This is a genomic window from Streptacidiphilus cavernicola (assembly GCF_042510955.1).
Classification (GTDB): domain Bacteria; phylum Actinomycetota; class Actinomycetes; order Streptomycetales; family Streptomycetaceae; genus Streptacidiphilus; species Streptacidiphilus cavernicola.
Window position 1 is genome coordinate 56,542 of record NZ_JBHFAB010000001.1, and the last position, 55,676, is coordinate 112,217.

Sequence of the window (55,676 nt, forward strand, 5' to 3'; positions counted from 1 at the left end):
TGCCCGCGTCCCACCTCAGGCAGGGCGGCGAGGCCGGGATCACCCTGGTGATCGGCACCGACTGGCCCGGCGGAGGCAGCTATCCGGGCGGGGGCTCCGGCTCCTCGTCGGACGCGAGGACCGCACTGACCGGCGCCCACGTCCAGACCGCCGACCAGGCGGCGGTCTGCGCCCCGGTCAGCCAGTACAAGACCGTGGAGATCAACGGCACCGCGATGACCCCGGGCCAGGCCTACGCCTACGCGACCGCCCACGGCCAGCCGGACTCGGCCCCTTGAGGGCCCGGCCCTCTGAGCGCCCGGCTCCTGAGCGTCCGGCCTCCGAGCGCCCGGCCTCCGAGCACCCGGCCCGCTGGGCGCCCGGCCGCGACGGCTGCCGTCGCGGCCGGGGCCGCCGCTCCCGCTCCCGCTGCTCCCGCTCAGCCGACGTTGACGCCGAAGTCCTGCGCGATGCCGCGCAGGCCCGAGGCGTAGCCCTGGCCGATCGCGCGGAACTTCCACTCCGCGCCGTTGCGGTAGACCTCACCGAAGACCATGGCGGTCTCGGTGGAGGCGTCCTCGGTCAGGTCGTAGCGGGCGATCTCCCGGCCGTCGGACTGGTTGACCACCCGGATGAAGGCGTTGCGGACCTGGCCGAAGTTCTGCTGGCGGTTCTCGGCGTCGTAGATGGACACCGGGAAGACGATCTTCGCGCACTGCGGCGGGACCACCCCGAGGGTGATCACGATCTGCTCGTCGTCACCGTCCCCGCCGCCGGTCAGGTTGTCGCCGCTGTGCTTGACCGATCCCTCGGGGCTGCTCAGGTTGTTGAAGAAGACGAAGTGGCCGTCCGACAGGACCCGCCCGGTCGCGTCGCACAGGATCGCCGAGGCGTCCAGGTCGTAGTCGGAACCGGTGCTGGTGCGCACGTCCCAGCCGAGCCCGACGATCACCGAGGTCAGGCCTGGGGCCTCCTTGCTCAGCGAGACGTTGCCGCCCTTGGACAGACTGACTCCCATGCCGTGCCTCCTGCTGTCGATTCTGTGTCACTTGCGCAAACGAAGTGACTGTCCGGGTGGTTCCGCGACCACGGCCCGGGTGAGCAGCAGGGCCAGCACGTAACCGGCCAGGATCACGGCCAGCAGCGGGAAGTAGGCCGTCGGCGGCACCGCGAAGCCCAGCAGCGCGCCCAGCGGGGTGAACGGCAGCAGCAGGCCGGCGGCGGCCAGGCCCAGGTTGGAGGCCCGCAGCGGCCACGGCGCGGGGATCCGCGGGCCGCGGCCGGGGCTGCGCAGGATGTGGACCGTCAGCGCCTGGGTGACCAGGTTCTCGGTGAACCAGCCGGCATGGAACACCTGCTGTGCGCGCAGCGGGCTCTGACCGTGCGTCAGCCGCATCAGCACCACGAAGGTGGCCACGTCGGCGACCGCGTTGACCAGCCCGAACACCACGGCGAAGCGGGCCAGCGCGCGGTAGTCCAACCGGCTCGGACGGCCCGCGTCCGGCCGTAGCGGACGATCGAACGCCAGCGCGAGCTGGGAGGCGTCGAAGCAGAGGTTCTGGACCAGCACCTGGGCCGGCAGCATCGGCAGGAAGGGCAGGAACGCCCCGGCGGCCAGCATCGCCAGCACATTGCCGAGGTTGGAGGCCAGGGTGATCCGCAGGTAGTTGCCGATGTTGGCGAGCGACTGCCGGGCCGCGCGCAGATTGCGGCTGATCGCGGCCAGGTCGGTGGTGCTGAGCAGGATGTCGGCGCTGTCCCGGGGCCCGTCGGCCGCGGACCGGGGGCAGACCCCGGCGTCGGCCGCCTCCAGCGCGGGCAGGTCGTTGACGCCGTCGCCCAGGAAGCCGACGGTGTGCCCGGCGCCGCGCAGCGCGAGGACGATCCGGGCCTTGTGCGCGGGGGTGGCGCGGGCGAAGACCGTGCCGCGCTCCACCAGCGGCGCCAGCTCCGCGTCGTCGAGCGCGTCGGTGTCCGGGGCCAGGACGACCGCGCCGGGCTCGATGCCCGCTTCCCGGCAGGCCAGCGCGGCGGTGTCCGGGTGGTCGCCGGTGACCACCTTCACCGCGATCCCCTGCGCGGTCAGCTCGGCCAGTGCGGGCAGCGCGCTGGGCTCGGGCTCGTCCCGCAGACCGACGAAGCCGACCAGGGTCAGCCCGTGCTCGTCGGCGACCCGGTAGCCGCCGTGGCGGCGCGGGCGGTCGGTGGTGGCGACCGCGATGACCCGCAGGCCCCGGGCGGCGAGGTCGGCGGCGAGGTCGTGGGCCCGCGCCCGGCACGCGTCGTCCATGACAGCGGTGGTGGGGCCGGTGGCGTCCGTGGCGCCTGGAGCGGTGGTGGCGCCTGTAGCGGTGGTGGCGCCTGTAGCGGTGGTGCGGCCCGTGACGCCGGTGGCGGGCCGGCCGGCCGGGTCGCCGTCCGTGGCGCTCAGCCGGGTGCAGCGATCCAGGACGGCTTCCACCGCGCCCTTGACCACCAGGGTGTCCACTCCGCCGAGCACGCCGGGCCGACGCACCACCACCGTGGCGAGCCGCCGGACCGGGTCGAACGGCAGCACCTCCACCCCGACCGGATCCCCGACCGGGTCGGCGTACGGATCACCGTCCGGGTCCGGGTCTGCGTCCAGGTCCACGTGCGGGTCCACGTGCGGGTCCAGGTCTGCGTCCAGCAGGGCCTCGTCCAGGCTGTCCAGCAGCGGCGGATCGCCGAGTTCGGCGATGATCCGGCTGTTGAGGGCGGCCCAGCGCAGCGCAGCGTCCCCGGCGGGCCCGGTGCGTCCGGCCGGGTCGACCGCGACCGCGACGCCCAGCCGCTCACGGGTGAGGGTGCCGGTCTTGTCCACGCACAGGACGTCGACCCCGCCCAGGTCGTGCACCGCGGGCAGCCGTCTGATCACGACGCCGTGACGGCGCAGCGTCCCGGCCCCGAACGCCAGGGCGCCGCTGACCACCAGCGGCAGCATCTCCGGGGTCAGTCCCACCGCGACGGCGACCGCGAACGGCAGCAGCGCCCAGTGGTGGCTGCCGAAGACCGTGCCCACCGCGAGCACCAGCAGCAGCGAGGCCACCATGATCCAGCCCAGCAGCCAGGACACCGAGCGGGCGGCGCGCTCGAACGAGGAGTCGCGCCGCGCCCCGGTCCCCGGTTCCCGGGTGGTCTCGAAGCAGGTGCGGGGCCCGGTCGCCACCACGACCGCGGTGGCGGAGCCGGTAGCCACGCTGCTGCCGAGCAGGCCCACGTCCGGCCGGTCCAGCAGTGACCGGAGCGAAGCGGTCCCTGGCCGGGGCCGGGGGCGGGGTCGGTCCGGTTCGGCGTGCCGGTCCACCGGCTCCGACTCGCCGCTGAGCAGGGCCTGTCGGATCGTCAGCCCCTCCGCTCTGAGCAGCCGCAGGTCGGCGGGCACCAGGTCGCCCACGCTCAGCCGCACAAGGTCCCCGGGCACCAACTCGCCCAGCGGGACCTCCCGGGCCAGCGGCTTGCTCCGGGAGCCGGAGCGGCGCAGCACGGTGGCGGTCGCGTCCCTGATCTCGCGCAGGACCGCGGCCTCCCGGTCGGCCTTCCGCTCGCCACTGAAGCGCACCAGGCTGCTGGCGCAGCTCAGCACAAGCAGCACGACGGCGGTGCTGTGGGCGCCGCTGAGCGCGCACACCCCGGCCAGGAAGTAGAGGATCACGCTGAACGGGTCGCACAGCGCCCGCCGCAGCCGCGGCCAGGGCGGGCACGCCTTGGCCTGGACGGTGTTCTCGCCGTACGCCTCCAGCCGACGCCCGGCCTCGTGCTCGTCCAGTCCGCGCAGCCCGGTGCCGAGCCTGCGCAGCAGTTGGAGGTCCGTCAGCCCGACCGAGGCGGCGAGCGACAGCGGCTCGGGGCACGCGGGAGGGGCGGCGTCCCCGGTTTTCCCGGCATCGCCGAAGGGGTCGGCGAAGGCGTCGGCCCGCTCCGCCATGCTGCCCCGCTCCGCCGTGCTGCCGGTGCGGCCTGAGCGGACCTCAGACAGCCCGGCCACGTACGATTCCCCGTTCCCCCGCCTCCGTGGGGTGACCCACCATCAGCCGCACCACGGTCACCAGCACCGGATCGTCGATCAGATAGACCTGACGGCGCCCCTCACGGCGCGACCGCACCAGCCCGGCCAGCTTGAGCTTCGCCAGGTGCTGGCTCACCGCGGGCATGGACGCGCCCACCCGCTCGGCGAGGCCGCCCACGTCACACTCGCCCGAGGCCAGGATCCACACCATGTGCAGCCGCACCGGGGAGGCCAGCAGCCCGAAAGTGGCCGCTGCCTGTACGAGCACGTCGGGCCCTGGTTCCTCCGTGTCCCCGGAGCTCTGGGCCACCTGTGCCTCCCTGCGCGCTGGTCTGCGACGTATGTGACGTCCGCGACTGCGACGTCTGCGACGCGATGTCGCCGCGCACCAGACTACGACCCCGGGCGAACCCGTCCGGCCGCGGTGGGTGATTACTCACTACCTCCGGCCTTCCTCGGGGCCGCGGTGGGTGATTACTTACTCACCCCGGACGTGTGCGGTCGGCGTGCGGCCCAGACCGTGCGCTCGGTGCGGACCACCAGGTCGTCCCGGCGCAGGATGCTGTCCGGGCTGTCGGTGTCGAGCAGCCGGTCGAGCGCGGCGAGGTCCTCGGGCGGGAGCGTCTCGGCGGCGGTGCCGCGCATCCGCTGCAGGCTGTTGAGCGCGTAGCGGCCGATCGCCTCGGAGCGCGAGCCCTCGGAGCCGCCCTCGGAGCTGGAGCCCTTGATGTCCACGGTGATGGTGCGCTCGCTCTCGACCGTGAACCCGGCCGCGGTCAGCTTGGGTCCCCAGTCGGCGCCGCGGTGCGGGACGTGCTCGGCGTGGTAGCGGTTGCTCGCGGCGTGGCAGCGCTCCTCCAGGCCGGGCCGCTCCGCCGGGGCGTCGTCGGGCAGGAACCGCGGGAAGCCGGCCAGCTCGACCACGGCGAACAGCCCGCCGGGCGCGAGCAGGTCGTGGACCCGGCGCAGGGTGCGGTCCGGGTCGGCCATGTGGTGCATCGAGGCCGAGGCCCACACCAGGTCGGGGGCGCCGAGGTCGGGCCAGCCCGCGTCGAGGTCGGCCTCGACTGTGCGCACCCGCCCGGCCAGACCGTCCGCCGCGGCCTTGTCCCTCAGGCGGCGCAGATGGGCGGTCGAGGAGTCCACCGCGGTCACCTCGGCCTCGGGGAAGCGGGCGAGCAGAGCGAAGGTGCCGGCTCCGGTGCCGCAGCCCAGGTCCACGATGTGGCGGGGGGCGGACTCGACGGGCAGCTGGGCGGTGATGGAGGCGATGTGCTCGGCGAGCACCTCGGCGTCCAGGTCGAGGATCTCCGCCTGGCCAGCGGCGTCGGCCTCGTGGTCGTGGCTGTGGTCATGTCCGGGGCTGTGATCATGTCCGTGGCCGTCGCCGGGCTGGTGGTCGGGCCCGTGTCCGGGCTGGTGGGCGTGGTTCGCGCAGTGGTCGTGAGCTGTGTGCGTCATGCTGCCCACGCTAAGAGCATCTTGCGCCGTGGTCACGGTGGCTTGCCGATACAGCAAACCGTTGACCGCCCCGACTGCCACCGACGCAACCGAGCGCAACCCGCGGCCCGCCACCGAGACCAGCGGCCAACCACCCGCCACCCGCGACCCCGCCCAGCCACCCGAGACCAGCGGCCAGAGGTCAGCGCCCAGCGCACCCCCCGGTCAGCCCCCCTCCTCCGCCTGGTGCCCGCGGCGGGCGTCGCGGTCGAAGATGCCCAGGATCTCGCACGGCCCGCCGTCCATCCCGATGGCGTGCGGCAGCATCGTGGGGAACTCGGCGGCCTGGTTGACCTCCAGCGTGAAGCGGCGGTTGCCGAGCAGCAGCACGGCCCGGCCGGAGAGGACCACCAGCCACTCCCGTCCCGGGTGCGCGCGCAGCCGGGACGGGCTGTCCGGCGGCGGGTTCACCATGCGCTGGCGGACCACCGACATCCCGGGGTCCGCCCGGATCGGCCAGCGCATCAGCCCGTGCGCGGCGTCGTGCGCCGGATTGGAGACGACGTCGTCCGCGGCCGTCTCGACCAGTTGGTCGAGGGAGGTGTCCAGGGCGCGGGCGAGCGTCACCAGTTGGTCCAGTGCGAGTCGGCGGTGACCGTTCTCGATCCGGCTCAGCGTGGACTGGCTGAGCTGGGCCCGAGCGGCCAGATCGTCGAGCGACCAGCCCTGCGCCACCCGCAGGGCACGGATCCGCTTGCGCACCAGGCTGTCGAGTTCGCCATCTTCTTGCTTCATAGGCAACATACTATGCGTTCAGCGCAGGCCATGCGTAGCGTCGGCGGTGTCGCCCAGCCCCGAAAGACAGGACCGACCCCATGAGCACGACCCGCCTCCCGGAACCGCCGGACGCGCCAGAACCACCGGACGCGCCGGTATCGCCGGACGCGCCCGACCTCCCCGACGCGCGGCAGCGGCGCCTGATCCTGATCGCGGTCTGCGTCGCCCTGATGGCCGTCGTCGCCTCGGTGTCCGGACTGAACGTCGCCCAACCGGACCTCGCCGTCTCGCTCGGCGCCTCGCAGAGCACCGTCCTGTGGATCATCAACAGCTACACCGTCACCCTGGCCGCCCTGCTGCTGCCGCTCGGCGCGCTCGGCGACCGCTGGGGCCGCAAGCCGATGCTGCTGGCAGGGCTGGGCGTGTTCGGCGCCGCGAACGTGGCCGCGGGGCTCGCCACCTCGGCCGAGGTCATGCTGGCGGCACGGTTCTTCAGCGGCGTGGGCGCGGCGATGATCATGCCGGTCACCCTCGCCGTGATCACCTCGACCTTCCCGGAGGAGGAACGCGGCCGAGCCGTCGGCGTGTGGACCGGCGTCGCCGGAGGCGGCGGCGTCCTGGGCATGTTCCTGTCCGCCACGCTGGTGGACGCTGCCAGCTGGCGCTGGCTGTTCGCGCTCCCCGTGGTCCTGGTCCTGGCCGCGCTCGCGCTGGCGCTGCGCTCGGTCCCGAACTCGCGCCGGACGGAGCGTCACTCCTTCGACACCGTAGGCTCGTTGACCTCCGTGGTGGCAGTGGTCGGGTTGATCTACTTCCTCCAGGAAGGGCCCGCGCGAGGCTGGACCGCGCCGGTCGGCCTGCTGAGCCTGCTGGTCGGCGCGGCGGCCGCGGTCGGCTTCGTACTGTGGGAGCTGCGGCACCGGGCACCGCTGCTGGAGGTCCGGCTGTTCCGGGAGCGCGGTCTGGCGAGCGGGTCCCTGGCGCTGCTGACGGTCTTCGGGGTGCAGGCGGGCATCTTCGTCGTCCTCTTCCCGTTCTTCCAGGCCGTGCTCGGCTGGTCCGGGCTGCTGTCCACGGCAGCGCTGATGCCGATGGCCGTGCTGATGATGCTGGCCTCCGGTCTCGCCCCGCGGCTGGCCGAACGGATCGGCGCCCGCGCGACCATGGCGACCGGGGTGCTGCTCGGCGGCGCGGGCCTGGCCCTGATGGCGGTCCGCGTCTCGGTGGACGGCGGCTACCTGGCGATCCTGCCCGGGATGCTCGCCATGGGCGTCGGCATGGGCCTGACCATGACCCCGTCCACCGAGGCCGTCACCGGCGCGCTCCCCCGCGAGCGGCAGGGCGTCGCGTCCGCTCTCAACGACGTCACCAGGGAGTTCGGCACCGCGCTCGGGGTCGCCCTGCTCGGGGCGCTGCTGTCCGCGGGCTACCGCGGCGCGATCGCCTCCCGGTTGGACGGCGTCCCCCCGGGCACCGCCGCGACCGCCCGCGAGGGCGTCGCCAACGCCATCGCCTCGGCGGGCGGGGCCGGCGCCCACGCCCAGGAGCTGATCCGAGCCGCCCGGGCCTCCTTCGTCGACGGCTGGCAGCAGGCGATGTGGGCGGGGGTCGCGGTGATGGCCGTCCTGTTCCTCTATCTCCTCGCCCGAGGCCCCCGACGCTCCGTCAGCGGGACGGCGGTCCAAGCCGAACCGGCCACCGCCGTCGGCTCCACCGTCGGAAGCTGACCCGCCCGCCGGGACCGACCTCCCCGGAGCCGACCGCCCCGCGGCCAAACCGCCCACCGGGCCAACCGCCCCGCGGCCTCAGGCGACCGCCCCGCCCCGGGGCGGTCGCAGACCGACCTGCCGCAACCCGACCCGGGCCAGGTCGTCGATCACCGCCTGGTCGCCCCGGCGCCAGGCGCCGACCAGGTCGGCGTCTCCGTCGCGCAGCCCGGCCAGGTCCCGCAGCGGGCCGGTCAGCGCGCGCAGGGCGAACAGGTCGGCGCCGCCGGGCGCGGCCAGCAGCCGCTGGGCCTGGGAGCTGGAGCGCAGCCAGCGGATCCGGGGCGGCAGCCAGACCAGCAGCACCGCCGCCACCGGCACCGCAACCAGCACAAACGCGATCATGAAGGCCAGTCGGCTGACCGAGTGCTGTTCGGCCTGTCCGGCCTGGGCCAGGCTGGTGCCGGCCTGGGCGGCGTCGAGCAGCGGCTTCTTCAGGGTGCCGCCCACCAGCGGCACTTTGGACGCCGCGTTGCCCGCGTCGTTGAGCCCGTTGGCCAGCTGGTTCCCCGCGCTCTGCGCGGCCTGGCCGGGGCCGACCAGCAGCATGATGGTGCGGTGCACCAGCCGGGCGAACCAGGCCGCACCGACGATGACGGCCAACGCGAGCAGGTCGGCCACGAGTTGGCGGGTCCGGCGGGCCGGGGTCTGCGCATAGATTCTCATGTCCGATTCTCTGCCCGCCCGCCCCCGGATGACGACGCCACGCGAACAGCGGTCCCGGTCGGTTCGCCGCGGCGGACCGAGCCCGGGGCCCTGCGGGTGGGGTGGTCGGCCCGGGAGGAGGAGCTGAGCTGCCAGGGCACACTGATCACCATCACCCCGGGGGTGAACAGCAGCCGGCTCTTCAGCCACAGCGCGGACTGGTTGTGCAGGAACTGCTCCCACCAGTGGCCGACCACGTACTCGGGGATGAACACCGCCACCGCGTCCCGCGGGCTGCCGCGCCGGATCGAGCGCACGTACTCCACCACCGGCTTGGTGATCTCCCGGTAGGGGGAGTCCAGCACCTTCAGCGGCACCTGGAGTCCGAACGCGTCCCAGCGCGCCTCCAGCTCCTCGGTGGCCGCCTTCTCGACCGCGACGGTGACCGCCTCCAGGGTGTCGGGGCGGAACGCCTGCGCATAGCCGAGCGCCCGCAGCGTCGGCTTGTGGAGCGTGGAGACCAGCACCATCCCGTGCACCCGCGAGGGCCGCACCGGCTCCTCCGGCGGCTCCTCGACCGCGAGTTCGTCGGCGACCGCGTCGTAGTGGCGGCGGATGCCGCGCATCATCCCGTACAGCAGCAGCGCGGCCACCACCGCCAGCCAGGCGCCCTCGGTGAACTTGGTGATCATCACGATCACCAGGACCAGCGCGGTGACCAGCGCGCCGAAGCCGTTGATCACCCGTGAGCGCCTGGCCGCGCCGCGCACCCCCGGGTCGGTCTCGGTGGTCAGCAGCCGGTTCCAGTGCCGGACCATGCCGATCTGGGACAGCGTGAACGAGGTGAACACGCCCAGGATGTAGAGGTGGATCAGGTTGGTGACATTGGCCCGGTAGGCCACCAGCAGCGCGATGTTGACCAGGGCCAGCGCGATGATGCCGTTGGAGAAGGCCAGCCGGTCGCCGCGGGTGTGCAACTGGCGGGGCAGGTAGCGGTGCTGGGCCAGGATCGAGGACAGCAGCGGGAACCCGTTGAAGGCGGTGTTGGCGGCCAGGATCAGCACCAGCGCGGTGACCGCCTGGATGAAGTAGAACAGCACGCTGTCGCCGCCGAAGACCGAGGACGCCAGCTGGGCGATCACCGTGGGCTGGGAGACGCTGTGGCAGTCGCCCGGGTAGTTCAGCAACTGGCAGGTGTCCTCAGTCTTGTGCACCTTGGTGATCAGCGCCAGCGTGGTGATGCCGACGAACATCACCACCGCGGTCAGGCCCATCACCGCCATGGTGTCGGCGGCGTTCTTCGACTTGGGCCTGCGGAAGGCCGGCACCCCGTTGGAGATCGACTCGACCCCGGTGAGCGCGGTGCAGCCGGAGGCGAAGGCGCGCAGACACAGCATCAGCAGGCCCAGCCCGGCCAGGGTGTCCTTGTGGTCGATCGGGACGATCGGGTACTGGGCGCTCGCGGCCACCGGGGTGTGACCGAGCATCACCTTGACCAGCCCGGTCACCACCATCAGCAGGATCCCGGCGATGAAGAGGTAGGTCGGCGCCGCGAAGGCGCGCCCCGCCTCGCGGACGCCGCGCAGGTTCATCGCGCTGAGCAGGGCCACGAAGAGCACCGCCATCGGCACCCGGTAGTCGGCGATGCCGGGGAACGCCGAGATGATGTTGTCCACGCCCGAGGCCACCGAGACCGCGACCGTCATCACGTAGTCCACCAGCAGCGAGGCGGCCACCACCAGGCCCGCGCTCGCCCCCAGGTTGCTGGTCACCACCTCGTAGGAGCCGCCGCCGCTGGGGTAGGCGTGCACCACCTGGCGGTACGACATCACCACCACCGCCATCAGCGCCACCACCCCGGCCGCGATCCACGGCGTCAGGTACAGGAACGCGGTCCCCCCGACCGTCAGGACCAGCAGGATCTCCTCGGTGGCGTAGGCCACCGAGGACAGCGGGTCCGAGGCGAAGATCGGCAGGGCCAGCCGCTTGGGCAGCAGGGTCTCCCCCAGTTCCTCGCTGCGCATGGCCTGGCCGATCACGAGGCGCTTCAGCGCCTGGGGGAGGTTGGGCACACGGCGAGCGTAGGACGGCGCGGCCCTTTCACCCGGGTACCACGGCGGGAGTAGCGGAAGTGTCTTCGCAGGCGCGACGCCCCGGGGGCGCCCTGCGCGGTCTCCTGGCAGGGACCGCAGATTCCCATGCCGAGGAGCTTCCGCCATGAGTACCGCCGCAGCACGCCGGGGTCCCGGCGCACCCGAGAGGACGGGCGCGCGATGATCGAGCTGTGCGAACTGACCAAGAGCTACGGGGACAAGAAGGCCGTGGACACGTTGAGCTTCGCGGTCCGGCCAGGGCAGGTCACCGGCTTCCTCGGTCCCAACGGCGCCGGCAAGTCCACCACCATGCGGATGGTGCTCGGCCTTGACCGCCCCACCAGCGGCCGGGTGCTGCTGGACGGCCGTCCCTACGCCGACCTGCCCGCGCCGCTGACCCGGATCGGGGCCCTGCTGGAGGCCACCGCCGCGCAGGGCGGGCGCAGCGCCCGCGACCACCTGCTGTGGCTGGCCCGCAGCAACCGGATCCCGGACCGGCGGGTGGGCGAGGTGCTGGACGTCGTCGGCCTCACGGAGGTGGCCGGGAAGCGCTCCGGCGGCTTCTCGCTGGGCATGGGCCAGCGGCTCGGCATCGCCGCGGCGCTGCTGGGCGATCCGCCGGTGCTGATGTTCGACGAGCCGGTCAACGGGCTCGACCCGGAGGGCATCCTGTGGATCCGCACGCTGATGCGGGGGCTGGCGGCGGACGGCCGCACCGTCCTGGTCTCCAGCCACCTGATGAGCGAGATGGCGCTCACCGCGGACCACCTGGTGGTGATCGGGCGCGGACGGCTGCTCGCCGACGTCTCCACCGAGGAGTTCATCGACCGCAACGCCCGCAGCTACGTGCGGATCCGCACCCCCCAGCCGCAGGCCCTGCTGGACGCGCTGGACGCGCCGGACGCCGTGGCCGCCCCGGGCGCCGGGCGGATCACCGCGCAGCCTGCCGAGGACGGGAGTTGGGAGGTCGAGGGCGCGGATCCGGCCCGGATCGCGGCGCTGGCCGCGGCCCGGGGCGTGGTCCTGGACGAGCTCAGCCCGCAACGGGCCTCGCTGGAGGAGGCGTTCATGCGGATGACCGCGGACGCGGTGGAGTACCACGGCACGACGGGAGACGGATCATGATGCTGTCCGCGGCGGCGAACGCCGAATGGGTCAAGATCCGGACCGTGCGCGGTCCGCGCTGGAGCCTGCTGGCGGGGTTCCTGGCCACGGTCGTGCTCGGGGCGGTGGTCTGCTTCTTCATCAACCGGAACTTCCAGAACGTGGACGTCAAGGGCCCGTTCGAGCCGGTGCGGACCGCCTTCGGCGGCCTGGTGCTGGGCCAGCTGGCCATGGTCGTGCTCGGGGTGACCGTGATCGGCGGCGAGTACGGCAGCGGGATGATCCGGCTCTCGCTGACCGCGGTCCCGCGCCGGGGCGTCTTCTACGCTGCCAAGGCCGCGGTCCTGGCCGCGGTCACCCTGGTGCTCGGCCTGGTCACGGCCGTTACCGCGTTCTTCGTCGGACAGGCGATGCTCGGCAGCCACGGGGTGTCGCTCGGCGACCCCGGGGTGCTGCGGGCGGTGCTCGGGGGCGCGTTCTACTTCGTCATGATCGCCCTGATCTCGCTGGGCGTGGCGACCGCGCTGCGGCGGCAGACCCTCGCGCTGGGCATCCTGATCCCGCTGTTCTTCCTGGTGTCGGGCATCCTGCAGGCCATCCCGGGAGTCGACACGGTCACCCAGTACCTGCCCGACCAGGCCGGGCAGCGGTTCCTGCAGATCCACCACCAGACCAAGGACGCCTTCGGCCCCTGGGTGGGCCTGCTGATCACCGTCCTGTGGACGGCGGCGGCGCTGCTGGGCGGCTGGCTGGTGCTGCGCCGCCACGACGCCTGAGCGGTTGCTTAGGATGGCTGCGGGCAGGGGCGTGTGCCCCGCCCGTAGCCGTCCGACCGGAAGGGCATCCCCGTGACCCCTCGATCCGCCGACCCCGGCACCGGCCCGGCGGCCGACCCGGCCGCCGCCCTGGACCGCGGCCAGGCGCTGGAGCTGGAGCTGGCCTGGCAGGAGATCCAGCCGGACGCGGCCCGGCGGCTGCTGATCGCCGCGGTCGAGGCCTTCGCGTCCCGCGGCTTCCACGCGACCACCACCAGGGACATCGCCAGTGGCGCCGGGATGAGCCCGGCCGGGCTCTATGTGCACTACCGCTCCAAGGAGGAGCTGCTGCACCGGATCACCCTGGTCGGCCACCAGCACACACTGCGGCTGATCAACGCCGCGCTGGCCGGGGCCGGGACCCCGGTCGACCGGCTCAGGGCCGTGGTCGGCGACCTGACCGCCTGGCACGCCCGGCACCACACCACCACCCGGGTGATCGAGTACGAGCTGCACTCGCTGTCCGCCGAGCACCGCGCGGAGATCCTGCTGCTGCGCCGGGAGATCGACGGCCTGGTCCGGGCGGTCCTGGCGGACGGGGCCGCCAGGGGCGACTTCGACGTGCCGGACGTCCCGGCCACCACGGTGGCCCTGCTGTCGCTGTCGGTGGACGTGGCCCGCTGGTACCACCAGCCGGCCCGGCTCACCCCGGAGCGGCTCGGCCGCCTCTACGCCGACCTGGCGCTGCGGATGGCGGGCGCCGAGGCCTGACGGCCCGTCTGTCCCGGCACCCGCCCGAACGGGCCTTGCTGACGCCCCCTCAGCCGCGGGCGGCGACCCGGAGTTCGCGCTTGAGCAGCTTCCCGGTGGCGTTCTTCGGCAGCTCCGGCAGGAACCGCACCTCCCGCGGGTACTTGTAGCCGGCCAGCCGCTCCCGGCAGTAGCCGACCAGTTCCTCGGCCGTCGCCCCGGCCCCGGGCCGCAGCGCCACCACGGCCACCACCTCCTCGCCGAGCCGCTCGTCCGGGCGGCCGACCACCGCGGCCTCGGCCACCGCGGGGTGGGTGTAGAGGACCTCCTCCACCTCGCGCGGGTAGACGTTGTAGCCGCCCCGGATCACCAGGTCCTTCACCCGGTCCACGAGGAACAGGAAGCCGTCGGCGTCCCGGTAGGCCAGGTCCCCGGTGTGCAGCCAGCCGCCGCGGAGCGCCTCGGCGGTGGCCTCCGGGTTGCGGTGGTAGCCCTTCATCACATTGTGGCCGCGCAGCAGGATCTCGCCGATGTGCTCGGCGCCGGGCGGCAGTTCCAGCCCGTCGCCGTCCACGATCCGGGCCTCGACGCCCCAGATCGGCTTGCCGATGGACAGCGGGCGGCGGTCCTCGGCGCTGGGGTTCATGGTGGCGGTGGAGGCGGTCTCGGACAGGCCGTAGCCCTCCAGCACGGCCACCCCGAACCGCTGCTCGAACGCGGTCATCAGCGCCGCGGGCATCGCCGCGCCGCCGGAGCAGGCGACCCGGAACCGGGACAGGTCCCGTCCGGCGGTGTCGGCCTGCTGGAGCGCGTGGAACATGGTCGGCACCCCGACGAACACGCTGACGCCGTGGTCCGCCATCGCGTCCACCACCGGGCCGATCTCGAAGCGCGGCACCAGCGACAGCGCCCCGCCGTATCTGACCGTGACGTTGACCAGGCTGGACAGCCCGTAGACGTGGAAGAACGGCAGCACCGCGAGGCTGACGTCGTCCTCGCGGACGCCGAACGCCGCGCCCGCGGTGGTGCAGTTCATGAACAGCTGGAAGTGGGTCAGCTCGGCGCCCTTCGGCCGCCCGGTGGTGCCGCTGGTGTAGATGATCACGGCGGTGTCGTCGGCGTCGGTGGCGGCGATGTCCCGGACGTCGTCGGGGTCGGCCACCGGGGCGCAGAGGTCAGTGAACGCCCACTCACCCCCCTCCCGGTCAGGTCCGCCGAGCAGGCACAGCTCCAGGTCGTCGAGGCCGACCACGGCCTTCCTGGCCTCCGCCGCGCAGGCGTCGAAGGTGATCAGCAGCCGGGCCTGCGAGTCCAGCAGCTGGTGGGCGGTCTCGGCGGCCTTCAGCAGCGGGTTGAGCGGGACCATCACCAGCCCCGCCTTGAGGATCCCGAAGTAGGCGAACAGGAACTCGGGCACATTGGGCAGCTGGACCGCCACCCGGTCGCCCCGGACCAGGCCCGCCGCCAGCAGGTTCGCCGCGACCCGGCCGGAGGTCCGGTCCAGCTCCGCGTAGCCGACGGTCCGCTCCCCGGCCCGGAGGCAGGGCTTGTCCGGATGCGCCTGCGCCGACTCGCGCAGCATGGTCGCCAGGTTGAAACTCATGACCGCTCCTCCCCTTCGAGGTCGCTCTCTTCGAGCTCCCGCTCCTCCAGGTCCCTGCCGAGCAGCCGCGCCAGCTCGGCGACCGTCCGCTCCGCGCTGACGTGGTGCACGGTGGCCATCCCCAGCTCCCGGGCCGGGGCGAGGTTGCCCGGCAGGTCGTCGACGAAGACGCACTGGTCCGGCCGCAGCCCGAGCGACTCCGCGCCGAGCCGGTAGATCTCCGGCGCGGGCTTGCGCAGGCCGACCGTGCCGGAGATCACCACGCCGGTGAACAGCTCGGCCAGCAGCTCCGCCGGATAGCCGGACAGGCCCCAGGAGTTGGAGACCAGACCGGTGGGCACCCCCTGCCGCCGGGCCGCGGCGACCGCCGCGCACATCCGGGCGTCGGTCCCCAGCGAGCCGAGCATCCGCGCGATCAGCCGGTCCGCGGGGACGCCCAGCAGGGCGCCGAAGCGCCGTTCGAACTCCGCCTCGGCCAGCGTCCCGGTCTCCAGCCCGACCAGCAGCTCCCTGGCCTCCGGGTCGGCACGGAACAGCCGCGCCACCGCGTCCGGGGCGATCCCCTCGCGGGCGCCGAACGCGGCGAAGGCGTCGAAGACACTGGTGGTGAGCACCCCGCCCCAGTCGACCAGCAGGCCGAGCACCGGGCCGCCCGCGACTGCCGCTTCCGTCATGGCCGGCCTCAGACGTACAGGCGGGACACGGACTCGGCCACGCACACCGGCTTGTCGCCGCCGTCGCGCTCGACCGTCACCCGGGTCACCACCTGCACGCCGCCGGGCACGTCGGTCACCTCGACCAGCTCGACCCGGCCGCGCACCCGCGAGCCGACCGGCACCGGCGCGGGGAACCGCACCTTGTTGGTGCCGTAGTTGACCCCCATCCGGACCCCCTCGACCTGGAGCACGTCCGCGCCGATCACCGGCAGCAGCGACAGGGTCAGGAAGCCGTGCGCGATGGTGCCGCCGAAGGGGCCGGCCGCGGCCCGCTCGGGGTCGGTGTGGATCCACTGGTGGTCGCCGGTGGCTGCCGCGAACTGGTCCACCTGCCGCTGCTCGATCGCGATCCAGTCGCTCACCCCGAGCTCGGTGCCGACCGCGGTGCGCAGGTCGTCGAGACTGGCGAAACCCATCTGGATCCTCCTCGGAGAAGCGGGCTCTCCCGCAGTTAGTAAGCGCCCGCTTATGGTTGCCGCGACGCCCCGGGCTGTCAATGGCCGCCCCGACAGCCCGCATGCGAACCGGACATACTGCGCATACGCTGCCGATCAGGACCGTGCCGGACGGGCACGGGTCGGCAGAGGGTCGGTGTGCATGCGGCGGCTGAGTGCGGTCACGACGGCGATCACCACAGTGCTGGGCGTGCTGGTCCTGCTGGTGCTGCCCGGCAGCGCGCGGGCCGACGGGCCGATCACACTGGACCGCACCGGCCAGATCACCGACAAGGTCGGCGCGCTCGGCCAACGCCGGCCCGAGGTGGCCACCGCCCTGCGGAACCTCGACACCAGCCGCCACCTGCAGCTGTTCGTCGCCTATGTGAACGGCTTCTCCGGCCAGAGCGCGTCCGCCTGGGCCCACGCCACGGCGCAGCGCAACGGCCTGGGCCAGGACGACCTGCTGCTCGCCGTGGCCACCCACGACCGGCAGTACGCGGTGTCCGCCGACAACGACTCCGGCCTGACCCAGAGCCAGATCAACCAGGTGAACACGCTCGCGATCGAACCCGCGCTGCGGCAGAACGACTGGGCCGGCGCCGCCATCGGCGCGGCCGACGGCTACCAGGCGGTGCTGAGCGGCAAGCCGGTCACCGCGCCCGCGATCATCCCCGGCCAGGCCGACCCGGGCGGCTCGAACACCTCCGGCTCGGTGCTGTGGCTGCCGGTCGCCGCGGTGGGCGCGGCCGGGGTCGGCGCGGTCATGCTCTACTCCCGGCGCAAGCGCGCCGCGGCCGGCGGCACCGGGCCGGTCCGCGGCGCCGCCCAGCCGGTCGGCCAACCGCCGGTGCCGCTGCCCGAGTTGGACTCCCAGGCGCGGCAGGCACTGGTGCAGACCGACGACGCGGTGCGCACCAGCCAGGAGGAACTGGGCTTCGCCGCCGCGCAGTTCGGCAATGAGGCGGCCCAGCCGTTCACCGAGGCGCTGGCCTTCGCCCAGGGCGAGCTGACCGCGGCCTTCCGGCTGCGGCAGCAGCTGGACGACGCCTTCCCTGAGGACGACCCGACCAAGCGCCGGATGCTGGAGGAGATCCTGACCCGCTGCGCCGCGGCCAACGCCCGGCTGGACACCGAGGCCCAGGCCTTCGACAGCCTGCGCGCGCTGGAGGCCAACGCCCCGGAGGCGGTGCAGCGCGCCGACGCCGCGCTGGCCGAGCTGGCCGCCGGCGCCGGCGAGGCGCAGCGGACCGTCGAGGCCCTGCTGGCGCGCTACCCGGAGCCGGCCGTGGAGCCGGTGCACGGCTACCCGGGCGAGGCGGACCAGCGGCTGGAGTTCGCCCGGGGCAGCCTGGCCCAGGCCCGACAGGCGCTGTCCGGCGGCGACTCGTCCGGTGCGGCGGTCTTCGTCCGCGCCGCCGAGGGCGCGCTGGACCAGGCCGGGACCCTGCTGGAGTCGGTGACCCGGCGGGCCGGGGAATTGGAGCAGGCCGAGGCGGGGCTGCGGTCGGCGATCGCCGAGACCGAGGCCGACCTGGCCGAGGCCCGCGCCGTGTCCGGGGCCGCCCGCGGCGGCGGGTCCGGGGAGCTGAGCGGACGGGTGGCCCGGGTCGAACAGGTGCTGGCCGACGTCCGGCAGGAGCAGGCCGCCGGGAACTACGACCCGATCTCGGCGCTGCGCCGGCTGGAGGAGGCCGACGGCCTGCTGGACGAGTCGCTGACCGGCGCCAGGGAGCAGGCGGTCGGCGAGCAGCGGGCACGGGCCCTGCTCGACCAGGCCCTGCTGACCGCCCGCAGCGAGGTGGCGGCGGCCCAGGACATGATCGCGACCCACCGCGGCGCGATCGGCAGCACCGCGCGGACCCGGCTGGCCGAGGCCGAACGGCGGCTGCAGCAGGCCGTGGCCGCGGGCCCCGGCGACGCGGTCTCCGCGCTGGCGCTGGCCCAGCAGGCCGACGGCCTGGCCCGGGAGGCCCAGCGCGCCGCCCAGCAGGACGTCGGCCGCTACGACCCGTACGGGGGCGGCGGCGGACGGCCGCGGGGCGGCGGGTCGAGCGGCGCGATGCTCGGCGGGATCATCCTCGGCGGGATGCTCGGCGGGGGCGGCGGCCGGGGCCGCGGCGGCGGGTTCGGCGGGATGGGGGGCGGGCCGGGAAGCTTCGGCGGCGGGGGCACCCGCGGCCGGATGGGCGGCGGCGGAAGGTTCTGACGCCCCTGATTGACGCTCCGTCACCTCATGTGAAAGGAATCCAGCGCATGTCGAAGCAGACCATCCTGGGCCGGATCAGCCAGCTGGCGAAGGCCAACGTGAACGCGCTGATCGACCAGGCCGAGGATCCGCAGAAGATGCTCGACCAGCTGATCCGCGACTACAGCAACAACATCTCCGAGGCCGAGGACGCGGTCGCGGCCACCATCGGCAACCTCCGGCTGATGGAGCAGGACCACGCCGAGGACGTCAGCGCGGGCGCCGAGTGGGGCGGCAAGGCGCTGGCGGCCAGCCGCAGGGCCGACGAGCTGCGCGCGACCGGCGACGCCGCCGAGGCCGACCGCTTCGACAACCTGGCCAAGGTGGCGCTGGGCCGCCAGGTCCAGTCCGAGAAGGAGGCCAAGGCCGCGGAGCCGGTGATCGCCGGGCAGACCGAGATGGTGTCCAAGCTCAGGACCGGCCTGGACCAGATGAAGGCCAAGCTGTCCGAGCTGCAGGCCAAGCGGGACAACCTGGTCGCCAGGTCCAAGTCGGCCGAGGCGCAGAACACCATGGCGGACGCGGTCAAGAGCATCAATGTGATGGACCCGACCAGCGAGATCAACCGCTTCGAGCAGAAGGTCCGCCGCGAGGAGGCCAGGGCCAAGGGCAAGGAGGAGCTGGCCGCGTCCTCGCTGGACGCCCAGTTCGAGAGCCTGGACGCGATCGGCGACAACGCCGAGGTGGCCGCCCGGCTGGCCGCGCTCAAGGCCGGCGGCCAGGCGGCCTGACCCGGCGGGTGCGGCCGGTCGGAGGGACCGAGGGAGGGGCCGGGGGACGGACCGGGGGTCAGCCCGCGTCGCGCAGGCCCTCGGTCCACTTCTCCTCGACCCGGCCGTAGCGCCAGACCAGCAGTGCCACGGTCCAGGTGACCACGAAGAGGCCGACGATGCCGTAGCCGACGCTGTTGAGGTCGAGCCCGGCGACCCAGCCGATCGGGCCGCTGGTGATGTCCAGCCGCTCGGAGACCAGCTGGGTGATCTCGATGCCGCCGATCAGCACCGCCACCACCACGCTCAGCGCGGTGATGGTCAGGTTGTAGTACACCTTGCGGACCGGCTGCGAGAAGGCCCACTCGTAGGCGAAGTTCATGAAGGCGCCGTCGATGGTGTCGAGCAGCGACATCCCGGCGGCGAAGAGGACCGGCAGGACCAGGATCGCGTACCAGGGCAGCGCGAACGCGGACGCGCCCCCGGCCAGGACCAGCAGCGAGACCTCGGTCGCGGTGTCGAAGCCGAGCCCGAACAGCAGCCCGACCAGGTACATCTGCCAGGGCTTGGTGACCATCCGCATGACCGGCCCGAGGATGCGGTTCATCAGGCCGCGTTTGGCGAGGTGCTCCTCCAGCTGGACCTCGTCGAAGGCGCCGGTGCGCATCTCCCGGAAGACCTTGACGATCCCCCACAGCACCACCGCGTTGAGCACCGCGATCAGCATCAGGAAGGTGCCGGAGACGGTGGTGCCGATCAGCCCGGTCCAGGTCTGCAGCGTGCTGGCGCTGTCCTCGACCTGTCCGGCCAGCGACCTGACCCCGATCGAGAGCAGCGCGCACAGCCCGAAGACCACCGAGGAGTGGCCGAGCGAGAACCAGAAGCCGACCGAGAGCGGGCGCTTCCCGTCCGCCATCAGCTTGCGGGTGGTGTTGTCGATCGCGGCGATGTGGTCGGCGTCGAAGGCGTGCCGCATGCCCAGCGTGTAGGCGAGGATGCCGGTGCCGGCCCCGAAGACCTGGGTGCCGATGGTGTAGTGGGCCGGCGCGATGATCGCCAGCAGGGTGAACCAGCCGACCACGTGCAGCAGCGCGACGAAGCCCGCCATGCCGCCCGTCCGGGCCCACTCGCGCCCGGTCATCGCCCCGCGAATCCGTGCCACCGTACCCGCCATGACCTCCCCCTCCGACGACCTTGTGCCTCGGCCACGGTAGGGGCTGATCATATGCAGTTGCAAGTCATGCGCAATAAGTGTGCTCGGGCAGGTGCGCGGGCAACTGCGCTCAGGCGGCCTTGTGCTGCTCCTCGGCGGCCGTCGCGCTCTCCGGCTCCTCGGCGAAGTCGACCTTGCCCAGCGAGCGGTTCATCGCCTTGAGGATCCACCAGGTGCCGATGCCCAGCGCGGCGAAGACCAGGAACCCGAGCAGGCCCGGGGTGACCTTGTTGCTGTCCACGGCCAGCAGGGCGGTGGCGGCGGTGTGTGCGGTTGCGAGGGAACTCATACCCCTATGGTCCCCCCACCGTGCGGCGGCGGGGGGACCGGGGTCGGCTCAGCCGGGTCAGACGTGCACCACGTCCGCGGTGATGCCCGCGAACAGGTCGTCCTCCGGCAGCGAGGTGTCCACCAGCGAGCGGGCCAGCTCGTAGTCCTCGGTCGGCCAGACCGCGCGCTGGATCTCCAGCGGGATCCGGAACCACGGCCCCTCCGGGTCGATCTGGGTGGCGTGCGCCAGCAGCGCCCGGTCCCGCACCTCGAAGAAGTCGCCGCAGGGCACCTTGGTGGTGATCTCCCGGGGCTTGCGGTCGCTCTCGTCCCAGCGGGCGATCCACTCCGCGTAGGGGGACTCCAGGCCGCGTTCCTTCATCGCCGCGTCCAGCGCCTTGATCCGGTCCAGCGAGATGCCCTGGTTGTAGTAGAGCTTCAGCGGCTGCCACGGGTCGCCGGCCGCCGGATAGGCGTCCGGGTCCCCGGCCGCCTCGAACGCCGCCATCGACACGGTGTGGGTCATGATGTGGTCCGGGTGCGGGTAGCCGCCGTTCTCGTCGTACGTGGTCATCACGTGCGGACGGAACTCGCGGATCAGCCGCACCAGGGCCTCCACCGTCGTCTCCAGCGGCTGGAGCGCGAAGCAGCCCTCGGGCAGCGGCGGCAGCGGGTCGCCCTCGGGCAGCCCGCTGTCCACGAAGCCCAGCCAGGCCTGCTTCACCCCGAGGATCGCGCGGGCCGCGTCCATCTCCTTGGCCCGCACCTCGTGGATGTTCTCCTCGATCCAGGTGTCGCCCTGGAGCTTGGGGTTGAGGACCGAACCGCGCTCTCCCCCCGTGCATGTGGCCACCAGTACGTCGACGCCGCGCGCCACGTACGAGGCCATGGTCGCGGCGCCCTTGCTGGACTCGTCGTCCGGGTGCGCGTGTACCGCCATCAGTCGCAGCTGCTCAGTCAACGCCCCAAAGCCCTTCGTCGGTGATGCCTCCTTCTATAGTGACGGACTGGGAAGCGCGGACATTCCGCGATCCGGCGAGATACCCCGAAAGTCCCGTGCTTCCGGGTCCTGGAGAGGCGGCGAGAGACCGATGAGTGCTCCGACCAAGGTCGCAGTGCCTGCGGGCCGCTACGGCACGGACCCGGCCGAGACCGAGCGGCGGGTCCGCCGGGTGTACTACGCCGCGCTGGCGCTGGCGCTGGCGATCGTGGCCGCGGTGGGCGCGCACTACCTGCTGAAGCCGTCCTTCAACGGCGAGGTGGTGTCCTTCACCGTGGTCTCCGCCTCCGAGGTGCAGATCCGGCTGGACGTCGACAAGCCGAGCGACACCGCCGGCAGCTGCACCGTCCGCTCCCGCGACGTGAACGGCGACGAGGTGGGCCGGCTCACCGTCCCGCTGCCGAAGCAGCCCAGCAGCTACGACGGCACGGTCACCCTGCGCACCTCCAGCCTCGGCACCACCGGCGAGCTGGTCAGCTGCGGCTGACGCCGGGACGGGTACCAGGGCCGGGGCGGCTGTGCGGCTCCCGGATCGCGGCGGACATTGTTAGGCTGCTGGTTTCGCCCTTTCCGGTCGTACTGCGCATTTTTTACGTACGCATTGACCCCATGTACCTACGAGGAGCACCCGTGGCCCAGACCAGCGAAAACGTCACCTGGCTGACCCAGGAGGCGTACGACCAGCTGCGAGCCGAGCTGGAGCACCTGACGGGTCCTGCACGCGCCGAGATCACCCAGAAGATCGAGGCGGCCCGTGAGGAGGGCGATCTCAAGGAGAACGCCGGCTACCACGCGGCGCGCGAGGAGCAGGGCAAGATGGAACTCCGCATCCGGCAGCTGAACCAGCTCCTGGAGCGCGCCCAGGTGGGCGAGGCCCCGGCCGACAACGGCGTGGTCGGCCCCGGCATGGTCGTCGTCGTCGCCTGGGACGGCGACGAGGACGACACCACGACCTTCCTGCTGGGCTCCCGGGAGGCGGCCTCCAGCGAGCTGGAGACCTACTCCCCGCAGTCCCCGCTGGGCCGGGCGATCGACGGGCGCAAGGTCGGCGAGAGCGCCGGCTACGAGCTGCCCAACGGCCGCAAGGCCAATGTGAAGATCATCTCGGCTAAGCCCTACCAGGGCTGACGCCCCGCTCCTCCCCCGTACCGCTCCGCCCGGGTCAGCCCACGGCGGAGCGGTACTTGCGTACCGACAGCCAGGAGAAGACCACCGCGATCAGCACCGACCAGCCGATCGACACCCCGATCGCGTGCACCATCGGCCAGACCGTCGGGCCGGGGCCCGGCGGCAGGTTGCCGAACAGGTCGCGGGCCGCCTGCACGGTCGCGCTGAACGGGTTCCAGTAGGCGATCGCCTGCAGCCAGCCCGGCATGCTGCTGACCGGCACGAACGCGTTGGAGACGAAGGTCAGCGGGAACAGCCAGACCAGGCCGGCCGAGGTGGCCGCCTCCGGGCTGCGCACCGACAGGCCGATCAGCGCGCCGATCCAGGAGAAGGCGTAGCCGAGCAGCAGCAGCAGGGCGAACCCGGCCAGCGCCTCCAGCAGGCTCTTGTGGATCCGCCAGCCGATCAGGAACGCCACCAGGGCCAGCACCACCAGCGTCAGCGCGGTCTGCACCAGGTCGGCCAGGGTCCGGCCGACCAGGACCGCGGAGCGGGCCATCGGCAGCGACCGGAACCGGTCCACCAGGCCCTTGTTCATGTCCTCGGCGATCCCGGCCGAAGCCCCGGCCACCGCGAAGGTCACCGTCTGCGCGAAGATCCCGGCCATCAGGTACTGCTTGTAGGCGTTGGGGTTGCTGCCCATGCCGGGGATGGCGATGGCGCCGCCCATGACATAGGTGAACAGCAGCACGAACATGACCGGCTGCATCATCCCGAACACCACGATCTCGGGAATGCGGGTCATCCGCCGCAGGTTGCGCTTGGCCACCACCCAGGAGTCGCGCAGGACCCGCCCGGCCCCGCCGTGCTGGACCGGGACGGCGGAGCCGATCGCACCGGTGGTCGTGGTCACGGGGACACCCTCTCGCTCGCGGCCTCGGTTCCGGTTCCGGGCCTCGTGCCCGCGGAGTCGCCGTTCTCGTCGTCGTCGCCCAGCGTCGCGTGCCCGGTCAGCGACAGGAACACGTCGTCGAGGGTCGGGCGGCGCAGCCCGATGTCGTTGATCACGATGCCGCGCCCGTCCAGCTCCCTGATCACGTCGGCGAGGACCCGCGCGCCGCCGCTGACCGGGACGGTGATCCGGCGGGTGTGCTGCTCCACGGTGGGCTCGCCCTTGGCGTACGGGCCGAGCGCGCCGACAGCCTCGGCCAGGTCGCCCTGGTCGTGCACCACCACCTCGATCCGCTCGCCGCCGATCTGCGCCTTGAGCTGGTCGGCGGTGCCCCGGGCGATCACCTTGCCGTGGTCGACCACGCAGATGTCGTGGGCGAGGCGGTCCGCCTCCTCCAGGTACTGGGTGGTCAGCAGCAGCGTGGTGCCCTGCTCCACCAGGGTCTCGATGACCTCCCACAGCGCCATCCGGTTGCGCGGGTCGAGGCCGGTGGTGGGCTCGTCCAGGAACATCACCGGCGGCCGGACCACCAGGGCGGCGGCCAGGTCGAGCCGGCGGCGCATACCGCCGGAGTAGGTCTTGGCGGTGCGGTTGGCGGCCTCGGAGAGGTTGAACCACTCCAGCAGCTCCAGTGCGCGGGCCTTGGCGTCCCGGGCGCTCATCTGGTAGAGCTCGCCGACCATCTGCAGGTTCTCGCGGCCGGTGAGGTACTCGTCGACGGCCGCGTACTGGCCGGACAGGCCGATCAGGCTGCGCACCTTGTTGGGGTGCTTCAGCACGTCCACCCCGGCCACCACGGCCCGTCCGGAGTCCGGCTTGAGCAGGGTGGTGAGCACCCGGACCGTGGTGGTCTTCCCGGCGCCGTTCGGGCCGAGCAGCCCGAGCACCGTGCCCTCCGGCACGTCGAGACTGACCCCGTCCAGGGCTCGGACGTCCCCGAAGGTCTTCACCAGGCCCTCGGCCTCAATGGCTCCCGCCATCTGCTGCTCCTCCCGTATCCCGTGCCATGCCGCACCAGCACCAGCCTCCACGGGAACGGGCCGGCTCGCGACCCGAATTAACCGGACGAAAGGGACCGATGCTGTCAGCTCTGCCGGAGTACGGTGTATCCGGCTTTCCGGAGCTCAGACACTACGGCGTCGCAGTGCTCGGGGCCCTTGGTTTCCAGATGGAGGTCGACCTCGGCCTCGCCCAGGTCGAGCTTGGGGTCGGTGCGGACGTGGGCCACGTCCACCACGTTGGCGTCCACCCGGGTCAGCGCGCCGAGCAGGCTCGCCAGCGCGCCGGGACGGTCGGTGATCCGCAGCCGCAGCGACAGGTAGCGCCCGGCGACGACCATGCCGTGCCGCAGCACCCGCTGCAGCAGCAGCGGGTCGACGTTGCCGCCGGAGAGCACCGCGACCACCGGGCCCTCCAACCGGTCGGCGTGCTCCAGCAGCGCGGCCACGGTGCTGGCCCCGGCCGGCTCGACCACCAGCTTGCAGCGCTCCAGGCAGATCAACTGGGCCTGGGCGAGTGAGGACTCACTCACCGTCAGCACCCCGTCGGCCAGCTTGCTGACGATCTCGAACGGGATGTCCCCCGGACGGCCCACCTGGATGCCGTCGGCCATGGTGGAGAAGCCCTCCAGGCTGACCGGCCGCCCGGCCCGCAGCGACGGCGGGTACGCCGCCGCGCCGGCCGCCTGCACGCCGACCACCCGGACGTCCGGGCGCAGCGCCTTGACCGCGGTGGCGATCCCGGCGAGCAGCCCGCCGCCGCCGACCCCGACCAGGACGGTGCGGACCTCCGGGCACTGCTCCAGGATCTCCAGTCCGACCGTGCCCTGCCCGGCCACCACGTCCTGGTGGTCGAACGGGTGGATCACCACGGCGCCGGTGGTCTCCGCGTACTCCAGCGCGGCGGCCAGGGTGGCGTCGAAGTTCTCGCCGAACAGCCGGACCTGCGCGCCGTAGTCGCGGGTGGCGGCGACCTTCGGCAGCGGCGCGGCCACCGGCATGAACACGGTGGAGCGGACCCCGAGCGTGGTGGCGGCCAGGGCGACCCCCTGGGCGTGGTTCCCGGCGCTGGCGGCGACCACCCCGGCGGCCCGCTCGTCCGGGCTGAGCCCGGCGATCCTGACATAGGCGCCGCGCAGCTTGAACGAACCGGTGCGCTGCAGGTTCTCGCACTTGAGGTGGACCGGTGAGCCGATCATCGCGGAGAGGTGGCGGCTGCCCTCCATCGGAGTCACCCGCGCCACCCCCGCGAGCATCTTGTGGGCGCCGCGAATGTCATCGAGCGTGATCGGCCAGGAGTTCATGGGTTCAGCGTAGGGCGTTCCACCGATACGCTCGGATACAGCTCCGTACAACGACAGATCGTGACCCCGATGACCTCATCTGACATCGCGCCCGCCGATTCCGTGTCCGGCGGTTCCCAGTCCGGCGGCCCCCTCCCCGCCGAAGGGGACGAGGTGCTGTACGACCGGCTCCAGTACCAGGTCGCGATCCTCGCCCGGCGGGTGGAGCAGGTGCGCATGGGCGGGGTGGGCGACCAGCGGAACTCGATGGACCGGGCCGCGTTCCTGCTGCTGCACCGGCTCCAGCACAGCGGCGCGGTCGGGGTGAAGGCACTGGCCGGGGCGATGGGGATCGACTCGTCCACGGTGACCCGGCAGGTCGCGCCGCTGGTGGAGTCAGGCCTGGTGGACCGGGTGCCGAACCCGGACGACGGCCGGGCCGTCCTCCTCGAACTGTCCCCGCTGGGACGGGAACGGCTCAAGGAGGTGCGGGCCTCGCGGCAGGAGATGATCCGCCGGCTGACCGACGGCTGGCCGAACCAGGACCAGCGCCGGTTCTGCGACCTGCTGACCCGGTTCAACCAGGCGATGCAGGAGTTCCGGCCTTAGCGGGTCCGGCGGTGGCGGTCCCCGCCCGTTGGACCTGTCTAGCGCAGCGCCTCGGACAGGTCGGCGAGCAGGTCGTCGACCGACTCGATGCCGACCGAGAGCCGGACCAGGTCCGCCGGGACCTCCAGCGCGGAACCGGCCGCCGAGGCGTGCGTCATCCGGCCCGGGTGCTCGATCAGCGACTCCACGCCGCCCAGCGACTCACCCAGGGTGAACAGCGTGGCCCGGTTGCAGACCTCGACCGCGGCCTGCTCGCCGTCCTTGTGCCGGAACGACACCATCCCGCCGAAGGCCTTCATCTGCTTGACCGCGACGTCGTGGCCCGCGTGCGAGGGCAGCCCGGGGTAGAGCACGTGCGAGACCTTGGGGTGCTCGGCCAGGAACGCGGCCACCCGGGCCGCGTTCTCGCTGTGCCGGTCCATCCGCACGCCGAGGGTCTTGATCCCGCGCATCACCAGCCAGGCGTCGAACGGGCCGGCGACCGCGCCCATCGCGTTCTGGTGGTACGCCAACTCCTCGCCCAGCGTGGCGTCGTCGGTCACCAGCGCGCCGCCGACCACGTCGGAGTGGCCGCCCATGTACTTGGTGGTGGAGTAGACGACCACGTCCGCGCCCAGGCCCAGCGGCTGCTGCAGGTAGGGGCTGGCGAAGGTGTTGTCGACCACCAGCAGCGAGCCGGACTCCTTGGCCACGTGCGCGACCGCGGCGATGTCGGTGATCCCGAGCAGCGGGTTGCTCGGCGTCTCGACCCAGATCACCTTGGTGTTGGGGCGGACCGCGGCGCGGACCGCCTCCGGGTGCTGGGTGTCGGCGACGGACCACTCCACGCCCCAGCGCGACAGCACCTTGGAGAACAGCCGGAAGGTGCCGCCGTAGGCGTCGTTGGGGATGACGATGTGGTCGCCCGGCTTGGTGACCGTGCGCAGCAGGCAGTCCTCGGCGGCCAGGCCCGAGGCGAAGGCCAGGCCGCGGCGTCCGCCGTCCAGGGCGGCGAGGTTCTGCTCCAGCGCGGTCCGGGTGGGGTTGGCGGAGCGGCTGTACTCGTAGCCGCCGCGGAGGCCGCCGACGCCGTCCTGCTTGTACGTCGAGACCTGGTAGATGGGGGTGACCACGGCCCCGGTCTGCGGATCGGCCTCCTGCCCGGCATGGATGGCCAGGGTCTCGAAGGCGTAGTCGTGCGAGTGAGGGTGATTGGTGCTCATGAGCCCCGAGGGTAGTCCGAAACCACCCGCCCGGCCCGCGAGACCGCCCCGCGTGGTGGGCGGTGGAATTCCCGTCCGCCGCCGGACGTTCCCCGGACATGATGTTCCAGAGCTTCAAGACCCGACTCCCCAGCGCAGACGAAGCCCTGCAGGGCCGTGCCCAGCCCGCCTTCGCGCTGCCCGCGCGGCACACCGTCCTGGGCAACCCGCTGGACGGCCCGTACCCGGCCGGGCTGGAGGTCGCCGACTTCGGCCTCGGCTGCTTCTGGGGCGCGGAGCGCGCGTTCTGGCAGGTCCCGGGCGTGTGGACGACCCTCGTCGGCTACCAGGGCGGCCACACGGCCAACCCGACCTACGAGGAGGTCTGCAGCGGCCACACCGGCCACACCGAGGCCGTCCGCGTGGTCTTCGACCCGGCGAAGGTCGGCTACGCGGACCTGCTGAAGGTCTTCTGGGAGGCGCACGACCCCACCCAGGGCTTCCGCCAGGGCAACGACCGCGGCACCCAGTACCGCTCCGCCGCCTACACCCACTCCCCCGAGCAGCAGACCGCCGCGACCGAGACCCGCGACTCGTTCCAGTCCGTCCTCAGCCGCGTCGGCTTCCCGCCGATCACCACCGAGATCCTCCCGGCCGGCCCCTTCTACCCGGCCGAGCCGTACCACCAGCAGTACCTCGACAAGAACCCCGACGGCTACTGCGGCCTCGGCGGCACCGGCCAGTCCTGCCCGGTGGGCGTCGCCAGGACCGACGGCTGAGCGGGACCGCTCGATCCCCGCAGCGTCGGGCGCGTCCTGCGGCGGAGGGCCACCGGTGGGGCCGGTGGCCCTCGGTGGGTCAGTTGGCGGTGTCGAGGGTTTCGGCGACCGGGGTGACCGTGGCCGGTCCTGTGCTCGAGAGGTTGCTGAAGAGGTCGGCGGTGACTGCCTCACCCGCGCCGACGGTCCACAGGTCCGGTACTCCGTCGCTGTTGATGTCGGCGGCCTGCAGCGTGACGTCGGCGCCGGTGTTCCAGTCGGTGGCGACCGGGTAGGCGTCGAAGGTGAGGTTCCCGGTGTCGGGGTCGGCCGCGAGGTTCTTCCACAGGTCGAGCTCGCCGGTGGACTTCTTCCACAGGAACATCGCGGTGCTCATGCCCCCGCCGCTGACCGGCAGCTGGGTGGCGGCGATGGTCCAGTTGTCCCAGTCGGCGGTTCCGTCAGGCGTGTTGACGTTCAGGGTGACCGGGAATCCGTACGCGGCCGGGGCGAACGACGTGTAGAGGTTGAGCCCGTAGCCGCTGGTGCTGTCGCCCAGGATGCCGAGCAGGTCCGGCAGGCCGGTGTTGCTGCCGGAGGTGTTGCCCGCGTTGACGATCTGGGTGGGGTTGTCGCCGTCGAAGTTGGCGAGCGAGCCCGACGACAGGTTGTCGCCCCCGTTGGGGAGCGGAGCGCCGGTGCCGTTGCCCTGGAGGATCACACCGCTGCCGGCGTGGATGCCTGCCGGGTAGTAGACCAGGACGTCCTGGTCGGAGCCGCCGGTGAAGCGCCCGGTGATGGCCGTCGCCCCGTCGAGGTCGGACGGCGCGCCCTCGTAGTTGATCCCGTCGCCGTTGGTCCCGATGTCGGTCGGCGACGTGGCGACGTGGCCGTTGCCCGCGCCCGCGGCCAGCCACAGGCCGGACGGCAGTCCGTTCTGCGCCCCCACGGTGAGCAGGTCCGGTACCTCGTCGCCGGTGAGGTCGCCGTCGGTGAGGTCGGGCGGGGGCGTGGCGGAGACGAAGGTGATGGTGGTGCTTCCGCCGAAGTTCCCGCCCGGAGACATACCGGTGACCGAAAGGGTGTTGACGGAGCGGGTCGGGGTGATCGTGATCGTGGCGCCGCCCGTCGAGCTCGCGGTGACGTTCACCGGAGCGCCCTCGTTGAGCTGGTACTGGTAGCCGCTGGGGACGGAGCCGCTGGTGGGGGCGGTGATCGCGATGTTGACCGGCTGGCCGATGGTGGTCGATCCCGGCTGGCCGACCGAGGGCGTGCCCGGACGGGTGGGGTCGAAGGAGAAGTGGCAGGTGGTGGACCAGGCGCTGGTGCCCGTGGAGTCGGCGGCCCGGACCTTCCAGTCGAACTTCGTGATCCTGTCGTCGGCCGCCGCCTTCCAGGTGGCCTCGGGGATGCGGTACACGGCCGTCGTGCCCGAGGGCACGGTCAGCGCCGTCGGGGACGTCTCGGCGACGACGCTGTGGGTGCCGTGCTCCGTCACCTTGAAGTCCACGCCGAGGGTGCCGCCCGCCGCGGAGGACACGGCCGCGTACAGCGTGATGTCGCCGTCGCCGAGAATCGTGCCCTTGCAGGCGGAGGACGGGAACGTGCTCAGGGCGGTGGGAACGTTCGGGCCCGGCCCGAGCGGCGCGGCCGACGCGACGACGGGCTGGATGACGCCGGCGGCGGCGGCCAGCACGCCGAGCGCCACCGCGGCCGTCAGAGCACGCTCGGTACCGGACATGAGAAACGCGGACGAATTCACGCAGTCGTCAACTTTCCTGCTGGGGACCGAAATGGCCCCGATCGGCGTCAGAGTACGCGCCCCCTGTCCGCCCGCACCCGGCAATTTCTGGAGGGCGGATTCATTCGTGCTCATCTGCACCGGTTGGAGGAGTTTCAGAGGAGCGTGAGCGGGATCTCGGAATCGACGCGGGTGAGTTTTGCGGGGTTGCGGACGTAGTAGAGGCCGGTGACGCGGGCGTCCTCGACGCGGAGGGCGAGGATGCCGTCGAGTTCGCCGTCCACCCGTAGGGCGAGGGCCAGGTTGCCGTTGACGGTGATCAGGTCGCCGGTGAGCACGCCCGCGGTCTTGCCGGAGCCGCCGGCGATGAAGCGGGACACCTTGTCGGCGCCGACGATCGGGCGCAGCGCCGCCTGCTTGACGCCGCCGCCGTCGCTGACCAGGACCACGTCCGGGGCGAGCACGTCGAGCAGGCCCTGCAGGTCGCCGGTCGCCAGGGCGTGCCGGAACGACTCCAGCGCGGCCCGGGTCTCGCCCGGGGAAGCCACCGCGCGGGGGCGGCGGGCGTCGACGTGCAGGCGGGCCCGGTGCGCGATCTGCCGGACCGCGGCGGTGCTCTTGTCGACGGCGGCGGCGATCTCCTCGTAGCTGACGTCGAAGGCCTCGCGCAGCACGAAGACGGCGCGCTCGGTGGGCGACAGGGTCTCCAGGACGAGCATGATCGCCATCGACAGGCTCTCGGCGAGTTCGACGTCCTCGGCCACGTCCGGTGTGGTGAGCAGCGGCTCGGGCAGCCAGGGGCCGACGTAGGACTCCCGGTGGCGGCTCACCGTGCGCAGCCGGTTCAGCGACTGCCGGGTGGTGATCCGGACCAGGTAGGCCCGCTGGTCGCGCACCTGCTCCAGGTCGACCTTGATCCAGCGCAGCCAGGTCTCCTGGAGCACGTCCTCGGCGTCGGCCGCCGATCCGAGCATCTCGTAGGCGACGGTGAAGAGGAGGTTGCGGTGCGCAACGAAGGCCTCGGTCGCCGGGTCGTCGGCGGCGGCGTGGGTCATGGCGTCGGCGTGATCGTCGCTCACAGCGGTGTCCTGTTCCTTGTGCTCAGCCATGTTTACGACCGGCCGCCGACCGGGGCAGCGACTGCCGCGGCGCCCTCGGTGCTCGCGGCGCCCCTGGCCTGGATCAGTTGCTGACGCTTGGTGTTCTTGACCAGGACGGGCCCACGCGCACCGGGCTTGCGTGCCTCGTCCGTCAGCTGCTTGACGGTCTGTCGGCAGATGAACTCCTTGAGTTTCGCACCCGGTCGGCCGCCGAGGTGGAACCTGGTCGCGCTGTCGTCCCGGTGGGCGAACTGGAAGACGCCGAGGCGACGTCCCAGGCTGATGCACTGACCGGCGAACCCCACGACGAGCGGCTCGGGCTGCCTGCCTGCGATCCGGCTGAGCACCGTGTCGGCGGCCTGCGCGCCCATCGGACCCGCGGCCTGGCAGCTCATCCGCAGCGGCTGTCCTGACGGCGCCGCCGAGTCCCCCGCGGCGACGATGCGCGGGTCGTCCACGCTGGTCAGCGTCTCGTCGGTGAGCAGGCGGCCCAGCGCGTCGGTGCTCAGTCCGCTGCGGACGGCCAGGTCCGGCACGCCGAAGCCGGCGGTCCAGACGGTCACCGCGCTCGGCAGCGTGCGGCCGTCGCTGAGCCGCACGGCGTCGCGGGTCACCGCCGTCACCGTCGCCCCGGGACCGGCCAGCACGGTCATCCCGAGCGCGGCCAGCCGGGCGGCGATCGCACGGCGGACCCGCGGGTGCAGGTAGGGGCCGAGCACCTGGCCGCAGACCAGGGTCACCGCGCGGCCCTGCTCGGCCAGCTCCGCGGCGGCCTCGATGCCGGTCGGACCGGCGCCGACCACCGTCACCCCGGCCGACGCGGGCGCGGCCTCGATCACCGGCCGCAGCCGCTGCGCCTCCTCAAGACCGGCCAGCGGATGGGCGAACTCGGCCGCTCCGGGCACACCCGGGTCGGCGCTGCCGCTGCCCACCGCGTAGACCAGGTAGTCGTAGCCGACCGTGCCGCCGGCCGCCAGCACCAGTCCGCGCTCGGCCGCGTCGATCCGGGTCACCGTGTCGACCACCAGCCGGACGCTGTCGGCCAGCACCTCCCGGTAGTCGACGACCGCGTCGTGGGACCCGGCCGCCAGCTGGTGCAGCCGGATCCGCTCGACAAAGGTCGGACGCGGGTTGACCAGGGTCACGCTCACGTCGTCGCGCTGGGTCAGGCGGTTGGCCGCCATAACCCCGGCGTATCCGCCGCCGATCACGACGACCTCGGTGTTCCTGGCGTTCTCGGTGTTCTCGCTCATGGTGTCTCCTTCGATCCGAGAGGTTCAGCCACAAGACACCGCATGGCCGACCGCTGTGACACCACGTGGCGCAGATCACTCCGCCGACCACCCGCCGGACCTCGGGTCAGCGTGGATCCAGGCTGCCGTCCAGCATCTCCGGGAGGGGCCGGGTGTGCAGGACGCCGAGGGTTCTGGTGGCCCGGGTGAGGGCGACGTAGAGGTCGTTCACGCCCCGGGTGTGGGCCGCCAGGATCTCGGCGGGCTCGACCACCAGGACCGCGTCGAATTCCAGGCCCTTGGCCTGGGCCGCCGTCAGCAGGACCACCGGCGAATCCAGGGCGGACGGGTCGGCGGCGGTCGTGACGCCGTCCAACTCGGCCAGGGAGGCGACCCGTTCGGACGGCCAGGTGGCCGCGTGGACGACCGCCATCCGGCCGCCGTCCAGGGCAGCGATCTCCTTCTCGACGGCGTCGCGCAGCGCCCGGTCGCGGTCGGAGTCGCGGTCGGAGTCGGGGAGGTGGTCGGGGAGGCGGCGGCTCCACGGGCGGACGCCGCCGCTGCGCACCGCGGTGGGGGCGGTGAGCGCCGGGTCGAGCGCGCGCAGCACACCCTCGGTGGTCCGCATGATCTCGGCCGGGGTCCGGTAGTTGACGGCCAGCTCCACCGTGCGCCAGCGCCCGGCCGTGTAGTCGTCCAGCGCCTCGCCCCAGGCGCTGAGCCCGGCCGGTGCGCCGGTCTGGGCCAGGTCGCCCACGATCGTCATGGAGCGGCCGGGGCAGCGGCGGGTCAGCAGCCGCCAGTCCATCGGGGACAACTCCTGCGCCTCGTCCACGATCACATGGCCGAAGCCCCAGGTCCGGTCCTCGACCGCGCGCTCGGCCAGCGGACGGAGCGACTCCTCGCCGCGGTACTGGCGGGCCAGCATCGCGGCGTCCATCTCGGCCAGCCCCACCCCGAAGTCGTCCAGGACGATCTTCGCGAACTCCAGCTCGGCGGCGTCGGGTCCGGTCTGCTGGTGCGGGGGGACGGGGGCGCCGGCGCCGCCGGGCAGCGGGCCGAGCAGTTCGGCGGCCTCGTCCAGCAGCGGGACGTCGGCGTTGGTCCAGGCGACGGCGGCGTCCGGGCCCGGGTCCGCGTCGGCGTCCACGTCCGCGTCCGGGCCTGGGTGTTCACGGAGCAGCGCGGCGCGTTCGGCCTCGGTGAAGTCCGGCATGGTCCGGGCCAGCAGTTCCGGGGAGGCAAAGAGGTGAGTGAGCATTCGCTCAGGGCTCAGCCGCGGCCACAGCCGCTCCACCACGGCCTGGAATTCCGGCTCCTCGACCAGTCCGTCGGCGAGGTCGGCGACATCGTCGAGGTCCATCGGGGTGCCCCGGTCCCTGGCGATCCGCAGGGCCAGTTCGGAGGAGAGCCGCTCGACCAGCTCGGCCCTGGCCGGGTTGTGGGCCTCGCCCGACCGGTGCGCGGCGGCGTGGGCGCGCTCCCCCAGGGCCCGGCTGATCTCCAGCACCTCGCGGTGGGCCGACCGCCGGCCCACGGTGATGCTCCATGACTCCTCCGGCAGCTCCCGGAAGCTCTCCAGCGCGGCGGCCAGCACCCGGGCCATCCGGGCGTCGCCCTTGACCGCCGCCGCCTCGGGCGTCTCCGCGTCGGTCCCGGTCACGCCCGGGTAGAGCGCGCCGATGCTGCTCAGCACCACCTCGCTCTCGCCGAGCGCGGGGAGCACCTGGTCGATGTAGCGCAGGAAGGTCCGGTTCGGCCCGATCACCAGCACACCGCGCTTGGCCAGCCGGTCGCGGTGGGTGTAGAGCAGGTACGCGGCGCGGTGCAGCGCCACCACGGTCTTGCCGGTCCCCGGACCGCCCTGCACCACCAGCACGCCGCCGAGTTCGGAGCGGATGATCCGGTCCTGCTCGGCCTGGATGGTGGCGACGATGTCGCCCATCCTCCCGGTCCGAGCCGCCGTCAGCGAGGCGAGCAGGGCGGTCTCCCCGCTCAGCTGGGAACTGTCGCGGCCCTCCAGGGAGTCCACCCCGAAGGCGTCGTCGTCGAAGTCGACCACGGTCCTGTCCTTGCTGCGCAGGTGCCGACGGCCGGTCACCACGCCGGGCGCGGCGGGCGTGGCCCGGTAGAACGGCTCAGCGGCGGACGCCCGCCAGTCGGTGAGCACCGGGTCGTGCTCCTCGTCGGCCAGGGCGATCCGGCCGATGTACTGCCGCTCGCCGTCGGCGCTGTCGATCCGGCCGAAGCAGAGCCCGTACTCGGCGGCGTGCAGCTCGGCCAGTCGGCGGGTGTGGTGGATCTCCAGCGTGTCCCGCTCCATCCGGGACTGGGCCGTTCCGCCCTTGTCCTGGCGGTGGACCTCGCGCAGCCGGGTGGCGGCGAGGTCGCGCTGCGCGTCGAGACGGTCGTACAACATGCCGAGGTAGGCGTTCTCCGCCCGCAGCTCCCCGCTCCGCCAATTCGCTTCCGCGGCAGCGGAGGTGGCGGCGGCGGCGTCGGCGCGGACGTCGGGGGCGGAGGCGGAGGAAGCGGCGTCGGAGGCGGCGTCGGAAGCGGCGCAGGCGGCAGCAGCGTCGTCGGCATCGTCGAGCAGCAGCGCCGCGGCCGTCGCGGCACCGTCGGTGCGGACGGTGCCGGCCACGGCGGCGGCTCGCGCGCGGACCCCGGGGGACAGCGCGGTCCGGAGCGCGGCCGACAGGGACGCGACGGTCGGGCTCGGCCCGTCATGCGCCACACCGATGCCCAACTCGGCCACCCGACCGGCCCAGTAGGGCTGGTCCACGATCTGCGGCAGCACCACCTGCGGGACGCCGGCCCGCGCAGCGGTCGTCGTGGTACCCGCGCCGCCGTGGTGCACGACGGCGGCCACCCGCCCGAACAGCGCCTGCTGGTTGACCTCGCCGACGACGAAGCAGTCGTCCCCGCCGTGGTCATCCGGGCCCAGCTCGGCCCAGCCACGGGAGAGCAGCACCCGGCGTCCCTGCGCCCGGACCGCCTCGACGGCCACCCCGGCGACGTCCGCCGCGCCCCGCATCGGCATGCTGCCGAAGCCCACGTACACCGGCGCCGCACCGGCCGCGAGGAACGCCTCCAACCCGGCCGGGAGCGGACGCCCGTCCGGAAGGATCCAGGCCCCGGTCTGCACCACGTCCGCGTCGTCCGCGCCGTCCGCGACCGCGTCCACACCGTCCGCGCCGCCGCCGAGGCCATCGCGCTGCCACGGGCTCAGCGCCGGGTCCGTCGCCAGCCAGGGCCGCCCGGTGAAGACGTGGTCGCGGACGTGCTCCACCGGCGGCAGGCCGACCGAGGCCCGGTGGGTGTTGAAGGCCGGGCCGAACAGCGCGTCCATGGTCTCGGTGTTCAGCTCCCAGAGCGCCCGGTTGTCGGTCACCTCCGGTGGCAGCGGCCATCCCGGGTAGGGGTGCGGCGGGTGCTGCGACGACGGCAGGGTGGTCGGCTGGAGGCTGACGTAGACGTAGCGGATGCCCAGCGTCTCGGCCACCGACCGCGCGGCAGCAGCGGCCGGGAACAGACCGGTCGCCACCACCACGTAGCAGCCCCCGGCCGAACCCCCGGCCCCGCCCGCGGCCGGCCCCGCGCCCCATCCCTCGTCCCGCCCCTCCGCCGCCGCGAGGATCGTGGCGTACTGCGCGGTGATCATCTCGGCCGCGCGCCGGGGCAGGTCCGCCGCGGGCGGCGGGGTCGCCCCGGTCACCGTCCGGCGCACCGAGGGCCCCGACGGCACCAGCGGAACGCCGACCCGGGCCAGCAGTTCCGCGAACTCCTGGTCCGGCGGCGCGCAGACCCGCACCTCCGCGCCGAGGTCCCGCAGCCGCAGCGCGAGGGCCGCCATCGGTTCGACGTCTCCTCGTGACCCGTACGTCGACAGCAGCACGCGCATTTCTCAACTCCCGTTTTCCGCACAATTCGTCCTCGGCCGACGATTGTGCGGTACAAGGGGGGCCTTGCCGCAAGGCCCCCCTTGCGCTATAAGTTAAGAGTGGCGAGGAGTAGCGGGAAACACTCCTTGCCTTTGTTGTGTCAGCCCGCGTGTCAGCCGCCGACGTACGCGGCCAGGTGCTCCCCGGTGAGGGTCGAGCGGGCCGCGACCAGGTCGGCCGGTGTCCCCTCGAAGACGATCCGGCCGCCGTCGTGCCCGGCCCCGGGGCCGAGGTCGATGATCCAGTCGGCGTGCGCCATCACCGCCTGGTGGTGCTCCACCACGATCACCGACTTGCCGGAGTCCACCAACCGGTCGAGCAGGCCCAGCAGTTGCTCCACGTCGGCCAGGTGCAGCCCGGCCGTCGGCTCGTCCAGGACGTAGACGCCGCCCTTCTCCGCCAGGTGGGTCGCCAGCTTGAGCCGCTGCCGTTCGCCGCCGGACAGGGTGGGCAGCGGTTGGCCGAGGGTGAGGTAGCCGAGCCCGACGTCGGCGAGCCGGGCCACGATCGCGTGCGCGGCCGGGGTGCGTGCCTCGCCGGAGCCGAAGAACTCCTCGGCCTCGGTCACCGACATCGCCAGCACCTCGCTGATGTCACGGCCGCCGAGGCGGTACTCCAGCACCGACGCCTCGAACCGCTTCCCCTCGCAGACCTCGCAGGTGGTGGCGACCCCGGCCATCATCGCCAGGTCGGTGTAGATGACGCCGTTGCCGTTGCAGTTGGGGCAGGCCCCCTCGGAGTTGGAGCTGAACAGGGCCGGCTTCACCCCGTTGGCCTTGGCGAACGCCTTCCGGATCGGGTCCAGCAGCCCGGTGTAGGTGGCCGGGTTGCTCCGCCGCGAGCCGCCGATCGCGCCCTGGTCGACGGACACCACCCCCGCACCCGCCGACCCTGCCCCTGCCCCTGCCCCTGCCCCTGCCCCTGCCCCCAACGACCCGTGCACCAGCGAGCTCTTTCCCGAGCCCGCCACGCCGGTGACCACGACCAGCACCCCGAGCGGGATGTCCACGTCGACGTCCCGCAGGTTGTGCGACGTCGCACCGCGGATCTCCAGCGCGCCGGTGGGCTTGCGCACCGTCTCCTTGACCGCGGCCCGGTCCTCCAGATGGCGGCCGGTGCTGGTGTCGCCGGCCCGCAGACCCGCGACCGTGCCCTCGAAGCAGACGCTGCCGCCCGCCGCGCCCGCGCCGGGGCCGAGGTCGACCACATGGTCGGCGATGGCGATCGTCTGCGGCTTGTGCTCCACCACCAGCACCGTGTTGCCCTTGTCCCGCAGCCGCAGCAGCAGGTCGTTCATCCGGGTGATGTCATGCGGGTGCAGACCCGTGGTCGGCTCGTCGAAGACGTAGGTGACGTCGGTGAGCGAGGAGCCGAGGTGACGGATCATCTTCACCCGCTGCGCCTCGCCGCCGGACAGCGTGCCCGAGGGCCGGTCCAGCGAGAGGTAGCCGAGGCCGATCTCCACGATCGAGTCGAGGATCTGCCGCAGTGCGGTCAGCAGCGGCGCCACCGAGGGCTCGTCCAGGCCGCGGACCCACTCGGCCAGGTCGCTGACCTGCATCGCACAGGCGTCGGCGATGTTGGCCTTCCCGATCCGGGACGACCGGGCGGGCCCGCTGAGCCGGGTGCCCTCGCACTCGGGGCAGACCGTGAAAGTGACCGCCCGGTCCACGAACGCCCGGATGTGCGGCTGCATCGCCTCCCGGTCCTTGGACAGCATCGACCGCTGGACCCGGAGGATCAGCCCCTCGTAGGTCATGTTGATGCCCTCGATCTTCATCCTGACCGGCTCGTGGTGCAGGAAGTCGCCGAGCTCCTTCTTGGTGAACTTCCGGATCGGCTTCTCCGGGTCGAAGAAGCCCGACGAGGCATAGAGCCGGTAGTTCCAGCCGCCTGGGGTGTAGCCGGGGATGGTCAGCGCACCCTCGGCGAGCGACTTGGAGTCGTCGAACAGCTGGCCGAGGTCGATGTCGGAGACAGAGCCACGGCCTTCGCAGCGCAGGCACATGCCGCCGGTGATGCTGAAGCTGCGCTTCTCCTTCACGGTCTTCCCGCTGCGCTCGATGGTGACCGCGCCGGCCCCGCTGATCGAGGGGACGTTGAAGGAGAACGCCTTGGGCGAGCCGATGTGCGGCTTGCCGAGCCGGCTGAAGAGGATGCGCAGCATCGCGTTGGCGTCGGTCGCGGTGCCGACCGTGGAGCGGGGGTCGGCGCCCAGCCGCTGCTGGTCGACGATGATCGCGGTGGTCAGCCCTTCGAGCACGTCGACGTCGGGCCGCGCCAGGGTCGGCATGAAGCCCTGCACGAAGGCGCTGTAGGTCTCGTTGATCATCCGCTGCGACTCGGCGGCGACCGTGTCGAAGACCAGGGAGCTCTTGCCCGAGCCGGAGACGCCGGTGAACACCGTCAGCCGGCGCTTGGGGATCTCGACGCTGACGTCCTTGAGGTTGTTCACGCGCGCGCCGTGCACGCGGATCAGGTCCTTGGTGTCGGCGACGTACGGATCCGCCTCGGTGGCCTTGCTCATCCTGTCTCCATACTGTGCGCGGCTCGGCTTCAGAACTTCAGGGCTTCAGGGCTTCGGGGCCCGGCGGTACTCAGCGGTCCTGGAGCAGCCCGAGGACGTTGCCGTCGGGGTCGGTGAAGGTGGCCACCAGGCGACCGCCGCCGACGTCGTTGGGGGCCGACTTCACCGTGCCGCCCGCCGCGGTCACCTCGGCCAGCTTGGCCTCGATGTCCGCCACGTGCCAGTAGTCCACCGGCGCGGCCATGTCCCCGCCCGGCACCAGCCCGATGTGCTGGCCGTCGGTCTCGTAGCCGACGTAGTAGGGCGCGTCGGCCACCGGCTCCACCCCGAGCAGGGCGGTGTACACGGCCTTGGCGGCGGCCAGGTCGGTCACCGGGTGCAGCACGGTCTTGATTCCCAGGGTGGGCGTGCCAGTCATGGTCTCTCCTGTAACTTGTGCCGTCGCATCGCGAGGGGGCCCGGCGGGCCGCGATGCCCTTGGCTGTCAGCCTAGGTCTGGCCCGGCGACCCGCGCTTCTCGATTCCTGACCGGTCCTGCCAACCGGGTGATCGCCGGAAGAGGGACGGCCGGTGGCCGGTGGAACCACGACCCGCCCGCACACCGTCTCAGCCGGGGTCGGCGACGGGGACGACGGCCGGGGCCGGCGGCAGGGCCGGATCAGAGGCCGGATCAGGGGGCGGGACGCATGGCGCGAAGGACGAGGTACTGGCTGGCCGGCGGGGCGCTGGCGCTGGCCGTGCTGGTCGGGGTCGGTTGGTGGGTATTCACTACCCCCCGCTACCGGGTGCCGCTGCCGCCCGCGGACGCGACGCCCGCGCAGGTCGCCATGGCGTACATGCACGCGCTGGACGCCGACGACCGGAGCACCGCCGAGGCGCTGTCCACCCCCGGGTACCGCTCCGAGACCGACCGGTGGCTCCGCGGGACGGCCGCCCTGCGCCGGATGAAGGTGACCGGCTCCACCGCAATGACCGCCGCGGACCACTGGCGGCTCCCCGGCCAGCCCTGGACCCAGGAGACCGACGTCTCGGTGGAGTTCGACTACCAGCAGGCCTGGTGGGACGACGACCCGAGCTTCGTCTCGGGTCACCACCTCTGGGGCTACCTCCTGGTGCGCGACGGCGGTCGCTGGCTGGTGAACGACTGCGGCACCGGCTGACGCAGGGTCAACCGGCCCGACACGGCAACCGGCAACCGGCGTAGCGTCAGCGGCTGCTGAGTCGAAAGGCGGTGTGGCCGAAGGCGACCCGGTCGCCGGGGCGGACGGTGACCGAGCCGATGATCCGCGAGCCGTTGACATGCGTGCCGTTGGTGGAGCCGAGGTCCAGCAGGGTCCAGACCGCGCCGTCCCGGCGGAGTTCGGCGTGGACGCGGGAGACCGAGTCATGGGTGAGCTTCAGGTCCGCACCGGGCAGCCGCCCGATCCGCAGGGTCGCCGCCCCCGCGGCGGGCAGCACCAGGGCGGGCAGCCAGGGGTTGCGCCAGGCGTCGCGCAGCCGCACGCCGAAGGCCGAGACCTGGCCGACCACCCGTACCGCGGCCCGGGAGAAGCGGCCCTGACCGGGCAGGTCCGCGACCAGCTGGTCGAGTTCGCCGCGCTCACGGGCGGTGAGGGCGATCTCGATCCTGCGCATGAAGGTGTCCGGCGACAGCCGCCCCTGCGCCGCGTGGTCGCGCAGCACGTCGATCGCCTGGTCGCGCTCGGCGTCCGAGAGCCGCACCACATGCGTCAGGGGCTCGGGGGTGGTCATGCCTCGATTGTCGGGCCTCGCTCCGGGCCCGTCCAGGGGCCTCCAGAGCCGTCGAGCGGCCGTCGAACGGCCCGTCAGGTCCGGGGCGGCAGCGGCAGCGGGAGAGCAGGCAGGCCGTCGATGCTGACCGGGTTGAACGGCTTGCTCGCGCAGTACGCCGCGAACTCCTCCTCCGACTTCCGGCCGAAGTACCGCACGTGCTCCTCGCGCTCGTCCTGGTACTCCATCAGCGGGACGGCGAAGCCGCAGCTGTCGCTGACCTGTTCGGCGTGCACCAGCACCACCGAGCGCAGGCCCGCGCCGTCGGCGTCGCCGAACCTGCCGACCAGCTCCGCGAAGCGCGGGTCGTCGCGGAACACCGGGTCGCCGTGGCCGTGCACCCGGAGGACCTTCGGCGGGCCGGTGAAGGCGCACCACATCAGCGTGATCCGGCCGTTCTCCCGCAGATGGGCCAGGGTCTCGGCGTGGCTGCCGCCGAAGTCGAGGTAGGCGAGCGTCAGCTCGTCCAGGACGACCAGCGTGCCCGCGCGCCCCTTCGGGGAGAGGTTGACCCGGCCCTGCTCGGAGAGCGGCGCGGTGGCGACGAAGAACACCGGCTGCTCCTCGATGAACGAGCGCAACCGCGGAGTGATGACCTCATACGTCTGTCCCATGGCCCCAGTATCGGCGGTCGCCCGGAGCCGCGGCGGAGAATATCCGGGACGCCGAACCGCAACCCGCCAGCCCGCAACCCGCCCGACCACTACCCGCCGGACACGAACTCCCGGATCGCGTCGGCGAACGCGGTGGGCTGGTCCTCGGCGAGCAGGGTGCCGCTGTCCGCGATCTCCCGGTAGCGGCCGTCGGGGAACAGCGCGGCGAGCCTGGGCCCGTGCGCCGGCGGCATGATCCGGTCCTCGGCGCCCCAGACCACCAGCACCGGACGGTCGAAGGCGCCGGCCTGCGCCGCCGCCTGCTCAAGCCGCCCCGGCCGGGCCGCGCGCAGGTACGCGGTCAGGTCGCGCCGGGCCGCTTTGCTGCCGAGCAGCGGACGCACCCAACCGTCGGTGATCGCCCGCGGCACCGGACGCTCGGTCAGCCGCCCGTACGCCACCGGCAGTCGGCGCAGCAGCGGGAGGCGCAGCGGCTGCGCGGACGCGGAGACCCCGCCGGGGAGCTTGGCGGCCAGCCAGATCGAACGGCCGGGCAGCCCCGGCGGGAAGTTGTCGAACGCCTCGATCGAGGCCAGCACCAGCCGGGCGATCCGGGCCGCCGCCGGGGCGTCGGAGACCGCCAGCAGCATGCCGGTGGACACGTCGTTCTGCACCAGGGTGACGCCGGTGAGGTCCAGTGCGTCCAGGAAGTCGCCGAGCAGCCGGGCCATGCCGTCCGGCGAGAGGTCGGCGCCGGGCCTGATCCGGCCCAGGTGCGAGCCGAACGGGAGGGTGGGGACCACCACCCGGTGCTGGTCGCACAGTTCGTCGACGACATGGCGCCAGACGCTGCCGTCCATGGCCAGGCCGTGCACCAGCACCAGGACCGGTCCTTCGCCCCCGGTGTCGGTGTACTCGACGGTTCCGGCCGGGAGTTCGACCGCGCGGGTCTCCAAGTCAGCCATGGGAGCCAGCCTAACCCCGTCCTGCGTATGCGGACTGATCAGGCGTCACATTCCGGTTCAGACGGCGCTGCCGGCCTTCCAGGCCGTCCAGGACAGGTTCCAGCCGTTCAGGCCGTTGGCCGGGTCGACGATGCGGTCACCGGAGTTGACCACCTCGACCACGTCGCCGGTGATCGAGCTGTTGTAGAAGACGGCGGCCGGGGTGGCCGGGTCCCCCGCGCCCTTGGCGTCGTGCATGCCGACGCAGCCGTGGCTGGTGTTGGCGCTGCCGAAGACGGAGGTGTCGGCCCAGTAGTTGCCGTGGATGAAGGTCCCGGAGGTGGTCAGCCGCTGGGCGTGCGGGACGTCGGCGATGTCGTACTCGCCGCCGAGGTTGACGGTCTGCGAGTTCATCCGGGTCTGCAGCAGCTTCTCGGAGATGACCATCTTGCCGCCCCAGGTGGTGTGTTCGGGGGAGCCGCCGGATATCGGCCAGGTCTGGGTGACCTTGCCGTTCCTGGTGACCGTGAGCCGCTTGGCGCCGAGGTCGGCGACGCTGGTCTGGCTGCGGCCGATGGTGAAGCCGACGTCCTTGGACTGGGTGCCGTAGACGCCGGGGGACGCCTGCACGTCCTTGAGCCGCAGCTTGAGGGTGACCCTGGTGCCGGGCGTCCAGTAGGCCTGCGGGCGGAAGTCGAGCCTGGTGTCGCTGAACCAATGGCCGACCACCTCGACCGCGGGCGACGCGGTGACGGTGACCGCCCGCTGGACCGCGGCCCGGTCGGTGACCGGCTTGTTGAAGTTGATCGAGACCGGCATGCCCACGCCCACGGTGGTGCCGTCCTCCGGGGTGAAGAAGCCGACCACGGTCTTCGCCGGGGCGCCGGTGGCGAAGCCGGTCTCCTTGACGGTCTCGACCCGGTGCACGTCCTCCGCGGTGGCGCTGACCCGGTAGCTGCTGCCGGAGCTGAGCGGGCCGGTGCTGGACCAGCTGAGCCGGTCGGCGGCGAGCGTCCCGGCGACCGGCTTGCCGTCAGGGCCGGTGACGCTGACCGCGCTGAGTGTCCCGCCGCTGACGACCACCCGCACCGGGGCGGTGAAGTCGACCCGTTTGGCGCCGTTCGCCGGGGTGACGGTGACCACCGCCGCGGAGACCGCGGGGGCGGTGGTCCCGGCGACCGAACCGCTCTGGCCGCCGTCGGGGGCCGAGCCCTTGCCGCCGCCGGAGCAGGCGGCCACCGCCAGCACCGGCAGCGCCGCGAGACCCGTCACCACCGAGCGGCGTCGCCAGGCACGTCCGCTGTCGCTGCCGCTCTGCTCGGTCACGTCGTCACACGCCCTCTCGCCGGTTCAGTCATATGAACCTAAACCAGACAATACGATTCGCCCAATCCGGACTGAACCGGACATGCAGAACCGGAGCGGGACCGGAGCGAGCGGGAGGCAGGCGCCCGGCGGCGGCGGACACCTGCCCGGCGCCACGGCTACTCGGTGTCGTAGAGGTCCCAGTCCTCGTTCTCCGGGTCGTAGTCCACCGGCTGCGACTCCCAGGTCGCCTCGGCCAGCTCCACCCCGGGGACGCCGGACAGCAGCGCGACCGGGTCGACGAAGTGGGCGATCGCCCCGGCCGGGTCGATCTCAATGGCGGCGACCGCCTCGGCCCGCTCCTCCTCTTCGAGGAACTCATCCGCGCGAACCTGCTCCAGGGCTGCGACCTGCAGCTCCTTCTCGTCCACGATCTCCACGATCAGTTCGATCTGCAGTCGGACGTAGCGAGACGCGGTCTCGTCGTCCGGGATCCCGCTGGTTTCGGTTGTCATGGTTCGACCCTATCCAAGAGACCTCCGGCTCATTAGCATCGTCGGCACCACACACCGCCAGGGAGCGACATTGAGCACCCGCCGCCCACTCACCACCACCGCGATAGCCGCCGGTATCGGCACGGTCGCCGCGCTGGCACTGGGCCCGATCGCGTCCGCCGCCACCACGCAGGCGGGAGACCGCGAGGCGCACACCGCGGCAGGCGTGTCCCAGGCGGCGGCGTCCGCCGACGGCGCGCACAGCAGCATGGCGCTGGCCGACACCGGGGTGGACACCGAGCCGTACGCCCTGGGCGGGGTCGCGTTCCTGGTCGCCGGGGTCGGCCTGGTCTTCGTGAGCCGCCGCACCGCGCACTGAGCGCCGGGCAGTGAGCCACCGGGCCGCAGGGCCCGTCATCCGAGCCGAGACACCAGTAGGGCCGGGCCGCGAGGACCGGCCCTACTGTCTCCGCTGTGTCCCCCACCCGGGAACGCGGAGCTGGTGCCGCGGGGACCACCGCACCCTGTGGATCGGTCGGGACCGACAGGGGCGGGACGACGGCGATCCCCACGGGCGGGGACGCGGCCGGCCGGGTCAGGGCCGTCCGACGCGTCCTGAGGTGACCGCTGGTCCGGGAGCCGCTCCGGACCTCCGCCGCCACCACGCTCGGCTTCTTGCCGTGATGACAACAATGCACGGCGGTTGTTAACCGCGTGCTGCGGTCACATGTCGCGGGTGTACCAGTCCGGGGGGATTCAGTGAACAGCCGCCGGAGTGCCGTGGGCGGTCATGAACGCCAGCAGATCCTGCCGGGTGACGATGCCCTGCGGTTTTCCGTCCACCAGCACCACCGCCGCGTCGGCCTTCTCCAGCACCGCCATCAGCCGGGTCACCGACTCGCCCGAGCCCACCACCGGGAGCGGGGGCGACATGTGACTGCCGATCGGCTCGTCCAGCTGGAACCGCTTCGCGAACAGACCGTCCAGCAGGTCGCGTTCCACGATGGAGCCGACCACCTCGCCCGCCATCACGTCCGGGTGCCCCGCGCCGGGCGAGACGACCGGCATCTGGGAGACCCCGAACTCGCGCAGAATGTGCACGGCCTCGCCCACCGACTCGTTCGGGTGAATGTGCACGAACTGGGGAATGCCCCCGTGCTCCTGCGCGTCCTTGCGGGCCAGGACGTCGACCGCGACCGCCTCGGTGCCGCCCTCGTCCAGGAAGCCGTAGTCCTGCATCCACTCGTTGTTGAAGATCTTGGAGAGGTAGCCGCGGCCCGAGTCCGGCAGCAGCACCACCACCACGTCGTCCGGGCCGAGCCGCTCGGCCACCCGCAGCGCCGCCACTACCGCCATCCCGCAGGAGCCGCCGACCAGCAGGCCCTCCTCCTTGGCGAGCCGGCGGGTCATCTGGAACGAGTCCTTGTCCGAGACCGGCACGATCTCGTCCGCGACGCTGCGGTCGTAGGCGGTCGGCCAGAAGTCCTCGCCGACGCCCTCGACCAGGTAGGGGCGGCCGGTGCCGCCCGAGTAGACCGAGCCCTCCGGGTCCGCGCCGATCACCTTCACCGCGCCGCCCGAGGCGTCCTTGAGGTAGCGGCCGGTGCCGGAGATGGTCCCGCCGGTGCCGACGCCGGCGACGAAGTGGGTGATCCGGCCCTCGGTCTGGTCCCACAGCTCGGGGCCGGTGGAGTGGTAGTGGCTGGCCGGGTTCTCCGGGTTGGAGTACTGGTCGGGCTTCCAGGCGCCGGGGGTCTCCCGGACCAGCCGGTCGCTGACGTTGTAGTAGGAGTCCGGGTGCTCCGGGGCGACCGCGGTCGGGCAGACCACGACCTCGGCGCCGTACGCCCGGAGCACGTTGATCTTGTCGGTGGAGACCTTGTCGGGGCAGACGAAGATGCAGTGGTAGCCCTTCTGCTGCGCCACGATCGCCAGGCCCACTCCGGTGTTGCCGGAGGTCGGCTCGACGATGGTGCCGCCGGGCTTCAGCGCGCCCGACGCCTCGGCCGCCTCGATCATCCGGATCGCGATCCGGTCCTTCACCGAGCCGCCCGGGTTGAAGTACTCGACCTTGGCCAGGACGGTGGCACTGATCCCCTCGGCGACCTTGTTGAGGCGCACGAGCGGGGTGTTCCCGACCAGGTCGATGATCGATTCGTGGTACCGCACGGGATCTCCTCCGCGGTTCGTCTGAATTCTCCTGGACGCACGGATTGTCGCCCTGTTGGGATCAGCGTAGTGGGGCACACTGCCTGAGTAACGACGTAGAGGGAGTGGGGGTCGGCTGATGTCCAGGGCACGAGTGGCGCGGCGCATTGCCGCCGCGGCGGCGTACGGGGGCGGCGGGATCGGACTGGTCGGCGTCGGGTTCGCCGGAGTCCTGCTGACCGAGGCGAAGTTGGCCGAGCACACCCTGAACACCCTGGAGGGCCAGCCGCCGCGGGCCGACGGCGTCTACGGCCGGGACGTCGCCGACGGGGACGCCGCACCGCTGGTACTGGGCGTGCTCGGGGACTCCACCGCGGCCGGCTTCGGCGCGAACCGGGCCAGGGAGACGCTGGGGGCGCTGCTCGCGGGCGGGGTGGCCTCGGTGGCCGAGCGCCCGGTGCGGCTGACCGTCGCCGCCGTGAACGGCGCCACCTCGGAGGACCTGGAGCGCCAGGTCGGCGTGGTCCTGCCGGAGCGGCCGGACGTGGTGCTGGTCATGATCGGCGCCAATGACGTGACCCAGCGGGTCGCGGTGGCGCACGCGGTACGGATGCTCGGCGAGGCGGTCCGCCGGATGGAGTCGGCCGGGATCAGGGTCGTCGTCGGCACCTGCCCGGACCTCGGCACCATCGAGCCGGTCCGGCCGCCGCTGCGCTGGCTGGCCCGGCGGGCCAGCCGCCAGCTCGCCGCCGCGCAGACCATCGCCGTGGTCGAGGCGGGCGGGCGCAGCGTCTCGCTGGGCGACCTGCTCGGCCCGGAGTTCAGCGGCCGTCCGGAGATGTTCGCCTCGGACCGCTACCACCCCTCGGCGCAGGGCTACGCGACCGCGGCGATGGCGCTGCTGCCGTCGGTGTGCGCGGTGCTGGACCTGTGGCCCGGCGGCGTGATCGAGGAGCACCCGGACGCCTTCCGCGGCGAGGGCGTGCTGCCGGTCGCCCAGGCGGCGGCCGAGGCGGCCGGGCGCGGCGGCACCGAGGTGGTCGGCGCGGCCGTGCTCGGCTCGGAGTCCGGGCCGCGCGGGCGCTGGGCGCTGCTGAAGCACCGCAGGCGGCGGACCCTGCCGGACGAGGCGGCCGTGGCCGGGGCGACGGACCTGCCGGAGGGGGCGGACGGGGCGGACGGGGAGCCGGACCCGGGCCCGAGCGGCGCTCCCGGCGATGACGCAAGGTCAGGTAATTCACACGCCGTCGGCGCTGACTCGGGTTGTACCTGAGAGTAACTTGGGCCTGATCGACCCGAACCGCAGCCGCCGGTCCACCCCTGGAGCCCACCATGCCCGAAGCCGTCATCGTCAGCACCGCCCGCTCCCCGATCGGCCGGGCGTTCAAGGGATCGCTGAAGGACGTCCGCCCGGACGACCTGACCGCGGCCATCGTCAGGGCAGCGCTGGACAAGATCCCGGCGCTCGACCCGCGCGACATCGACGACCTGATGCTCGGCTGCGGCCTGCCCGGCGGCGAGCAGGGCCACAACCTGGGCCGCGTGGTCGCGGTCCAGCTCGGCATGGACCACCTGCCGGGCTGCACGGTCACCCGTTACTGCTCCTCCTCGCTGCAGACCAGCCGGATGGCGCTGCACGCGATCAAGGCCGGCGAGGGCGACGTCTTCATCTCGGCCGGGGTCGAGACGGTCTCGCGCAGCATCAAGGGCTCCTCGGACGGCCTGCCGGACACCAAGAACCCGCTGTTCGCCGACGCCGAGGCGCGCACCGTGGCCACCGCCTCGCAGACCGGCGCGCCGGTCTGGACCGACCCGCGCGAGGGCGGCCTGCTCCCGGACGTCTACATCGCCATGGGCCAGACCGCGGAGAACCTCGCCAAGCTCAAGGGGATCTCCCGGCAGGAGCAGGACGAGTTCGGCGTGCGCTCGCAGAACCTGGCCGAGAAGGCCATCGCGGACGGCTTCTGGGCCCGCGAGATCACCCCGGTGACCACCCCGGACGGCACCGTGGTCAGCGCCGACGACGGCCCGCGAGCCGGGGTCACCCTGGAGGCGGTCTCCGGCCTGAAGCCGGTGTTCCGCCCGGACGGCACGGTCAACGCGGGCAACTGCTGCCCGCTGAACGACGGCGCGGCGGCCCTGGTGATCATGTCCGACACCAAGGCCCGTGAGCTGGGCCTGACCCCGCTGGCCCGGATCGTCTCCACCGGCGTCTCCGGCCTCTCCCCCGAGATCATGGGCTACGGCCCGGTCGAGGCGTCCAAGCAGGCGCTGAAGCGGGCCGGTCTGGGCATCGGCGACATCGACCTGGTCGAGATCAACGAGGCCTTCGCGGCCCAGGTCATCCCCTCCTACCGGGACCTGGGCGTGGACCTGGACCGGCTGAACGTCAACGGCGGCGGCATCGCGGTCGGACACCCGTTCGGGATGACCGGCGCCCGGATCACCACCACCTTGATCAACTCGCTGCAGTGGCACGACAAGCAGTTCGGCCTGGAGACCATGTGCGTCGGCGGCGGCCAGGGCATGGCGATGGTGATCGAGCGGCTCAGCTGACCGCTCTCATGAAATCTTCACAATGACCCGTTTGGCCCTGCGCCGGGTGGGTAAGGTCCGGATCACACTGTGCCGTGATCCGGGCCTTTTTCGTCATATGAGGGACACAGAATATCGACGGACAGTGATCCTGCGACTCCGCGCCGTTGACATTTCGGCTGATGAGGGGTCCGAAGCAGGCGTATGTCACACATGAGAAGGACATTACGTACTCCCGCTGAGCCGCGGCGTGGGGCACTGTGGGGTTGACCGCCAGTTCGACCCTTCACTAGGGGTGCCCTCCATGACCGTCGTCACCGTAGTCCTCCTCGTCCTCAGCGCCGCCCTGCTGGCCACCGCCGGCGTGGCCGGGGCGACCCTGCTCTCCCTGCGTGCCCTCACCCGGCGCTTCGACGCCGCCGTGCGGGAGGCGGTGACCACCGCGCTGGCCGAGGACCGCGAGCGGGAGATGGTCGAGGCCCGCGCCTTCTGGGCCGAGCAGGAGGCCCGCGCGTCCGAGGACGCCGACCTGGACGACGACTCCTCGTACGCGACCGGGCCGTTCGGCAACGAGAGCGTGTTCGACAGCGAGAACCTGGTGCTCCTGCCCGCACCGCGCGGCTACGTGGACGACGAGGGCGAGATGGACGCCGAGTTCGCCGACGCCCTGCGCTCGGTGCTGGAGGAGATGATCTCCGAGGGCAACGGCGCGGCCGGCCACCCGGCCCCCGGCGCCGCGGCCCCGGCCGCGCCCGCCCCGGCCGCGCACCCGTCCCACCCCGGCTTCATCCCGCAGCCCACCCCCACCCCGGAGTGGACCGACCTGCGGCTGGACGAGCTGGTCGCCGTCGGCGTGGCGCTGCGCGACGTCCGCCCCGGCCCGATGGGCACGCTGGACGTCTACGTCTTCGAGGACGAGACCACCCTGTGCATCGCCCCCGGCGACCCGGTGGCCGGGGCGCGGCTGCGCGAGGCCATCGTCAGCGGCACCGAGGTGCGGCTGCTGGGCAACTCCCGGCTCTCCGGCGCGCACGCGCTGACCTTCGCCCTGGGCGAGGCCGAGGAGACCGTCTACATCCTCGCGGACCGGGTCGTGGCCAGCCTGTAGCAGGCGTCCAGCTCGGCCAGCGACTCGGCGAGCAGCCGCTCGGCGGCGGCGCCGTCGCCGTCCTCCTCGGAGCTGCCGTCCTCGGGGCCCGCGTCCTCGGGGCCGCCGTCCTTCGGCCGGTGGGCCGCCGCCAGGGCCGCGGCCAGGTCGTGGCCGGTCACCGCGATCTGGTCGCCCACCGAGAAGATACCGGCGTCCGGCAGTTCCGGCCGGGCCGGGCCGCCCTCCAGCAACTGCGCCCTCCGGGCCAGCCGACGGGCCAGCAGCAGCCCCTCCGGGGCCAGTTCGGCCAGCCGCCGCTGCGGCATCGACCGGAAGCGGTCGGCCAGGCGGTCGGCGGCGTGCAGCAGGGCGCTCGGGTCGGACATGGCTTGAGCGTATCCAACGGCGACCATTGCCAAGGCTTCCGCCCTCAGGCAGAGTCAGAAGACGGATTCGGTCCATCCTCGGTCCATCTCTGGAGGCGCCGCGTGTCCCTCATGTACTCGATGGAAACCCACCACAACCTGCTCTCGCGCATCCCCGCGGTGACCGGCAAACCGCTGGACGACTGGCTCAAGGCCGTGGGCGACGGGCCCGGCCTGCTCCGCTGCGAGGAGAAGATCGACTGGCTGCGGCGGGAGTACGGCATCTCCTACGGCTACGCCAAGGCCCTCGTACACGAGTACGACCTACGCCGCGCCGCCGCGCGCATGTCAAAGTAAACGCGCTGTCAGACACCGATCCAGGCGACGAGCTGCTTGGCGATCTCCGGGACTTCCAACTCGCCAGTGGCTACCGCCACGACGAACACCTCGGCCTCATCGACCGGAGCGATCAGACGCACGCCGTTGAGCCGCAGCATCATGCGCATGGCCAGCCACGCCGTGCGCTTGTTGCCGTCCACGAGAGCATGGTTGCGTGCCAGGGAATGCAGCAGCGCGGCGGCCTTCTCGGGCAGCGTCGGGTACGCCTCGACACCGAACACATCAGTCCTCGGGCGCTCCACCGAGGACTGCAGCAGACCGAAGTCGCGCACGGCATGCCGGGATCCGGTGACCCGCTCAACGATCACCAGAACCTCCGGCAGATCGAGGTAGATCACGCCAGACGATCCAACAGCTCCGCGTCCTCGGTCATGACTTGATCAAGGATGTCCGAGAACAGCTCGGTTCGGCGCGTCACGTAGATGTGGATGGCTTCAGTGGCCAGCTCCTGCTTGCTGCGGCCCTCTGCCTTGGCGCGCTCGGTCAGAAGCTGGTCATCGAGCTCAGGGAGTCGCAGCGTCATAGCCATACCGAGATGGTATCACGCTGGTATCAGTCGTCGGCGGCGCACGCCTGGACAGGCTCCAGCCGTTTGTGCAGCAGGAGCATGTCCAGGCCATGACATACTTTGTGCCCGGAGCCGGATTCGAACCGGCACGGCCTGGCGGCCAGCGAGGTTTAAGCTCGCCGTGTCTGCGTTCCACCATCCGGGCCCTTCCGCATCCCAGAGCCTAGCCGCAGGCCACCCCTGCCTGCTGCCCGGTTGATAGGAAGTTGTCTTATTTCACTGATACTTGACGCTTCGTCGGCGCAGATCGAACGCATCTGAGCCTCTAAGGGGCGGGTCATCCCATCGGAGGAGGGGCCGGGCCGACCCGTACGACGCAAGGCGGTACGGGCAACCGTTCCGGCGGGCGACTACGGCGTGTGATCGCAGGGAGAGGATGGGTGCATCCCATCGCCTCACTCCCTGGAGTCGCCCCGTGCCTCCGACCCTGCCGACCACCACCCTGACCGCGGCCGCGGCCCGCGCCGTCGGCCTGAGCAAGGTCTACGGCGAGGGCGACACCCGCGTCACCGCCCTCGACGACGTCTCGGTCGACTTCCCGCGCGGGCAGTTCACGGCGATCATGGGCCCATCCGGCTCCGGCAAGTCGACGCTGATGCACTGCATGGCCGGTCTGGACACGGTCACCTCGGGATCGGCCCGGATCGGCGAGACCGAGCTGGTCGGGCTGAAGGACAAGCAGCTGACCAAGCTGCGCCGGGACCAGATCGGATTCGTGTTCCAGTCGTTCAACCTGCTGCCGACACTGACCGCGATCGAGAACATCACCCTGCCCATGGACATCGCCGGGCGGAAGCCCGACCGGGCCTGGCTGGACCAGGTGGTGCGGACGGTCGGGCTGGCCGACCGGCTCGGCCACCGCCCGTCCCAGCTGTCCGGCGGCCAGCAGCAGCGGGTCGCCTGCGCCCGCGCGCTGGCCTCCCGGCCGGAGATCATCTTCGCCGACGAGCCCACCGGCAACCTGGACTCCCGCTCCGGCGCGGAGATCCTCGGCTTCCTCCGCAACTCGGTGCGGGAGCTGGGCCAGACCGTGGTGATGGTGACCCACGACCCGGTCGCCGCCTCCTACGCGGACCGGGTGGTGTTCCTCGCCGACGGCAGGATCGTCGACGAGATGCAGGCCCCGACCGCCGACGGCGTCCTGGACCGGATGCGTCGCTTCGACGCCGCCGGCCGGACCAGCTGAGCGGGGGTCAGCCACCGTGTACCGCACCGCGCTGCGCAACGTCGTGGCCCACAAGGGCCGCCTGCTGATGACCATGCTGGCCGTGCTGCTCGGCACCGCCTTCGTGGCCGGCACCATGGTCTTCTCCGACTCGGTCGGCAAGGCCTTCAAGGACAGCGTCTCCAACAACTACGCCGGGGTCTCGGTCCAGGTCAGCAACAATGCCGTCGGCGCCGACGCCGGCGCCGTCCGCGACCCCAGCGGGACCAGGCCGCTCACCGACGCCACCCTGAAGCGGATCGCCGCGCTCCCCGGCGCCGCCTCGGCCCGCGGCACGGTCACCGGCTTCGCCGGGCTGGCCGACCCGCACGGCGACCTGATCGGCTCCCAGGGCAGCACCTTCGGCGGCAACTGGGTCCCCGGAGCCGACGGGAAGGACCCGCTGCACCCGATGGTGCAGGGCGCCGGGCCGACCGACCCGCACGGCATCGCGATCGACCGGAAGACCGCGCAGGACAACGGCTTCAAGGTCGGCGACACGGTCCGGCTCGCGGTCAACGGGCCGGTCATGCCGATGACCGTCACCGGGATCTTCAGCACCGACGACCCTCAGGTCGCCTCCGGCGGCTCGCTGGTGCTGTTCGACAACGCCACCGCCCAGCGCACCTACCTCGCGCCGGGCCAGTACGACTCGGTCGAGGTCGCGGCCGGGCCCGGGGTGAGCCAGGCCGCGCTGCGGGCCGAGGTCGCCGCGGTCGTCCCGCACAGCTCCAACATCAAGGTCAAGACCGGGGCGCAGCTCACCGCCGACGAGACCACCCAGGTCGACCAGGCCACCTCGGGACTGCGCACCGCGCTGCTGGCCTTCGCCGGGATCGCGCTGTTCGTCGGGATCTTCCTGATCGCCAACACCTTCACCATGCTGATCGCCCAGCGCACCCGGGAGCTGGCGCTGATGCGCGCGATCGGGGCGAGCCGCCGTCAGATCACCCGCTCGGTGCTGCTGGAGGCGCTGTTCGTGGGCCTGGTGGCCTCGGTCGGCGGCCTGGCCGCGGGCATCGGCATCGGGGCGCTGCTGCAGTCGCTGATGGGCGGCAGCGGGGTGCCCAAGGGCTCGCTGGTGCTCTCCCCCACCACCGTGGTGGCCACCCTGGTCACCGGGATCGTGGTGACCGTGCTGGCCGCGCTGCTGCCGAGCCTGCGCGCCTCCCGGGTGGCCCCGGTGGCGGCGATGAACAGCAACGACCAGCCGGCCACCCAGAAGAGCCTGGTGGTGCGCAACTCCGTCGGTGCGGCCTTCTTCGGCCTCGGCCTGGCCTCGGTGCTCTACGGGACCTCGCTGGGCGGCTCGGCCGGGCGGGCCCCGGTGGGGCTGGGCGCGGGGCTGATCCTGATCGGCGTGTTCGTGCTGACACCGCTGCTGTCCCGTCCGGTGATCGCGCTGATCGGGCCGCTGCTGACGAAGCTGTTCGGCACGCCGGGCAAGCTGGCCCGGCAGAACGCGGTGCGCAACCCGCGCCGTACCGCGGCCACCGCCTCGGCGCTGACCATCGGGCTGACCCTGATCAGCGCGCTGACCGTGATCGGCGCCTCGGTCAGCCATGCGATCGACAGCCAGGTCACCCAGAACATGAAGGCGGACTACGACGTCTCGGTGCTGCTCGGCCAGGAGGTCGCGCCGGCGCTGGTGCCGAAGATCGCCGCCACCCCGGGGGTGGCCGCCAGCAGCGTGATGGACAGCCAGTTCGTCCGGTTCGGCGCCGACGACCAGTCGGTGACCGGGGTGGACGCCGCCGCGTTCGACCAGCTGATCGCCCCGCAGATGCTCGAAGGGACGACCGCCTCACTGCGGCAGGGCTCGGCCCTGGTCGACCGCAAGCTGGCCGACCAGCACCATTGGACGGTCGGCTCCACCGCCGCGCTGACCTACCCGGACGGCAAGCGGGGCACGCTGACCATCGGCGGGATCTACCAGGTGAGCGGGATGCTCGGCCCGGTGCTGATGGGCGAGTCGGTGCTGGCCCCGCACACCACCGCGCCGCACTACGACGGCGTGCTGGTCAAGGGCGCGAACGGGGCCACCCCGCAGCTCCAGCAGGCGCTGAAGGACACCACCGGGGACAGCCCGCTGATCACCGTGCAGACCCAGCAGCAGATCAGGGACCAGTTCAACTCGCTGATCAACACCCTGCTGAACGTGATGTACGGGCTGCTCGGCATGGCCGTGGTGATCGCGGTGCTGGGCGTGGTCAACACCCTGGCGATGTCGGTGTTCGAGCGCAAGCGCGAGATCGGGATGCTGCGGGCGATCGGCCTGGACCGCTTCGCGGTGAAGCGGATGGTCCGGCTCGAGTCGGTGGTGATCGCCGCCTTCGGCGCGGTGCTGGGGGTCGCCATCGGCGGCTTCCTGGCCTGGGCCGCGGTGCAGCTGCTCAAGGGCGACCTGGTCGGCCTGACCACCGCGCCGCCGTACGGGCAGCTGGCCGCCTATGTGGTCGGCGCCGCCCTGGTGGGCCTGGCGGCGGCGCTGTGGCCGGCCCGGCGGGCGGCCGGGCTCGACATCCTGGGCAGCATCAAGACCGACTAGCCCGACCGGTCCCCGAAAGGACCGCAGCGCGCCAGTGCCCCGGTCCTCTTCAGGAGGACCGGGGCACTTACGGCAGCGGTGCCGGTTATGAGCACCACGTGTGTGGTCCGGCGACGCTGCCGGGCATGGAGGGGTACTGCGCACTACTTGCTACGCGGAGACCTTCTCGGCTGCCTTGTCGGCAGCGGGGACCGCTGCCGGGACCGGCTTCGGGGCGGGGGCCGCCGCCTCGACGAAGGTCTCGCGGGGACGCTCCATCTCCACCAGGGAGACGGTCTCGCGCTTGAGGAAGACGGCCAGGGTCCAGTCGGCGAACACGCGGACCTTGCGGTTCATCGTGGGGACCCGGCTGCCGTGGTACAGGCGGTGGAACCACCAGGCCGGACGGCCCTTCAGCTTGTACTTGCCGAAGAGGATCGCCACACCCTTGTGGAGGCCCAGACCGGCGACCGCGCCGAGGTTCTTGTGCTTGTACTCGGCCTGCGGAAAGCCCCGCATGCCGGAGATGACGTTGTCGCCGAGCACGATCGCCTGACGCACCGCGTGCTGCGCGTTCGGCGGGCACCAGGCGCCCTCGCCCACGGCCAGGTCGGGGACCTGCGCGTTGTCGCCGGCCGACCAGACGTTGTCGAAGCCCTGGACCTGGAGGGTCGGGGCGGTGTCGACGTGGCCGCGCGGGCCGAGCGGCAGGCCGAAGTTCGCCAGCGCCGGGTTCGGCTTGACGCCGGCC

General features: G+C 72.4%; 52 protein-coding genes and 1 tRNA gene (2 of these 53 only partly in view). 19 read left to right on the forward strand and 34 right to left on the reverse strand.

Going from position 1 to position 55,676, the window contains the following annotated elements:
• On the forward strand, positions 1–278 hold the end of the coding sequence (locus ACEZDE_RS00255) for an LCP family protein (protein WP_380530193.1). The gene continues 1,399 nt to the left of window position 1, outside the view; the window shows 278 of its 1,677 coding nt (coding positions 1,400–1,677); its start codon lies off the left edge, out of view; it ends in the stop codon at positions 276–278.
• A gap of 140 nt (positions 279–418) precedes the next feature.
• Here ACEZDE_RS00255 and ACEZDE_RS00260 read toward each other — a convergent pair whose 3' ends face one another.
• The 5 genes from ACEZDE_RS00260 to ACEZDE_RS00280 all read right to left on the reverse strand — a co-directional run bounded on the left by ACEZDE_RS00260 (position 419) and on the right by ACEZDE_RS00280 (position 6,241).
• Positions 419–997 carry a TerD family protein gene (locus ACEZDE_RS00260; RefSeq protein ID WP_380530196.1) on the reverse strand — a complete coding sequence of 193 codons (579 nt, stop codon included), beginning with the start codon at positions 995–997 and terminating at the stop codon, positions 419–421.
• Positions 998–1,024: 27 nt separating this feature from the next.
• Complete coding sequence (locus ACEZDE_RS00265; protein ID WP_380530199.1) at positions 1,025–3,985, reverse strand: HAD-IC family P-type ATPase; 2,961 nt, start codon at positions 3,983–3,985, stop codon at positions 1,025–1,027.
• Positions 3,969–4,316, reverse strand: a complete 348-nt coding sequence (locus ACEZDE_RS00270) for an ArsR/SmtB family transcription factor (RefSeq protein ID WP_380530201.1) — start codon at positions 4,314–4,316, stop codon at positions 3,969–3,971. The genes ACEZDE_RS00265 and ACEZDE_RS00270 overlap by 17 nt, the downstream gene beginning before the upstream one ends.
• Positions 4,317–4,480: 164 nt before the next feature.
• On the reverse strand, positions 4,481–5,467 hold the full coding sequence (locus tag ACEZDE_RS00275) for a class I SAM-dependent methyltransferase (protein ID WP_380530204.1): 987 nt from the start codon (positions 5,465–5,467) through the stop codon (positions 4,481–4,483).
• Positions 5,468–5,671: 204 nt separating this feature from the next.
• Positions 5,672–6,241 carry a helix-turn-helix domain-containing protein gene (locus ACEZDE_RS00280; protein WP_380530207.1) on the reverse strand — a complete coding sequence of 190 codons (570 nt, stop codon included), beginning with the start codon at positions 6,239–6,241 and terminating at the stop codon, positions 5,672–5,674.
• 80 nt (positions 6,242–6,321) lie between these two features.
• On the opposite strand from ACEZDE_RS00280, the gene ACEZDE_RS00285 reads away from it, so the two are divergent.
• Positions 6,322–7,950, forward strand: a complete 1,629-nt coding sequence (locus ACEZDE_RS00285) for an MFS transporter (RefSeq protein WP_380530209.1) — start codon at positions 6,322–6,324, stop codon at positions 7,948–7,950.
• Between the two features lie 78 nt (positions 7,951–8,028).
• Here ACEZDE_RS00285 and ACEZDE_RS00290 read toward each other — a convergent pair whose 3' ends face one another.
• Together ACEZDE_RS00290 and ACEZDE_RS00295 are read right to left on the reverse strand one after the other, a co-directional pair.
• The gene (locus ACEZDE_RS00290) at positions 8,029–8,655 is read right to left on the reverse strand and encodes a hypothetical protein (RefSeq protein ID WP_380530212.1); all 627 of its coding nucleotides are present in this window, start codon (positions 8,653–8,655) and stop codon (positions 8,029–8,031) included.
• The gene (locus tag ACEZDE_RS00295; protein ID WP_380531140.1) at positions 8,652–10,658 is read right to left on the reverse strand and encodes an APC family permease; all 2,007 of its coding nucleotides are present in this window, start codon (positions 10,656–10,658) and stop codon (positions 8,652–8,654) included. Before ACEZDE_RS00295 ends, ACEZDE_RS00290 begins: the two co-directional genes overlap by 4 nt.
• Positions 10,659–10,907: 249 nt before the next feature.
• Between ACEZDE_RS00295 and ACEZDE_RS00300 the strand changes: the two genes are divergently transcribed.
• From ACEZDE_RS00300 to ACEZDE_RS00310, 3 genes are all read left to right on the forward strand, one after another.
• The gene (locus ACEZDE_RS00300; RefSeq protein WP_380531144.1) at positions 10,908–11,852 is read left to right on the forward strand and encodes an ABC transporter ATP-binding protein; all 945 of its coding nucleotides are present in this window, start codon (positions 10,908–10,910) and stop codon (positions 11,850–11,852) included.
• Positions 11,849–12,607 (forward strand): ABC transporter permease, encoded by a 759-nt coding sequence (locus ACEZDE_RS00305; protein ID WP_380530215.1) that lies wholly within the window; start codon positions 11,849–11,851, stop codon positions 12,605–12,607. Before ACEZDE_RS00300 ends, ACEZDE_RS00305 begins: the two co-directional genes overlap by 4 nt.
• Before the next feature lie 129 nt (positions 12,608–12,736).
• The gene (locus tag ACEZDE_RS00310) at positions 12,737–13,357 is read left to right on the forward strand and encodes a TetR/AcrR family transcriptional regulator (RefSeq protein WP_380531147.1); all 621 of its coding nucleotides are present in this window, start codon (positions 12,737–12,739) and stop codon (positions 13,355–13,357) included.
• Between the two features lie 49 nt (positions 13,358–13,406).
• Here the strand turns inward: ACEZDE_RS00310 and ACEZDE_RS00315 are convergent, their stop codons facing one another.
• From ACEZDE_RS00315 to ACEZDE_RS00325, 3 genes are read right to left on the reverse strand one after another with little or no spacing between them, the layout of a single operon-like run.
• Positions 13,407–14,939, reverse strand: coding sequence for a long-chain-fatty-acid--CoA ligase (locus ACEZDE_RS00315; protein ID WP_380530218.1), 1,533 nt, complete (start codon positions 14,937–14,939; stop codon positions 13,407–13,409).
• On the reverse strand, positions 14,936–15,613 hold the full coding sequence (locus ACEZDE_RS00320) for an HAD family hydrolase (RefSeq protein ID WP_380530221.1): 678 nt from the start codon (positions 15,611–15,613) through the stop codon (positions 14,936–14,938). Before ACEZDE_RS00320 ends, ACEZDE_RS00315 begins: the two co-directional genes overlap by 4 nt.
• A gap of 8 nt (positions 15,614–15,621) precedes the next feature.
• Positions 15,622–16,071, reverse strand: a complete 450-nt coding sequence (locus tag ACEZDE_RS00325) for a MaoC family dehydratase (RefSeq protein WP_380530224.1) — start codon at positions 16,069–16,071, stop codon at positions 15,622–15,624.
• A gap of 181 nt (positions 16,072–16,252) precedes the next feature.
• On the opposite strand from ACEZDE_RS00325, the gene ACEZDE_RS00330 reads away from it, so the two are divergent.
• Positions 16,253–18,298 carry a TPM domain-containing protein gene (locus tag ACEZDE_RS00330; RefSeq protein WP_380530227.1) on the forward strand — a complete coding sequence of 682 codons (2,046 nt, stop codon included), beginning with the start codon at positions 16,253–16,255 and terminating at the stop codon, positions 18,296–18,298.
• Positions 18,299–18,345: 47 nt separating this feature from the next.
• Positions 18,346–19,068 (forward strand): PspA/IM30 family protein, encoded by a 723-nt coding sequence (locus ACEZDE_RS00335; RefSeq protein WP_380530230.1) that lies wholly within the window; start codon positions 18,346–18,348, stop codon positions 19,066–19,068.
• Positions 19,069–19,126: 58 nt separating this feature from the next.
• Here the strand turns inward: ACEZDE_RS00335 and ACEZDE_RS00340 are convergent, their stop codons facing one another.
• From ACEZDE_RS00340 to mca, 3 genes are all read right to left on the reverse strand, one after another.
• Positions 19,127–20,221: a HoxN/HupN/NixA family nickel/cobalt transporter gene (locus tag ACEZDE_RS00340; protein ID WP_380530233.1), complete on the reverse strand. Its 1,095-nt coding sequence runs from the start codon at positions 20,219–20,221 to the stop codon at positions 19,127–19,129.
• A gap of 109 nt (positions 20,222–20,330) precedes the next feature.
• A complete protein-coding gene (locus ACEZDE_RS00345) occupies positions 20,331–20,549 on the reverse strand; it encodes a hypothetical protein (protein ID WP_380530236.1) in 219 nt (72 codons plus the stop codon).
• A 57-nt stretch (positions 20,550–20,606) separates the two neighbouring features.
• Entirely contained in the window at positions 20,607–21,491 is an 885-nt protein-coding gene (mca, locus tag ACEZDE_RS00350) for a mycothiol conjugate amidase Mca (protein WP_380530239.1), read from the reverse strand.
• Positions 21,492–21,621: 130 nt separating this feature from the next.
• Here mca and ACEZDE_RS00355 point away from each other — a divergent pair, with 130 nt between their 5' ends.
• Together ACEZDE_RS00355 and greA are read left to right on the forward strand one after the other, a co-directional pair.
• A complete protein-coding gene (locus ACEZDE_RS00355; protein WP_380530242.1) occupies positions 21,622–22,017 on the forward strand; it encodes a DUF4307 domain-containing protein in 396 nt (131 codons plus the stop codon).
• A 143-nt stretch (positions 22,018–22,160) separates the two neighbouring features.
• Positions 22,161–22,658 (forward strand): transcription elongation factor GreA, encoded by a 498-nt coding sequence (gene greA / locus ACEZDE_RS00360; RefSeq protein WP_380530245.1) that lies wholly within the window; start codon positions 22,161–22,163, stop codon positions 22,656–22,658.
• A gap of 34 nt (positions 22,659–22,692) precedes the next feature.
• Here the strand turns inward: greA and ACEZDE_RS00365 are convergent, their stop codons facing one another.
• From ACEZDE_RS00365 to ilvA, 3 genes are all read right to left on the reverse strand, one after another.
• Positions 22,693–23,550, reverse strand: coding sequence for an ABC transporter permease (locus ACEZDE_RS00365; RefSeq protein ID WP_380530248.1), 858 nt, complete (start codon positions 23,548–23,550; stop codon positions 22,693–22,695).
• A complete protein-coding gene (locus ACEZDE_RS00370; RefSeq protein WP_380530251.1) occupies positions 23,547–24,569 on the reverse strand; it encodes an ATP-binding cassette domain-containing protein in 1,023 nt (340 codons plus the stop codon). Before ACEZDE_RS00370 ends, ACEZDE_RS00365 begins: the two co-directional genes overlap by 4 nt.
• A 104-nt stretch (positions 24,570–24,673) precedes the next feature.
• Positions 24,674–25,891, reverse strand: a complete 1,218-nt coding sequence (gene ilvA / locus ACEZDE_RS00375; protein ID WP_380530254.1) for a threonine ammonia-lyase — start codon at positions 25,889–25,891, stop codon at positions 24,674–24,676.
• Between the two features lie 69 nt (positions 25,892–25,960).
• Here ilvA and ACEZDE_RS00380 point away from each other — a divergent pair, with 69 nt between their 5' ends.
• Positions 25,961–26,479: a MarR family winged helix-turn-helix transcriptional regulator gene (locus ACEZDE_RS00380; protein ID WP_380530257.1), complete on the forward strand. Its 519-nt coding sequence runs from the start codon at positions 25,961–25,963 to the stop codon at positions 26,477–26,479.
• A 38-nt stretch (positions 26,480–26,517) separates the two neighbouring features.
• Here the strand turns inward: ACEZDE_RS00380 and ACEZDE_RS00385 are convergent, their stop codons facing one another.
• Complete coding sequence (locus tag ACEZDE_RS00385) at positions 26,518–27,681, reverse strand: cystathionine gamma-synthase (RefSeq protein ID WP_380530260.1); 1,164 nt, start codon at positions 27,679–27,681, stop codon at positions 26,518–26,520.
• A gap of 98 nt (positions 27,682–27,779) precedes the next feature.
• Between ACEZDE_RS00385 and msrA the strand changes: the two genes are divergently transcribed.
• Positions 27,780–28,439 (forward strand): peptide-methionine (S)-S-oxide reductase MsrA, encoded by a 660-nt coding sequence (msrA, locus tag ACEZDE_RS00390; RefSeq protein WP_380531149.1) that lies wholly within the window; start codon positions 27,780–27,782, stop codon positions 28,437–28,439.
• Between the two features lie 79 nt (positions 28,440–28,518).
• Here the strand turns inward: msrA and ACEZDE_RS00395 are convergent, their stop codons facing one another.
• From ACEZDE_RS00395 to ACEZDE_RS00420, 6 genes are all read right to left on the reverse strand, one after another.
• Positions 28,519–30,159 carry a hypothetical protein gene (locus tag ACEZDE_RS00395; protein ID WP_380530262.1) on the reverse strand — a complete coding sequence of 547 codons (1,641 nt, stop codon included), beginning with the start codon at positions 30,157–30,159 and terminating at the stop codon, positions 28,519–28,521.
• A 155-nt stretch (positions 30,160–30,314) separates the two neighbouring features.
• Positions 30,315–31,214, reverse strand: a complete 900-nt coding sequence (locus ACEZDE_RS00400) for an RNA polymerase sigma-70 factor (RefSeq protein WP_380531151.1) — start codon at positions 31,212–31,214, stop codon at positions 30,315–30,317.
• 56 nt (positions 31,215–31,270) lie between these two features.
• On the reverse strand, positions 31,271–32,512 hold the full coding sequence (locus ACEZDE_RS00405; RefSeq protein ID WP_380530265.1) for an NAD(P)/FAD-dependent oxidoreductase: 1,242 nt from the start codon (positions 32,510–32,512) through the stop codon (positions 31,271–31,273).
• A 106-nt stretch (positions 32,513–32,618) separates the two neighbouring features.
• Positions 32,619–36,347 carry a nucleotide disphospho-sugar-binding domain-containing protein gene (locus tag ACEZDE_RS00410; RefSeq protein ID WP_380530267.1) on the reverse strand — a complete coding sequence of 1,243 codons (3,729 nt, stop codon included), beginning with the start codon at positions 36,345–36,347 and terminating at the stop codon, positions 32,619–32,621.
• A 200-nt stretch (positions 36,348–36,547) separates the two neighbouring features.
• Positions 36,548–38,962, reverse strand: a complete 2,415-nt coding sequence (locus ACEZDE_RS00415) for an ATP-binding cassette domain-containing protein (RefSeq protein WP_380530270.1) — start codon at positions 38,960–38,962, stop codon at positions 36,548–36,550.
• Between the two features lie 70 nt (positions 38,963–39,032).
• Entirely contained in the window at positions 39,033–39,380 is a 348-nt protein-coding gene (locus ACEZDE_RS00420) for a VOC family protein (RefSeq protein WP_380530273.1), read from the reverse strand.
• 268 nt (positions 39,381–39,648) lie between these two features.
• Between ACEZDE_RS00420 and ACEZDE_RS00425 the strand changes: the two genes are divergently transcribed.
• Positions 39,649–40,122, forward strand: a complete 474-nt coding sequence (locus ACEZDE_RS00425; protein ID WP_380530276.1) for a hypothetical protein — start codon at positions 39,649–39,651, stop codon at positions 40,120–40,122.
• Between the two features lie 46 nt (positions 40,123–40,168).
• On the opposite strand, the gene ACEZDE_RS00430 is transcribed toward ACEZDE_RS00425, so the two are convergent.
• From ACEZDE_RS00430 to ACEZDE_RS00450, 5 genes are all read right to left on the reverse strand, one after another.
• Positions 40,169–40,714, reverse strand: coding sequence for an FHA domain-containing protein (locus ACEZDE_RS00430; protein WP_380530279.1), 546 nt, complete (start codon positions 40,712–40,714; stop codon positions 40,169–40,171).
• A gap of 74 nt (positions 40,715–40,788) precedes the next feature.
• Positions 40,789–41,367: a pyridoxamine 5'-phosphate oxidase family protein gene (locus ACEZDE_RS00435; RefSeq protein WP_380530281.1), complete on the reverse strand. Its 579-nt coding sequence runs from the start codon at positions 41,365–41,367 to the stop codon at positions 40,789–40,791.
• A gap of 89 nt (positions 41,368–41,456) precedes the next feature.
• Entirely contained in the window at positions 41,457–42,311 is an 855-nt protein-coding gene (locus ACEZDE_RS00440) for an alpha/beta fold hydrolase (RefSeq protein ID WP_380530284.1), read from the reverse strand.
• Between the two features lie 57 nt (positions 42,312–42,368).
• A complete protein-coding gene (locus tag ACEZDE_RS00445) occupies positions 42,369–43,616 on the reverse strand; it encodes a L,D-transpeptidase (RefSeq protein ID WP_380530287.1) in 1,248 nt (415 codons plus the stop codon).
• 158 nt (positions 43,617–43,774) lie between these two features.
• Positions 43,775–44,110 carry a hypothetical protein gene (locus ACEZDE_RS00450; RefSeq protein ID WP_380530290.1) on the reverse strand — a complete coding sequence of 112 codons (336 nt, stop codon included), beginning with the start codon at positions 44,108–44,110 and terminating at the stop codon, positions 43,775–43,777.
• 70 nt (positions 44,111–44,180) lie between these two features.
• Here ACEZDE_RS00450 and ACEZDE_RS00455 point away from each other — a divergent pair, with 70 nt between their 5' ends.
• Entirely contained in the window at positions 44,181–44,468 is a 288-nt protein-coding gene (locus ACEZDE_RS00455) for a hypothetical protein (protein WP_380530293.1), read from the forward strand.
• Positions 44,469–44,845: 377 nt separating this feature from the next.
• On the opposite strand, the gene ACEZDE_RS00460 is transcribed toward ACEZDE_RS00455, so the two are convergent.
• Positions 44,846–46,258 carry a cystathionine beta-synthase gene (locus ACEZDE_RS00460; RefSeq protein ID WP_380530296.1) on the reverse strand — a complete coding sequence of 471 codons (1,413 nt, stop codon included), beginning with the start codon at positions 46,256–46,258 and terminating at the stop codon, positions 44,846–44,848.
• 118 nt (positions 46,259–46,376) lie between these two features.
• On the opposite strand from ACEZDE_RS00460, the gene ACEZDE_RS00465 reads away from it, so the two are divergent.
• The 3 genes from ACEZDE_RS00465 to ACEZDE_RS00475 all read left to right on the forward strand — a co-directional run bounded on the left by ACEZDE_RS00465 (position 46,377) and on the right by ACEZDE_RS00475 (position 49,880).
• The gene (locus ACEZDE_RS00465) at positions 46,377–47,510 is read left to right on the forward strand and encodes an SGNH/GDSL hydrolase family protein (protein ID WP_380530299.1); all 1,134 of its coding nucleotides are present in this window, start codon (positions 46,377–46,379) and stop codon (positions 47,508–47,510) included.
• A gap of 59 nt (positions 47,511–47,569) precedes the next feature.
• A complete protein-coding gene (locus ACEZDE_RS00470) occupies positions 47,570–48,793 on the forward strand; it encodes an acetyl-CoA C-acetyltransferase (protein ID WP_380530300.1) in 1,224 nt (407 codons plus the stop codon).
• A gap of 283 nt (positions 48,794–49,076) precedes the next feature.
• Positions 49,077–49,880, forward strand: coding sequence for a hypothetical protein (locus ACEZDE_RS00475; RefSeq protein ID WP_380530303.1), 804 nt, complete (start codon positions 49,077–49,079; stop codon positions 49,878–49,880).
• On the opposite strand, the gene ACEZDE_RS00480 is transcribed toward ACEZDE_RS00475, so the two are convergent.
• On the reverse strand, positions 49,844–50,248 hold the full coding sequence (locus ACEZDE_RS00480; protein WP_380530306.1) for a hypothetical protein: 405 nt from the start codon (positions 50,246–50,248) through the stop codon (positions 49,844–49,846). The two genes, ACEZDE_RS00475 and ACEZDE_RS00480, sit on opposite strands and share 37 nt — an antisense overlap.
• A 111-nt stretch (positions 50,249–50,359) precedes the next feature.
• On the opposite strand from ACEZDE_RS00480, the gene ACEZDE_RS00485 reads away from it, so the two are divergent.
• Positions 50,360–50,584, forward strand: coding sequence for a DUF4287 domain-containing protein (locus tag ACEZDE_RS00485; protein ID WP_380531154.1), 225 nt, complete (start codon positions 50,360–50,362; stop codon positions 50,582–50,584).
• Between the two features lie 8 nt (positions 50,585–50,592).
• Here the strand turns inward: ACEZDE_RS00485 and ACEZDE_RS00490 are convergent, their stop codons facing one another.
• The 3 genes from ACEZDE_RS00490 to ACEZDE_RS00500 form a co-directional block, all read right to left on the reverse strand.
• Entirely contained in the window at positions 50,593–50,964 is a 372-nt protein-coding gene (locus ACEZDE_RS00490) for a type II toxin-antitoxin system death-on-curing family toxin (RefSeq protein WP_380530309.1), read from the reverse strand.
• On the reverse strand, positions 50,961–51,155 hold the full coding sequence (locus tag ACEZDE_RS00495) for a hypothetical protein (protein WP_380530312.1): 195 nt from the start codon (positions 51,153–51,155) through the stop codon (positions 50,961–50,963). Before ACEZDE_RS00495 ends, ACEZDE_RS00490 begins: the two co-directional genes overlap by 4 nt.
• A 102-nt stretch (positions 51,156–51,257) precedes the next feature.
• Positions 51,258–51,339, reverse strand: a tRNA-Leu gene (locus ACEZDE_RS00500).
• A 270-nt stretch (positions 51,340–51,609) separates the two neighbouring features.
• On the opposite strand from ACEZDE_RS00500, the gene ACEZDE_RS00505 reads away from it, so the two are divergent.
• Both ACEZDE_RS00505 and ACEZDE_RS00510 read left to right on the forward strand, forming a co-directional pair.
• A complete protein-coding gene (locus ACEZDE_RS00505) occupies positions 51,610–52,380 on the forward strand; it encodes an ABC transporter ATP-binding protein (protein WP_380530314.1) in 771 nt (256 codons plus the stop codon).
• A 16-nt stretch (positions 52,381–52,396) separates the two neighbouring features.
• Positions 52,397–54,946, forward strand: a complete 2,550-nt coding sequence (locus tag ACEZDE_RS00510) for an ABC transporter permease (protein ID WP_380530317.1) — start codon at positions 52,397–52,399, stop codon at positions 54,944–54,946.
• A gap of 150 nt (positions 54,947–55,096) precedes the next feature.
• Here the strand turns inward: ACEZDE_RS00510 and ACEZDE_RS00515 are convergent, their stop codons facing one another.
• Positions 55,097–55,676, reverse strand: partial view of an NAD(P)/FAD-dependent oxidoreductase gene (locus tag ACEZDE_RS00515; RefSeq protein ID WP_380530320.1) — the end only. It continues 797 nt past the right edge of the window; only the last 580 of its 1,377 coding nucleotides appear in the window; its start codon lies beyond the right edge, outside the window — the gene reads right to left on this strand; the stop codon is at positions 55,097–55,099.

Coding starts and splice junctions, on each gene's coding strand:
- ACEZDE_RS00260 (WP_380530196.1), bottom strand. CDS start 997: ATGGGAGTCAGTCTGTCCAAGGGCGGCAACGTCTCGCTGAGCAAGGAG.
- ACEZDE_RS00275 (WP_380530204.1), bottom strand. CDS start 5,467: ATGACGCACACAGCTCACGACCACTGCGCGAACCACGCCCACCAGCCC.
- ACEZDE_RS00280 (WP_380530207.1), bottom strand. CDS start 6,241: ATGAAGCAAGAAGATGGCGAACTCGACAGCCTGGTGCGCAAGCGGATC.
- ACEZDE_RS00285 (WP_380530209.1), top strand. CDS start 6,322: ATGAGCACGACCCGCCTCCCGGAACCGCCGGACGCGCCAGAACCACCG.
- ACEZDE_RS00290 (WP_380530212.1), bottom strand. CDS start 8,655: ATGAGAATCTATGCGCAGACCCCGGCCCGCCGGACCCGCCAACTCGTG.
- ACEZDE_RS00295 (WP_380531140.1), bottom strand. CDS start 10,658: ATGCGCAGCGAGGAACTGGGGGAGACCCTGCTGCCCAAGCGGCTGGCC.
- ACEZDE_RS00300 (WP_380531144.1), top strand. CDS start 10,908: ATGATCGAGCTGTGCGAACTGACCAAGAGCTACGGGGACAAGAAGGCC.
- ACEZDE_RS00305 (WP_380530215.1), top strand. CDS start 11,849: ATGATGCTGTCCGCGGCGGCGAACGCCGAATGGGTCAAGATCCGGACC.
- ACEZDE_RS00315 (WP_380530218.1), bottom strand. CDS start 14,939: ATGAGTTTCAACCTGGCGACCATGCTGCGCGAGTCGGCGCAGGCGCAT.
- ACEZDE_RS00320 (WP_380530221.1), bottom strand. CDS start 15,613: ATGACGGAAGCGGCAGTCGCGGGCGGCCCGGTGCTCGGCCTGCTGGTC.
- ACEZDE_RS00325 (WP_380530224.1), bottom strand. CDS start 16,071: ATGGGTTTCGCCAGTCTCGACGACCTGCGCACCGCGGTCGGCACCGAG.
- ACEZDE_RS00330 (WP_380530227.1), top strand. CDS start 16,253: ATGCGGCGGCTGAGTGCGGTCACGACGGCGATCACCACAGTGCTGGGC.
- ACEZDE_RS00335 (WP_380530230.1), top strand. CDS start 18,346: ATGTCGAAGCAGACCATCCTGGGCCGGATCAGCCAGCTGGCGAAGGCC.
- ACEZDE_RS00340 (WP_380530233.1), bottom strand. CDS start 20,221: ATGGCGGGTACGGTGGCACGGATTCGCGGGGCGATGACCGGGCGCGAG.
- ACEZDE_RS00345 (WP_380530236.1), bottom strand. CDS start 20,549: ATGAGTTCCCTCGCAACCGCACACACCGCCGCCACCGCCCTGCTGGCC.
- ACEZDE_RS00355 (WP_380530242.1), top strand. CDS start 21,622: ATGAGTGCTCCGACCAAGGTCGCAGTGCCTGCGGGCCGCTACGGCACG.
- ACEZDE_RS00370 (WP_380530251.1), bottom strand. CDS start 24,569: ATGGCGGGAGCCATTGAGGCCGAGGGCCTGGTGAAGACCTTCGGGGAC.
- ilvA (WP_380530254.1), bottom strand. CDS start 25,891: ATGAACTCCTGGCCGATCACGCTCGATGACATTCGCGGCGCCCACAAG.
- ACEZDE_RS00380 (WP_380530257.1), top strand. CDS start 25,961: ATGACCTCATCTGACATCGCGCCCGCCGATTCCGTGTCCGGCGGTTCC.
- ACEZDE_RS00385 (WP_380530260.1), bottom strand. CDS start 27,681: ATGAGCACCAATCACCCTCACTCGCACGACTACGCCTTCGAGACCCTG.
- msrA (WP_380531149.1), top strand. CDS start 27,780: ATGATGTTCCAGAGCTTCAAGACCCGACTCCCCAGCGCAGACGAAGCC.
- ACEZDE_RS00395 (WP_380530262.1), bottom strand. CDS start 30,159: ATGTCCGGTACCGAGCGTGCTCTGACGGCCGCGGTGGCGCTCGGCGTG.
- ACEZDE_RS00400 (WP_380531151.1), bottom strand. CDS start 31,214: ATGACCCACGCCGCCGCCGACGACCCGGCGACCGAGGCCTTCGTTGCG.
- ACEZDE_RS00405 (WP_380530265.1), bottom strand. CDS start 32,512: ATGAGCGAGAACACCGAGAACGCCAGGAACACCGAGGTCGTCGTGATC.
- ACEZDE_RS00410 (WP_380530267.1), bottom strand. CDS start 36,347: ATGGCGGCCCTCGCGCTGCGGCTGCGGGACCTCGGCGCGGAGGTGCGG.
- ACEZDE_RS00415 (WP_380530270.1), bottom strand. CDS start 38,962: ATGAGCAAGGCCACCGAGGCGGATCCGTACGTCGCCGACACCAAGGAC.
- ACEZDE_RS00420 (WP_380530273.1), bottom strand. CDS start 39,380: ATGACTGGCACGCCCACCCTGGGAATCAAGACCGTGCTGCACCCGGTG.
- ACEZDE_RS00425 (WP_380530276.1), top strand. CDS start 39,649: ATGGCGCGAAGGACGAGGTACTGGCTGGCCGGCGGGGCGCTGGCGCTG.
- ACEZDE_RS00430 (WP_380530279.1), bottom strand. CDS start 40,714: ATGACCACCCCCGAGCCCCTGACGCATGTGGTGCGGCTCTCGGACGCC.
- ACEZDE_RS00435 (WP_380530281.1), bottom strand. CDS start 41,367: ATGGGACAGACGTATGAGGTCATCACTCCGCGGTTGCGCTCGTTCATC.
- ACEZDE_RS00440 (WP_380530284.1), bottom strand. CDS start 42,311: ATGGCTGACTTGGAGACCCGCGCGGTCGAACTCCCGGCCGGAACCGTC.
- ACEZDE_RS00450 (WP_380530290.1), bottom strand. CDS start 44,110: ATGACAACCGAAACCAGCGGGATCCCGGACGACGAGACCGCGTCTCGC.
- ACEZDE_RS00465 (WP_380530299.1), top strand. CDS start 46,377: ATGTCCAGGGCACGAGTGGCGCGGCGCATTGCCGCCGCGGCGGCGTAC.
- ACEZDE_RS00470 (WP_380530300.1), top strand. CDS start 47,570: ATGCCCGAAGCCGTCATCGTCAGCACCGCCCGCTCCCCGATCGGCCGG.
- ACEZDE_RS00475 (WP_380530303.1), top strand. CDS start 49,077: ATGACCGTCGTCACCGTAGTCCTCCTCGTCCTCAGCGCCGCCCTGCTG.
- ACEZDE_RS00480 (WP_380530306.1), bottom strand. CDS start 50,248: ATGTCCGACCCGAGCGCCCTGCTGCACGCCGCCGACCGCCTGGCCGAC.
- ACEZDE_RS00485 (WP_380531154.1), top strand. CDS start 50,360: ATGTACTCGATGGAAACCCACCACAACCTGCTCTCGCGCATCCCCGCG.
- ACEZDE_RS00495 (WP_380530312.1), bottom strand. CDS start 51,155: ATGGCTATGACGCTGCGACTCCCTGAGCTCGATGACCAGCTTCTGACC.